The organism is Lapidilactobacillus luobeiensis, assembly GCF_024345205.1.
Lineage (GTDB): Bacteria > Bacillota > Bacilli > Lactobacillales > Lactobacillaceae > Lapidilactobacillus > Lapidilactobacillus luobeiensis.
This window is the reverse complement of the sequence record NZ_BROC01000005.1, coordinates 1-57,671: the sequence shown is the minus strand read 5'-3', so window position 1 is coordinate 57,671 and position 57,671 is coordinate 1. Positions and strand designations below refer to the sequence as shown.

At 46.4% G+C, this 57,671-nt stretch carries 46 protein-coding genes (1 of these 46 running past the window's edge); 32 read left to right on the top strand and 14 right to left on the bottom strand.

Features of this window, described 5'->3' with window-relative positions; translation table 11 throughout:
* The 4 genes in view from OCU21_RS02900 to OCU21_RS02885 are tightly spaced (at most 57 nt apart) and all read left to right on the top strand, a layout consistent with a single transcriptional unit that may run on beyond the window.
* A protein-coding gene (locus OCU21_RS02900; RefSeq protein WP_261806010.1) for a glycoside hydrolase family 88 protein crosses the window boundary here: on the top strand, positions 1-106 show its 3' portion. It extends 1,037 nt beyond the left edge of the window; 106 of the gene's 1,143 nt are visible here — the last part of the coding sequence; its start codon lies beyond the left edge, outside the window; the stop codon is at positions 104-106.
* Positions 107-121: 15 nt separating this feature from the next.
* On the top strand, positions 122-1,141 hold the full coding sequence (locus tag OCU21_RS02895) for a LacI family DNA-binding transcriptional regulator (RefSeq protein ID WP_261806009.1): 1,020 nt from the start codon (positions 122-124) through the stop codon (positions 1,139-1,141).
* Between the two features lie 57 nt (positions 1,142-1,198).
* The gene (locus tag OCU21_RS02890) at positions 1,199-1,888 is read left to right on the top strand and encodes an endonuclease/exonuclease/phosphatase family protein (RefSeq protein WP_261806008.1); all 690 of its coding nucleotides are present in this window, start codon (positions 1,199-1,201) and stop codon (positions 1,886-1,888) included.
* Between the two features lie 48 nt (positions 1,889-1,936).
* Positions 1,937-3,010: a metallophosphoesterase family protein gene (locus OCU21_RS02885; RefSeq protein WP_261806007.1), complete on the top strand. Its 1,074-nt coding sequence runs from the start codon at positions 1,937-1,939 to the stop codon at positions 3,008-3,010.
* A gap of 144 nt (positions 3,011-3,154) precedes the next feature.
* Here the strand turns inward: OCU21_RS02885 and OCU21_RS02880 are convergent, their stop codons facing one another.
* From OCU21_RS02880 to OCU21_RS02865, 4 genes are all read right to left on the bottom strand, one after another.
* Positions 3,155-4,612 carry an NCS2 family permease gene (locus OCU21_RS02880; RefSeq protein WP_125597546.1) on the bottom strand — a complete coding sequence of 486 codons (1,458 nt, stop codon included), beginning with the start codon at positions 4,610-4,612 and terminating at the stop codon, positions 3,155-3,157.
* Between the two features lie 449 nt (positions 4,613-5,061).
* Positions 5,062-5,544 (bottom strand): hypothetical protein, encoded by a 483-nt coding sequence (locus OCU21_RS02875; RefSeq protein WP_261806006.1) that lies wholly within the window; start codon positions 5,542-5,544, stop codon positions 5,062-5,064.
* Positions 5,545-5,862: 318 nt separating this feature from the next.
* Complete coding sequence (locus tag OCU21_RS02870; protein WP_261806005.1) at positions 5,863-6,951, bottom strand: DUF871 domain-containing protein; 1,089 nt, start codon at positions 6,949-6,951, stop codon at positions 5,863-5,865.
* A 391-nt stretch (positions 6,952-7,342) separates the two neighbouring features.
* The gene (locus tag OCU21_RS02865) at positions 7,343-8,239 is read right to left on the bottom strand and encodes a BadF/BadG/BcrA/BcrD ATPase family protein (RefSeq protein ID WP_261806004.1); all 897 of its coding nucleotides are present in this window, start codon (positions 8,237-8,239) and stop codon (positions 7,343-7,345) included.
* Positions 8,240-8,398: 159 nt separating this feature from the next.
* Here OCU21_RS02865 and OCU21_RS02860 point away from each other — a divergent pair, with 159 nt between their 5' ends.
* The 5 genes from OCU21_RS02860 (at position 8,399) to OCU21_RS02840 (ending at position 13,258) form a co-directional block, all read left to right on the top strand.
* Complete coding sequence (locus tag OCU21_RS02860) at positions 8,399-9,199, top strand: alpha/beta hydrolase (RefSeq protein ID WP_261806003.1); 801 nt, start codon at positions 8,399-8,401, stop codon at positions 9,197-9,199.
* Positions 9,153-10,055 carry an N-acetylmuramic acid 6-phosphate etherase gene (gene murQ, locus OCU21_RS02855; RefSeq protein ID WP_261806002.1) on the top strand — a complete coding sequence of 301 codons (903 nt, stop codon included), beginning with the start codon at positions 9,153-9,155 and terminating at the stop codon, positions 10,053-10,055. The genes OCU21_RS02860 and murQ overlap by 47 nt, the downstream gene beginning before the upstream one ends.
* A gap of 557 nt (positions 10,056-10,612) precedes the next feature.
* Entirely contained in the window at positions 10,613-11,476 is an 864-nt protein-coding gene (locus OCU21_RS02850; RefSeq protein WP_261806001.1) for a MurR/RpiR family transcriptional regulator, read from the top strand.
* 162 nt (positions 11,477-11,638) lie between these two features.
* Positions 11,639-12,952 carry a PTS sugar transporter subunit IIC gene (locus OCU21_RS02845; RefSeq protein ID WP_261806000.1) on the top strand — a complete coding sequence of 438 codons (1,314 nt, stop codon included), beginning with the start codon at positions 11,639-11,641 and terminating at the stop codon, positions 12,950-12,952.
* Positions 12,953-12,994: 42 nt separating this feature from the next.
* Positions 12,995-13,258 (top strand): diacylglycerol kinase, encoded by a 264-nt coding sequence (locus tag OCU21_RS02840; RefSeq protein ID WP_261805999.1) that lies wholly within the window; start codon positions 12,995-12,997, stop codon positions 13,256-13,258.
* Positions 13,259-13,452: 194 nt separating this feature from the next.
* On the opposite strand, the gene OCU21_RS02835 is transcribed toward OCU21_RS02840, so the two are convergent.
* Positions 13,453-14,436, bottom strand: coding sequence for a choloylglycine hydrolase family protein (locus OCU21_RS02835; protein WP_261805998.1), 984 nt, complete (start codon positions 14,434-14,436; stop codon positions 13,453-13,455).
* Positions 14,437-14,608: 172 nt separating this feature from the next.
* On the opposite strand from OCU21_RS02835, the gene mazE reads away from it, so the two are divergent.
* Positions 14,609-14,845, top strand: coding sequence for a type II toxin-antitoxin system PemI/MazE family antitoxin (gene mazE, locus OCU21_RS02830; RefSeq protein ID WP_125597579.1), 237 nt, complete (start codon positions 14,609-14,611; stop codon positions 14,843-14,845).
* Positions 14,835-15,206 carry a type II toxin-antitoxin system PemK/MazF family toxin gene (locus OCU21_RS02825; protein ID WP_261805996.1) on the top strand — a complete coding sequence of 124 codons (372 nt, stop codon included), beginning with the start codon at positions 14,835-14,837 and terminating at the stop codon, positions 15,204-15,206. The genes mazE and OCU21_RS02825 overlap by 11 nt, the downstream gene beginning before the upstream one ends.
* Before the next feature lie 793 nt (positions 15,207-15,999).
* On the opposite strand, the gene OCU21_RS02820 is transcribed toward OCU21_RS02825, so the two are convergent.
* On the bottom strand, positions 16,000-17,796 hold the full coding sequence (locus OCU21_RS02820; RefSeq protein WP_261805995.1) for an ABC transporter ATP-binding protein: 1,797 nt from the start codon (positions 17,794-17,796) through the stop codon (positions 16,000-16,002).
* Positions 17,780-19,534, bottom strand: a complete 1,755-nt coding sequence (locus OCU21_RS02815) for an ABC transporter ATP-binding protein (RefSeq protein WP_261805994.1) — start codon at positions 19,532-19,534, stop codon at positions 17,780-17,782. The genes OCU21_RS02820 and OCU21_RS02815 overlap by 17 nt, the downstream gene beginning before the upstream one ends.
* 135 nt (positions 19,535-19,669) lie before the next feature.
* On the opposite strand from OCU21_RS02815, the gene OCU21_RS02810 reads away from it, so the two are divergent.
* The gene (locus OCU21_RS02810) at positions 19,670-20,500 is read left to right on the top strand and encodes a helix-turn-helix transcriptional regulator (RefSeq protein WP_261805993.1); all 831 of its coding nucleotides are present in this window, start codon (positions 19,670-19,672) and stop codon (positions 20,498-20,500) included.
* Between the two features lie 496 nt (positions 20,501-20,996).
* Here OCU21_RS02810 and OCU21_RS02805 read toward each other — a convergent pair whose 3' ends face one another.
* Positions 20,997-21,611, bottom strand: coding sequence for a CPBP family glutamic-type intramembrane protease (locus tag OCU21_RS02805; protein ID WP_261805992.1), 615 nt, complete (start codon positions 21,609-21,611; stop codon positions 20,997-20,999).
* Between the two features lie 846 nt (positions 21,612-22,457).
* Here OCU21_RS02805 and ald point away from each other — a divergent pair.
* Positions 22,458-23,567: an alanine dehydrogenase gene (gene ald / locus OCU21_RS02800; protein ID WP_261805991.1), complete on the top strand. Its 1,110-nt coding sequence runs from the start codon at positions 22,458-22,460 to the stop codon at positions 23,565-23,567.
* Between the two features lie 86 nt (positions 23,568-23,653).
* On the opposite strand, the gene OCU21_RS02795 is transcribed toward ald, so the two are convergent.
* A complete protein-coding gene (locus OCU21_RS02795; RefSeq protein ID WP_261805990.1) occupies positions 23,654-24,280 on the bottom strand; it encodes a GyrI-like domain-containing protein in 627 nt (208 codons plus the stop codon).
* 141 nt (positions 24,281-24,421) lie between these two features.
* Between OCU21_RS02795 and OCU21_RS02790 the strand changes: the two genes are divergently transcribed.
* The 3 genes from OCU21_RS02790 to OCU21_RS02780 all read left to right on the top strand — a co-directional run bounded on the left by OCU21_RS02790 (position 24,422) and on the right by OCU21_RS02780 (position 30,304).
* A complete protein-coding gene (locus OCU21_RS02790) occupies positions 24,422-27,571 on the top strand; it encodes an alpha-mannosidase (protein WP_261805989.1) in 3,150 nt (1,049 codons plus the stop codon).
* A 694-nt stretch (positions 27,572-28,265) separates the two neighbouring features.
* Positions 28,266-29,123, top strand: coding sequence for a MurR/RpiR family transcriptional regulator (locus OCU21_RS02785; RefSeq protein WP_261805988.1), 858 nt, complete (start codon positions 28,266-28,268; stop codon positions 29,121-29,123).
* 260 nt (positions 29,124-29,383) lie between these two features.
* Positions 29,384-30,304, top strand: a complete 921-nt coding sequence (locus OCU21_RS02780; protein WP_261805987.1) for an ROK family protein — start codon at positions 29,384-29,386, stop codon at positions 30,302-30,304.
* A 708-nt stretch (positions 30,305-31,012) separates the two neighbouring features.
* Here OCU21_RS02780 and OCU21_RS02775 read toward each other — a convergent pair.
* A complete protein-coding gene (locus OCU21_RS02775; protein WP_261805986.1) occupies positions 31,013-33,226 on the bottom strand; it encodes a GH92 family glycosyl hydrolase in 2,214 nt (737 codons plus the stop codon).
* A 68-nt stretch (positions 33,227-33,294) separates the two neighbouring features.
* Positions 33,295-34,332: a GntR family transcriptional regulator gene (locus OCU21_RS02770; RefSeq protein ID WP_261806077.1), complete on the bottom strand. Its 1,038-nt coding sequence runs from the start codon at positions 34,330-34,332 to the stop codon at positions 33,295-33,297.
* A 178-nt stretch (positions 34,333-34,510) separates the two neighbouring features.
* Here OCU21_RS02770 and OCU21_RS02765 point away from each other — a divergent pair, with 178 nt between their 5' ends.
* The 5 genes from OCU21_RS02765 to OCU21_RS02745 all read left to right on the top strand — a co-directional run bounded on the left by OCU21_RS02765 (position 34,511) and on the right by OCU21_RS02745 (position 40,807).
* The gene (locus OCU21_RS02765) at positions 34,511-35,803 is read left to right on the top strand and encodes a glycoside hydrolase family 125 protein (protein ID WP_261805985.1); all 1,293 of its coding nucleotides are present in this window, start codon (positions 34,511-34,513) and stop codon (positions 35,801-35,803) included.
* Positions 35,804-36,158: 355 nt separating this feature from the next.
* Positions 36,159-37,028 (top strand): ROK family protein, encoded by an 870-nt coding sequence (locus OCU21_RS02760; RefSeq protein WP_261805984.1) that lies wholly within the window; start codon positions 36,159-36,161, stop codon positions 37,026-37,028.
* Between the two features lie 519 nt (positions 37,029-37,547).
* Complete coding sequence (locus OCU21_RS02755) at positions 37,548-38,150, top strand: WxL domain-containing protein (RefSeq protein WP_261805983.1); 603 nt, start codon at positions 37,548-37,550, stop codon at positions 38,148-38,150.
* A 10-nt stretch (positions 38,151-38,160) separates the two neighbouring features.
* Positions 38,161-39,249, top strand: a complete 1,089-nt coding sequence (locus tag OCU21_RS02750) for a DUF916 domain-containing protein (RefSeq protein ID WP_261805982.1) — start codon at positions 38,161-38,163, stop codon at positions 39,247-39,249.
* Positions 39,230-40,807: a hypothetical protein gene (locus OCU21_RS02745; RefSeq protein ID WP_261805981.1), complete on the top strand. Its 1,578-nt coding sequence runs from the start codon at positions 39,230-39,232 to the stop codon at positions 40,805-40,807. The genes OCU21_RS02750 and OCU21_RS02745 overlap by 20 nt, the downstream gene beginning before the upstream one ends.
* Before the next feature lie 143 nt (positions 40,808-40,950).
* Here the strand turns inward: OCU21_RS02745 and glpK are convergent, their stop codons facing one another.
* Complete coding sequence (gene glpK, locus OCU21_RS02740) at positions 40,951-42,441, bottom strand: glycerol kinase GlpK (protein WP_261805980.1); 1,491 nt, start codon at positions 42,439-42,441, stop codon at positions 40,951-40,953.
* 174 nt (positions 42,442-42,615) lie between these two features.
* On the opposite strand from glpK, the gene OCU21_RS02735 reads away from it, so the two are divergent.
* The 10 genes from OCU21_RS02735 to OCU21_RS02690 all read left to right on the top strand — a co-directional run bounded on the left by OCU21_RS02735 (position 42,616) and on the right by OCU21_RS02690 (position 55,424).
* Positions 42,616-43,251 (top strand): histidine phosphatase family protein, encoded by a 636-nt coding sequence (locus tag OCU21_RS02735; protein ID WP_261805979.1) that lies wholly within the window; start codon positions 42,616-42,618, stop codon positions 43,249-43,251.
* A 900-nt stretch (positions 43,252-44,151) separates the two neighbouring features.
* The gene (locus OCU21_RS02730; RefSeq protein ID WP_261805978.1) at positions 44,152-44,880 is read left to right on the top strand and encodes a GntR family transcriptional regulator; all 729 of its coding nucleotides are present in this window, start codon (positions 44,152-44,154) and stop codon (positions 44,878-44,880) included.
* 223 nt (positions 44,881-45,103) lie between these two features.
* Positions 45,104-47,479, top strand: coding sequence for a phosphoketolase family protein (locus OCU21_RS02725; protein ID WP_261805977.1), 2,376 nt, complete (start codon positions 45,104-45,106; stop codon positions 47,477-47,479).
* Between the two features lie 352 nt (positions 47,480-47,831).
* Positions 47,832-49,358, top strand: a complete 1,527-nt coding sequence (locus OCU21_RS02720; protein ID WP_261805976.1) for an ABC transporter permease/substrate-binding protein — start codon at positions 47,832-47,834, stop codon at positions 49,356-49,358.
* 1 nt (position 49,359) lies between these two features.
* A complete protein-coding gene (locus OCU21_RS02715; protein WP_261805975.1) occupies positions 49,360-50,328 on the top strand; it encodes an ABC transporter ATP-binding protein in 969 nt (322 codons plus the stop codon).
* Positions 50,329-50,525: 197 nt separating this feature from the next.
* The gene (locus tag OCU21_RS02710; RefSeq protein WP_261805974.1) at positions 50,526-51,635 is read left to right on the top strand and encodes an ImmA/IrrE family metallo-endopeptidase; all 1,110 of its coding nucleotides are present in this window, start codon (positions 50,526-50,528) and stop codon (positions 51,633-51,635) included.
* Positions 51,636-52,142 (top strand): DUF4411 family protein, encoded by a 507-nt coding sequence (locus OCU21_RS02705; RefSeq protein WP_261805973.1) that lies wholly within the window; start codon positions 51,636-51,638, stop codon positions 52,140-52,142.
* 293 nt (positions 52,143-52,435) lie between these two features.
* Positions 52,436-53,560: an acyl-CoA dehydrogenase family protein gene (locus tag OCU21_RS02700; protein ID WP_261805972.1), complete on the top strand. Its 1,125-nt coding sequence runs from the start codon at positions 52,436-52,438 to the stop codon at positions 53,558-53,560.
* Positions 53,561-53,626: 66 nt separating this feature from the next.
* Positions 53,627-54,412 carry an electron transfer flavoprotein subunit beta/FixA family protein gene (locus OCU21_RS02695; protein ID WP_261805971.1) on the top strand — a complete coding sequence of 262 codons (786 nt, stop codon included), beginning with the start codon at positions 53,627-53,629 and terminating at the stop codon, positions 54,410-54,412.
* Positions 54,413-54,425: 13 nt separating this feature from the next.
* Entirely contained in the window at positions 54,426-55,424 is a 999-nt protein-coding gene (locus tag OCU21_RS02690; RefSeq protein ID WP_261805970.1) for an electron transfer flavoprotein subunit alpha/FixB family protein, read from the top strand.
* A 65-nt stretch (positions 55,425-55,489) separates the two neighbouring features.
* On the opposite strand, the gene OCU21_RS02685 is transcribed toward OCU21_RS02690, so the two are convergent.
* A complete protein-coding gene (locus OCU21_RS02685) occupies positions 55,490-56,368 on the bottom strand; it encodes a LysR family transcriptional regulator (RefSeq protein WP_261805969.1) in 879 nt (292 codons plus the stop codon).
* Between the two features lie 108 nt (positions 56,369-56,476).
* Here OCU21_RS02685 and OCU21_RS02680 point away from each other — a divergent pair, with 108 nt between their 5' ends.
* Complete coding sequence (locus tag OCU21_RS02680) at positions 56,477-57,499, top strand: YeiH family protein (protein ID WP_261805968.1); 1,023 nt, start codon at positions 56,477-56,479, stop codon at positions 57,497-57,499.
* On the opposite strand, the gene OCU21_RS02675 is transcribed toward OCU21_RS02680, so the two are convergent.
* A partial coding sequence (locus tag OCU21_RS02675) for a hypothetical protein (RefSeq protein WP_261805967.1) occupies positions 57,458-57,671 on the bottom strand: 214 nt, incomplete at its 5' end. The genes OCU21_RS02680 and OCU21_RS02675 overlap by 42 nt on opposite strands.

Genomic DNA, 57,671 nt, shown 5'->3' with positions numbered 1-57,671 from the left:
TTCAAAACCTGAAAATAATGGGGTCGATGAATGTACGACTTGGGGGGATTATTTTTATTTTGAAGCATTATTGCGTAGCTATCAAAGTTGGTTAAGTTACTGGTAGGAAGGAAATTTTATCATGGCAACAATTCTGGATATTGCGAATTTAGCAGGTGTTTCCAAAACAACGGTATCACGGGTCTTGAATTATGATCCAACTTTATCGGTTAGTGATAAGACACGTAAACGAATTTTTGAGGCAGTAGAAGAACTGGATTATACAAAGAAAAATAAGATCCCCATGGAAAAAGGTAAGGTCGTTATCATTCAATGGTTAAAAGAACAAGATGAGATTGAGGATACTTATTATCTTTCTATTCGAATGTCTGCGGAAAAGCGAATTTCAGAATTGGGTTATGATATTGTTCGTTTATATAAAGATAGTGATAATGAATTTCCTAAGGATGTTATCGGTATCATATCAATTGGTGAGTGTTCGCCAACGCAGCGCAGGAAACTCATAAAAGTAACGAGTAATGTCGTGTTTGTGAATATGAGTCTCCTCTCAAATAAATATGACTCGGTCGTTGTCGATTTTGATCAGGCGATTGCTGATGTGATCAGCTTCTTTATCAAAAATGGGCATCGTAAAATCGGTTATATTGGCGGGATCGATGCTGGAAAATCGGTTGGAGGCCGAGTCCCCAGTGTGGACCCACGATTGCGGGCGTTTAAGAAATATTTGAATCAAGCCCACCTGTATGCGGAGAAATACGTTTTTCAGGATGATTTTGACGTTGATTCAGGTTATCGTCAAATGAAAGAAGCCATTAAGCTTTTTCCCGATGATTTACCAACGGCATTTTTTACAGGTAATGATCTACTCGCGGTGGGCGCATTGCGTGCCTTGCAGGAGCAGGATATTAAAATTCCTGAACAAGTTTCGTTGGTCGGGTTCAATGATAGTAGCGTGGCAAAATATGTGTACCCAAAATTAAGTACTGTCAAGGTTTATACGGATATTATGGGCAGTTCAAGCGTTGATCTCTTGATAGATAAGATCGAGTCAAATAGAAAGATTGCCAAGAAAATTATTGTTGCTACAAAATTGAAATTACGGGGTAGCACACAGGGAAGCATTAAACAATCAAGAGGTTGATCTAAAGATAAACATCTACATCTTGAGGTTTTAGAAATAGATGCTGGAGATGATAGTTTGATCATTCGAGTTGGTACATTGAATATGGCATCAGGATTACAGCCAGATCTTGATTTGTTGAGTTATTTCTTACAAAGTCAGCAGTTAGATTTCTTGGCGCTTCAAGAGGTTGATGAAGAGACACAGCGTTTTTATCGGCGCACTACTGAGGTGATCGGTCAAAAATTGGCATTTAACCATTACTTTTCAGAATCAATGCCTTTCTTAAAGGGGTCGTATGGCATCTCGCTTTTGTCAAAATGGCAGATAAGAGACCCAATGACACAGTTCTTTTCCATTTCTGGAGATGAACCTAGACTTTTTCAAAGTGTACGACTAGTGTGTGAAAAACGTCAGATTCTGATGATGAATACTCATTTGAGCTATGAGAATCCTGATATTAGAGTGGCTCAAGTAAAGGAAATGAACGAGTTTATTTCTCGGGCTAAACTACCATTAATAGTTGCAGGAGATTTTAATACAGATCAAGATATTGCCGAGTGGGAAGGATTCTCTTTGGATCTGAATAAGGTCAATGGCTGGGCCGACGATTGGGTAGCGACGTTTATGGGGCAAGATGCTAATATGCGGACAATGGCTATTGATAATATTTTATTTTCGTCAGAGTTCAAACTAAATAAGCGGCAGATCATCCCAACTGATCTATCCGACCATGCATTATTGATTGCCGAGTTTGATTGCGATTAGTTGGCGCTGAAATAGCAGGCCCTAAATATTATATGTGAGGCGATAACTATGGTAACGACATTTTACGATGATTTGGTAGCGAAGATCGCAACACGATCGTGGCCAAGCTCTCTTAAAAAAGTTCTCCAGCAACGGTTGGAAGAAAATATAAGTTTTCGGGAAAGTGATCCGCTTAGATATGGCAGAAACTTACATTTGCTAAATGAATTTATCAGTGAAAACAAAAAAGTTCCTGATTTAACTTTTAATGTGATCGGAGACCCTCACACCAATGGCAATAATGAAGAGTTGCCTGAAAATAGTAGATTTATCATGGCCCTTAAAGATATTCCGTTTTTAAATCCAATATCGGCGGCACTATTGGTTCCCGGAGATTTCACTTCGCGCGGAACTGAAATGGAATATGCTGCCTTTTTTAACTTTCTAGTTGCGAATAATACGGTCAACCCAATCGCTGCTTTAGGAAATCATGATGTTCGCTGGCAAAAAGACCCGCTCGTCTATCAGCATAATTATTTTAAATATAATGGTGATCATATGGGGACAGCATTAGAAAAACGACAGCTCTATTGGGATACCTGGGTCAGTGATTATCATTTCATTGTTTTGAATACGGAACGAGATATGAAGGATAATGCGTATTTGTCGACAGCTCAGTTGACGTGGTTACAAAAAAAGCTGGCTGAAAAGAATGATGATCAAAAACCTGTTTTTGTGTTGATCCATCAGGCATTTAAGGGAACATCGGACCATATCGTTCTTGACCGTATTTATGATCCCGGTCAGTATCCTTTGGATGATCCTGATCGGATTGTTGATCATGAGGAAAAGCTTCGAAATATTCTTTATGACTATCCCAATACGGTGATTTTTACCGGCCATGTTCATAACGGAAGAGATCTATTAAAGGTTTATGCAATGGATTTTGGCCATATTATTGATTTACCCTCTTACATTAGAGCCGACTATGGGGATAAAGGTTGTTGTGATGCTTATCAAGTTGATGTTTATGGGTCAGAGATCAGACTGCGCTTGAGGAATTTCCTTGAGAATTACTGGGTAACCGAAAAAGAGGTTACTTTTAGGATTGATTCATTTAGAGCAGATCCGAAAGAGTTTTAAGCACTTTCTTGACCAGAGTTAGAATATAAAACGGTTAAAGATGAATTAGACGGATCAGTAATCATATGTGGATAATGATAATAAAAGAAGCAAAAAGACGAAGTCCGAGGAAATCGAACTTCGTCTTTTTTGGTGAAAATAAATTTAAATCAATGCCATCATGACAAAGTTGAGGATGAATAATCCGGAACAGATCCAGAGGATCGGATGGATTTCTTTGGCCTTGCCGGTAACGGCCTTGATCAAGCAGTAGGTGATGAAGCCCGCGGCGATCCCGTAGGAGATGTTGTAGACCAGTCCCATGAAGATCGAGGCCATGAAGGCGGGAATCGCTTCGGTCAGATCATCCCAATCGATGTTCTTGAAGGCGCCCATCATCATGACCCCAACGGCGATCAAGGCTGGTGCAATGGCTTCCGTGGGAACAATGGCGATGAAGGGTGCGAACAGACTACTGAGTAAGAACAAGATGGCGGTGACCACACTGGTCAACCCGGTCCGACCACCAGCGCCAATTCCGGCCGCGGATTCGACGTAAGTGGTGGTGTTACTGGTCCCGCAGATGGCCCCAATCGAAGTGGCAATCGAATCGGCGAAGAGTGCCTTGTCCATTTTAGAAGAGAAACCAGAACCGTTTTCCATGGCTTTTTCATCTTCGGCGGAGAAGATGCCGGTGCGGCGACCAGTTCCAATAAACGTGCCCAACGTATCAAAAGTATCGGAGAAACTGAACGCGATGATCGTCATGATCACCAATGGTAAGCGGTCTGCGCTGGCGAAAAGGGAACCCAACCCTTTCGCACCTAACGCGGCGCCAAAAGTGGTGCCTAATTCATGGATCGAATTGCCCAAGGAGTTCATCGCGTCAACATGGACATTGGTCACGCCCATGGGGATCCCAATGATCGTCGCGATCAAAATACTGATCAGAACAGCGCCGGGAACTTTCTTGACGAGGAGCACGATGATCACTGCCAAGCCGACCAAAGCCAGCAACGCGCCGGACTGGGTGAAGTTGACCAACGCAGGGACGATGCCGCCGCCAGTCACCACGTTGGTCACGCCGCCTTTGTAAGCGGATTGTGTGGCGTTGTAAGCTTGGTTGTTGATACTGAGAATATTGCCAGAATCAGAAGTGAATTGCAGGAAGCCTGCGTTCTTGATCCCAATATAAGCGATGAAGACGCCGATCCCGCCGCCCATGGCGTGTTGCAAAGATTCGGGGATTGCCTTGATGATCATTTTCCGAATTTTGGTGACCGTGATCAAAATATTGATCAGTCCACAGATGAAAACCAACCCCAATGCTTCTTGCCACGTGAACCCAAGCGCGAAGCAAACTGTGTAGGTGAAGAACGCATTTAATCCCATCCCTGGTGCCAGTGCGTAAGGCACGTTGGCGAACAGACCCATGATCAAAGTTCCGACCGCGCTGGCGATGATCGTCGCGAGGAAGACCGCCTGACTTGGCATTCCCGTTAACGATAAAATAGCCGGATTGACGAAAAGAATGTAGGACATGGCGAAGAAGGTGGTGACCCCTGCCATCACTTCGGTACTGACCTTGGTATGGTTTTCCCGAAGTTTAAAGAAGTTCTCCATGAATATTGTTCCCCTTTTCAATGTGATGATTTTATAATAGCGGAAAACGATCAATAAATCAACGTAAAAACCAAACTATTTAATAATTAATAAAATAATAGTTCGTGTTTTGTCTGATAATCGATAAATGAGGTCATGATCTGCACTGATTTATCGCAAAATCACTAACGGCTGTCATTGGGGTCTCTGGAGAACTAAAAGCTGATCGCCCGAAGCTTGCTTGGGTTAGTGCACCAATAATAGCAGCGCAAATAATTTCAAGTCGTCCTCATTTACCTAAGATGACCATTAAAGTTGTTCCAAGTTCCGGCTGTTGCCTTGGCCTATCTCATAAAGGCAGACAAGAAAGGATTCTTACCTTCTAGGCTGGTTTTGCAAAGGAGCAAAGAAAAAAGCCTGCCACTAAAGATGACAGACTTTCGGAGTTTGCTTGATTAGATCAGGAACCATCAATGTTGACGAATAAGTCCCTTGTCTTCTTGTAAACTCTTAACGAAATCTTGATAGGAAACGTGCAAATACTTACCATAACGCTCGTAGAATGGACATGCTGATTCTTTTGAGGACAGACAGCTTAGTAGATGGACGCCCTGTTGATCGCGATAAACGGCGCCATAAAAACTAGCGTACTCATCATCGTCACCAGTGTCATCGGGCGCATACAAGTAAATCTTAGTGCCTGGTGCCAGAAAATTACTTTCACCATTGTTCTTAAGTGGGTGACTACGACTGACCAGTTGTTTGACTTCGCCGATCTCTTGCCGAATAAACTGTTCATTAGCCACTTCATCGTCTTCCGCTTTCAAAAAAGTTAGATCTTTCAGATAAACCGACTGGTCTTGCTCCCCGTGAATGAGATTCGGCACAATTAAAAAACTGAGCAATACCACCAATACTATCCCAAGTAATCCAAGCTTTGCCCGTTGTTTCATTCTGACCCACTCCTTGTCATGTTAGGGTGATTTCCTGACCGTGGAAAATCAAATCCATAGTTCCATCGTCTGTTAGGTAGAAGTACTAGTTATTTGCCCAGGTTGCTGATTTTTTGGTTGCTCTAAATGGTTACCCTCGACATTGTTCATTATAGCGCAAGACTGTTTTTTGTCAACGCTTGCAATCAACGGTGATGGCGGCGCGACACGTTGATGCGAGATAAATATAAAAGCTGACCACCGTCAAATAAATCAACGATGGTCAGCTTTTTCTAGAAATTTGGACCTAAAATTTTTGGTATTGGAAATTATGATCGATTAGTCGATGAAGCGGAATTTGCTCCAAGGCTTAATGAAGTCCAGCAGGATCAATTCTTCAGGTGAGATACTGCCGATCTTGTTCTTGCGGGGTTCTTTGTGCGGTTCGAGCACGATTTGGAGTTCGTTCTTGTAAATACCAAAGTCATCATTACCGACAAGGATATCACCGCGTTGGAATTCTTCGGTGTTATCATGAGGCTTGTTCGGAACTTCTTTGTAAGTGACCCGCGGCATGGTCGAACGGATCACCAAGCTGTTCATATCGCCACGACGGAAATGCTGTGGTTTCAGCGCTACGGTTTTTTCAATATCATTGACCGCGTCCACAAAATCAATGTGGAATTGAACTTGATAGCGATCGATCCGCGCCAAGGCCGCTAATTCGGCCTCAGAAGCGTAAGCATTCCCAATGATCACATCGTCGATGCCACCACTGGCGAATAAATGCTTCGCTTGCACTTCGATCGGCAAACGGCGATCCATTTCCAAAGTAGGCAAGCCGTCATTGACATTCCAAGGACCTTGATCGCCAACTTGGCTAGCAACAAAAGCGGCAGTATGAATGCCAAATTTGCGGAAGCGTTCGGTACATGCCATGAAGAAATCATAAGGCAAGCCAGTACCGACTTGCGGATAGAAATTATGGCAACCATAAAGGAATGGGGTGTTGGCTTGGTAGCTAATAATGTTGTTGAGGTAATCAACATTATTACTCATATTCAATTCAACGATCAAGCCATAAGGATTATAAGACAGCATCGCTTCAGTCGCGCCGTTGAACCCTTCGTCAAGACGGATCCCAGCCACGTGTAAGTCGCTAAAGAATTTCAAATCGTCATAGCTGATCCCCAGTTGTTCAAAAATCCGCGGCGCTACATCAAGGACCGTCGCGTAACCCAACTCATTACCAACATCGATGATCTTTTGAAATTTGTTTTTAGTTTCTTCAACAGACCCTTTGACTTCCAGCATGCTCATGAAGATCCGGCTGAAACCATATTTGTGTCCCAGTTCTAAATAGGCTTTGTCAGCCTCAAAAGTACTGTGATCAGGATAAATCGATAAGCCTAATTGTCGCATTGTCATAATCAATGATCTCCTTTTCTGAAACGTGTTCGCTGCCCTAGCTTCTTACGCTTAGCTACGCAACTGTTCCGGAAGCAAGGTACGTTTCCAAAGCCTTTGCTAGGCTAATGCTCTGAAGCTGACCAGGTCGGCTCGCACTCTGTTTTTGATTTTTGCCAGCGGTGGTCATTTGATCCGACCGCAGAGAAAGCTTATTTACAAAAAACATTATACACCAGAATCAGTTGAGAAACCGCTGTAATACTTGAATCAGCGGCATTTTACCGGCACTTTTCTTGCGAAATAGACAACTGGTTTAGGTTCATATTAGTTAAGCGAAGACAAGTCGGTTGCCAAAAAGATCAGTGGCTAAATGTATTGGTATATACCGATTTTTATTTGAAAAAATATTTTATTTCTTTTGCCACCGCGACCAAAAAATAGCGCCACGGGCATTGTTAGTATCAACGACGATCGGCTCAAGCTGTGGATAGCTTGTGTGTAGGTGACTAAGAAATGTTTTGCGGTAGAATCCATTATAAACCAGGACCGATCCGGACAAAGCGATCTTGGCCGGGAGCGGTGCGCTAAAACGATGTAATAGTTGCGTAGTCTCAGCTGCCAGTGCGGCCGCTTGTGTCACCAAAACCTGTTGCGCCGTGGCACTTCCTTGGTCAGCGACGGCAGCGACGACTTTAGCGAGGCCGGCGATTTCGGGCCGGTCTAATGTGTAGATCTTGTGTGCTGCTTGGCGTGGATCAGTGGCGTTCAAGGCAGTTAAAAGGGGAGTGGTCAAATCATTGCTTTGTTGATCATCAAAACTTTTAAGCATGGCCTTCAGCGCACTGATCGCGATTTGATAGGCGCTCCCAGTATCGCCAAGTAAGTTGCCCCAACCGCCATACCGGAACAGCTGCTGATTTTGGCGGCCATAGATAACCGAGCCGGTCCCTGCGATCACCAAGGTGCCGTCGTGTCCTTCTAAACCATTGAGAAGAGCCAATTGTGCATCGCTGATAACATAGGTGGGTATTTTGAAGCTCTGCGTAAAGTCTGCTGCCAATTGCGCGCTATTGCCAACCGTTTCTACTCCTGCGATACCCAAGAGGATCATTTGACAATCATGATCAGCCAGCTCGTGAAGGAGTCCTTTGATCACCGTTTTTAAATTTGTGATCGTTTGTTGCGGCGCTAATAAAATATTGCCGACGCCACTTTCTTTTTGCGCTAAAATCGTGCCAGTCGTACTAGTCAACGCCTGTCCTACAATGTGAGTACCGCCGCTATCAACACCAATTAAATATTGCAAGAAGATCCACACCCTTTCTATTTTGAATAAGGGACTTAAAAAACGTGCTTTAACTTATATTATAGATTTTTGGAATTTTTTTTCAACAAATAATTGAAAAAACTGGTTTTTTGTTTTATCATCAAAGCTAGATAAGTATTCAGTAAAGGAAGATGGATAGTGGCGCTAATCAATTTATGTCGCAATTCAACGATTCTTGAGAGTCAAACTAATGTTCAAATCGTGCTCCCAGATAGCCTGATCGGCCAAGATGATTTGAAAGTGATCTGGCTGTTACATGGATTAGGTGATAATGGCACTGGCTGGCAACGGAAAACAACGATCGAGCAATTTGCGCTGGCTGCCCATTGTGCGGTCGTGATGCCAGCCATGGGTCGAAGCTTTTATCAGAATATGGTTTGGGGCCAACGCTATTGGGACTATTTAACAAAAGAATTGATTCCTGAAATGCGGGAACTTTTACCGTTAAGCTCTAAATTCGAAGATAATTATTTGGTCGGAAACTCTATGGGAGGTTATGGGGCCCTGAAGCTGGCTTTTTGTCACCCCACCACTTTTTCGGCTGTGGCTGTACTCTCGGCTGTGGCTGATCTAAAGGTCGTTCCTAGTATAATGGCCGATCATGAAGCGGTTTTTGGCGCTAAGGACGAACGGCTTGAACAAGAGCAACTGACGGTTTGGGCCCAGCGAGCGGATCCCAAGGCATTAGCAAGGATCCGCTGGTGGCAAGCGATCGGCCAGTCCGACTTCATGTATCAGGATAACCAGAAGCTTCATACTTTTTTAACCACGCAACTTGATTTAAAGGTGACTTACCATGTTTCACCAGGAGAACATGATTGGGATTACTGGAACCAACAACTGCCATTAGTCTTTAATTGGCTGTTTGCTGATCAGAAAGGGAAAATAAATAATGAAACGAATAACAGAGGAACGCAACGCATTGACGATGCACATTGATACGCTGTCAACTAAAGATGTATTGACATTGATCAATGGACAAGATCAACAAGTACCAAAGGTGATCAGTCAGCCTGAGATCATCGCCGCGATCACACAGGTGGTTGATGCGATCGTGGCCTGCTTTAAGCAGGGGGGGCGGCTTTTCTACATTGGCGCCGGTACAAGCGGTCGTCTTGGCGTGCTTGACGCAGCTGAGTGTGTCCCCACTTTCGGGACCAGTCCTGAGATGGTCCAAGGCCTGATCGCAGGTGGTCAAGTGGCCATGACTGAAGCCGTGGAAGGCGCCGAGGACTCTGAGGCAGGTGGTCAAGCTGATCTAAAGGCGAAACAGCTGGCGGCCAATGATTTTGTGTTGGGCTTAGCAGCCAGTGGGACCACACCTTATGTGATCGGGGGTCTGGATTATGCGCGTGAAGTTGGAGCAGGGACTGGTGCGTTGAGCTGTAATCAACATGCATTGATCAGTCAACATGCCGAATTTGCGATCGAGGCGCCAGTTGGCCCTGAAGTCGTCACCGGTTCGACCAGAATGAAATCAGGGACCGCAGAGAAACTGATTTTAAATATGATCTCAACCACGGCAATGATCAAATTAGGTAAAGTTTATGGAAATCTAATGGTTGATGTTAAGCCGACAAACAAGAAATTAGTTGATCGGGCCCAGCGTATTATTCAAGACGCTACTGGCGTTGATCGTGCAACGGCGGTGGACTTCTATCAGAAATCTCAGAGCCAGCCAAAAATCGCGATCGTTATGATCAATGGCAATTGTAGTTTAACCGAAGCGGAACAAGCGCTGGCTGCCACTGATGGTTTTATTGCCGCAGCGCTTGAATATCTACGGCAACATTGATTCTTGAGATCCTTATTGTACGTTAACGATTATCGCCTGATGGGATAATCGTTTTTTTAAATGTGCTGCGCACTATGATTTTGAAATGTGCTACGCACAACTGCTTTCTGCGCCGATACGCCATTTGTCACAGATTGTCTGCCGTCAATCTGCAACAAATGGCTAGTCGTGCTCAAAAGCACCCGTTGTGCTGCGCAACATGATTTTGAAATGTGCTGCGCATAACTGACTTCTGCGCTTAACTACATAATGATTCCGGAAGCAAGGTTCGCTTCCATAATCATTATTAGGTTAATGCTCAAAGTCAACCCGTTGTGCTGCGCACTATGATTTTGAAATGTGCTCGCCGACCTAGCTTCTTCCGCTTAACTACGCTAGGCTTCCGGAAGCAAAATCAACTTCCAAAAGTCTAGCTAGGGTAATGCTCAGAAGCTGAGCAGGTCGGGTCACACTCTTTTTTAATGGCTAGTGAAATAAAATTTCATTTATTCGGAAAATCTATGGATAAACATGCTAGAATCTAAATAGACGTTTTATTTAAAAAGGAGTGTTGCGCTTTGTCAGTTAAAGGACGGATCCTAAATTCTCAGGCGGAGCTTTCAGAAGCAGAGTCAAAAATCGCACAATATATTTTGGAGCATCCGCAAAAGGTCATTAAGATGACAGTGACTCAGCTGGCCCAAGCCGCTGATTCAAGTCCCGCAACGGTGATCCGGTTGACCAAGCGTTTAGATATCGGTAGTTTTACGACATTGAAGATCCTATTGTCCTCTGATTTAACTAAAAATCAGGCCGATCCTCAAAATCAAGCCGATATTACTAAAGACGAGACCCTGAATTCGATCAAAGGTAAATTATTAACGAGTGCCTTACAGTCGATCCGCGAAACGACTGATCAGATCAACGAAGCGGAAGTAGCCAATTTGATTCGTTCCCTCAATCACAGTCAACGCTTATTTGTTTATGGGATCGGCGCTTCCTATTTAGTCGTAGAGAATATTTGTCAAAAGTGGAACCGAATCGGCTTTGCGACAGTGGCCGATAATGATCTGAATGCGCTTTTGCCGAAAATAGCGAATGCGGGTAAGCGGGATATGCTGTGGATCATCTCTAATTCCGGAGAATCACCAGAAATTTTAATGGCGGCACATGTTGCCAAAGAGGCTGGAGTCAAATTGGCCTCGCTGACACGCTTTGGCCAAAATAGTTTGGCGAAATTGTCTGATATTGCCGTGCATACCTCGCAACCAAAAGAAAGTTCTAATCGAATTGCTGCGACCAACTCATTATTGGCACAGTTTATGTTGGTTGATATAATTTTCTATTATTATGTTAGCAAAACCTTTGATAAAAGTGCTAAATCACTAAATTCATCTCACAAAATCGTCGAAGAATACAAGAAAACCTTAACTGGTAAATAGAATGGTCTAGGTCATCTGTGAAAAATAATATTATTTCACCTGTCTTTTAGTGTTTTCTGTTGAAATTTAATTTCATCATGTTATAATACCGTTGAAGGCGTATTCACGCTTCACATTATTTGCACTAATTTCATATTTTATCTTTATAGGAGGAGTGATTTCATGCAGAAGTTCATGAAATGGGTCGAAGATAAAGTTGTCCCACCAATGGCGAAAATCGGGACACAACGCCACCTTTTAGCAATTCGTAATGGTGTTGTTTCGACATTATCTTTGATTTTAGTCGGGACCTTCTTTATGGTCTTCATCAACTTACCGGTCGAGTCGTGGAAAAATGCGTTGGCGCCTTATTCGGCGACGATCATTTTGCCATTCCGGCTCACGATGGGGTTGATGGCGATTTATGCGACATTTGTCATGGGGCAAGATTTGGCCCAGTCGTATAAATTGGATGGCGTTACAGGGGGTATTTTATCACTGGGTGCGTTCTTCATGCTGCAGGTCCCTGTTAGCGTATTGACACCTAAGAAAGCACCTTTAGGTTTCGTTTTACCAATGGGCTCATTGGGCGCTTCTGGTATGTTCTCAGCGATTATTGCAATGATTTTTGCAGTTGAGACGTATCGCTGGTTTAACAAGCACAATATTACGATCAAGATGCCGGAGCAGGTTCCTCCAGCAGTCGCTCGTAGTTTTGAGGCCTTGATCCCTGGTGCGGTCATTATCACGGTTGTTTGGTTGGTTCGTGATATTGCGAATGTCGATGTTAACTCATTATTGCTGGAACTCTTCAAACCATTGACCAATATTTTAGGGAATAACTTGATCGGTGCTTTATTGCCAATGTTCTTTATCCATTTACTGTGGTCATTTGGTATCCATGGTATGAGTATCGTTGGTTCAGCAGTTCGTCCGCTGTGGCTGATCATGCTGGATGACAATGCCAAAGCATTGGCTGCTGGGACTGCCGCAACTAAATTACCTTACATCGCTCCAGAACAGTTCTACCAATGGACTGTTACGATCGGTGGTGCCGGGGCAACGGTTGTTGTAGCCTTTCTCTTCTTGTTTGTCTGCAAGTCGAAGTTCTTAAAAGAAGTTGGTCGTTTCTCGATCATTCCGGGTATTTTTAATATCAACGAACCAATGATCTTTGGTGCGCCAATGATGTTGAATCCGTACATGTTTATTCCATTCAACTTGGTACCACTTGTTTTGACAACGATCAGTTACTTCACAGTCAAGGCCGGCTTAGTTAACGGCTTTACTACGATCCCTGCTTGGACATTACCAGCACCGATCGGTGGTTATTTATCAGCCGGGAACGATTGGCGGATGATTATCTTGATCATTGTCAACTTAGCTGTTGCCACGATTATCTACTATCCATTCGTTAAGGCGTATGATAAGAAGATGGTCGCTGAAGAACAAGCGAAGCCAGCGGATGATGCAAAAGCAACACCTGCTAACGCTTGATCATTTTAAAATAATTTTTCTATTAGATTCGCGAGGTGCGTCATGCTGTATTGGTTGATCGTTTTAATTATATTTTTGGCGTTGATGGTCGTTTCTAACTATTTGTTGAAATGGTTACGTCAACATAAAATCAAGATTTTTCGCTGGATCTGGGCTTTTGCCTCATTCCTGGTCGTGATCATCCCCAAAGTGATCTTTCCTCATATGAATAGCTTTTGGTCCGCGGTCATCTATATTTTATGTGGGGTCTTTGCCTTAAACTTTATGATCGAACAGCACCGCTGGATGGTCGAATCTAAAATTTAACCTTCAAGATAATAGCTGACCCTATTAATTGATTACCCAGATGATTTAATTTTACGCGCCATGGTGATAGCTATTCACTATGGTGCGTTTTGCTATATTTTTAGAGGATCGTAGTAATGAACAGCCCAATCCGTTTTCTGCTTAAGAAAAAACGAATTGGGCTGTTTCTAAATTTTATTTGATTCAAAATGCGATTAGTTTAAGACGTTGGCACCTAGTCCATCACCCACAGGCAATTCGGTCACTTCGGACTTGTTCAACAGATCATCGGTCAAGCGCGCCTCGTAGAGTTGCAGGGAGTCGTAAGGCTGGAAGTAGAGCGTTCGGGTGGTCAGGTCAACCAGGGAACGATATTGCGTGTAATCGACGCTGCCGTCATCCTTGATTTTCACGCCGCGAGGAATCGTGACATTATCTAGGATCCGGAAGAGGTTGACCACATTCTTCTCGGTAGTATCGGCGGCTTCGATGTTGCTGAGTAGATAGCTGGCGCGAACGAAGCGCTCAGGCGAGGTGTAACCGCCAGGCAGCCCAAAAGTGCCGGATCCAGGACCGAAAGCGTTCAGCTTGTAGCCGTTGATTTCGCGATTAGGGGCGCTATGGGGATTCAGCGGTAAGTAATTGCGGAGGTTCGTCAGGTGCCAATTGAAATCAGGACTGTTGGCCATGACTTTAATAGGATCATCAATGATCTGCAAGCTTTGGCCCTTAGTTTCGATTACTACGGTAGCGCCGCTCAAGTCACTGAGAATAAAGTGCAGTGGCGAGGTCACTTTCAAAAGTGCGCTGGGCGCGTCCACTAGGCTGATTTGATCGATCGATGCACGGACATCAGCGATGCTCGCCATTTTACCTAAAACCCACATGATGAATTCATGGGGCGCTAATTGGCCGGCTTTTCCCGACACGGGCTGGGCGTATTCAGCTTCACCAGCGAAGTAGAGTTCGGCCATTGCCAGCCCCTTCTCGTTGACGCCGTCAGCGACTAAATAATCGCCAAGTTTACGACCGATACCAATAAAACCGTAATCGAAATGGAAATGTTCGCCTAATTGGGAAGTCCATTCATAATTCCGCGGGGTGACCACTGGCCGACCTTTCAATTCGGGGCCGAAATCCATGGTCCGACCCAAGAAAATATGTTGATTCTCTGCGATATAACTAATACTTGTACACATGCCAATTCCTCCTCGACCAACACGTCTGACCGTGACACTTTGTCATTATTGATCTTGCTTTTATTCTAGCACGATTTGATCTAAGCGACTATTGATTACAATTCGGATAAGTGTTTTATTTGTTGTCGATAGATGTAATTACTGATATAATTACATTGAAGAGGTGATAAGGATGACTGTCAAAGCGCGTATTCAGGGGAACTCTATGATGATTACGATACCGGCCAGTTTTAAGGTCTCCGAGAATACTGAGTATGAAGCTGTGCTGGACGAGAATGGGATTATTTCGTTTGTTCCAGCACACAAGAATATCTATCAGGACCACCCTGATTATGATTTTAGGAAAGCAATTTCAGAACTTGATCTTGGTGATAATGCTGGATTAGTGGGTAAAGAGAATGTCTGGTGAATTGATTTTTCCGAAGCAGGGTGATTTGATTTGGATTGATGCAGAGCCGCATGCTGGGCATGAATATGGTGGTCATCATCCCCAAAATAATAACATTCGTCGACCGATGCTAGTCGTTAGCTCAACAGTTTATAATAAACGCACAGGAATGGTGGTTGGCTTTCCGATAACCTCTAAGATTCCTAGAGGGTTCCCAGCCGCATTAAGTATCAAAGGTGTTAAAATCAATGGTTTTGCGATTACCAGTAATATGTTGGGGTATGATTATACTGCTCGTAATGGTGAGGTGGTCGATCACGTCAGCAAGGTGTTACGGCTCAAAGCCTTGTCAGCGGTCAAGGACATTTTCGATTTTTACTGAGGATCATGACGGACTAGCTATCTGATCAATAGCGCAAAAAAAGCTGAAAGTGGCGCTGAGCCGCTTTTCAGCTTTTTTTGAAATATGTTCGCCATCCCAGCTCCTTCCGCTTAGCTACGCCAGGCAGCTGTCAAACAATGATCCACTCGGGGATGATACAGCAAGGTCAAGCAATGAAGTTGATTCACCAAGAACCAACCTTAGCAGCTCAGCTAAGCCTTCCCAGGGTCACCAATATCGAGTTGCGGACCACTAACCACGGCCGTCAATAACGTGGCGTCGAATCAATTGGACCCAGCTTGCTAGTCGGCGTGAGGGCTTCAATGAATAAAATACCATGAGCGGCTGGAGCGGAGAGAACCGGGGTGAGATCGCCGTGAAATTAAATGACAGCGTGGAACACAACGGGTTGCTTTTGAGCACGACTAGCAATTTCACTGGATTGATGCAATCAATCCAGTGAAATTGCGTATCGGCGCAGAAAGCAGTTGTGAGGAACGCGTTTTTGGCGGCTTTGCCGCTTAGGACAAGGCTCAGCTTTGAGATTCGCGTGGGCTTTGCGAAGCTCAAAGTGACGCCCACAGCGAGCTCACCCCGCTTCTCGCAGTGCAAGCCGCGGGCAAGATAGAAACGTGCTGCGAGGTGCAGACCGCTGCGCCTTAAAGTATCTGCTTGCCCAATCTGCTGCGTAGCTTAGTCAAGTAGATAAATTAATGCTCACAGCCACCCATCCTCGCGGATCACTCTGGCAAAAAAGCCCCTGCCTAAAAAATCAGGCAGGGGCGATGAAACTTTATGCTTCTAGGGGCTCCAGTTTCAGCATTTCGTATTGTGATTGGTAAAGTTGATAATACAGTCCGTGTTGGTGCATCAGTTCGTCGTGCGTGCCGTGTTCCATGATTTGACCGCCATCAATGTAGAAAATCTGGTCACAGTTTTTGATTGTGGATAAGCGGTGGGCGATGATGAAGGAAGTGCGACCTTTCAGTAGAGCCAGCAAGCCAGATTGTAATAATTCTTCTGTCTTGGTGTCAATGCTTGAAGTGGCTTCATCCAGGATCAGGATCCGCGGATCAGCCAGTAAGACGCGGGCAAAGGCGACCAGTTGTCGTTGACCGGCGGAAAGGGTGCTCCCGCGTTCTTCGACTTTAGTTTGGTAGCCGTCTTTCAATTCACTGATGAAATCGTCAGCGCGGACGATTTTGGCGGCGGCGACGACTTCTTCATCGGTGGCGTCCAGCTTACCGTAACGGATGTTATCCATGATCGTGCCGGAGAAAATAAAAGTGTCTTGCAACATGACGCCCATTTGTTTCCGGAGCGAGGACAGGGTGACATCGCGGACGTCATGATCATCGATCTTCACATCGCCCTCGTTGACATCGTAAAAGCGACTCAACAGGTTGATGATCGTGGTTTTACCAGCGCCGGTGGGACCGACTAAGGCGACGGATTGACCTTGGTCCACGTGGAAATTCACGTCGGTCAGGATATTCTTTCCGGGTTCATAGCGGAAGTAAACGTGATCGAAAGTGACATGGCCTTGGATCTGAGGCAGATTCTTAGCTTGAGATTGGTCTTCGATCTCTGGCTTTTCGTCCAGGGTTTCGAAGATCCGCTCCAAGTAGGCCGTGGCGGTGATCAGCGAGTTATAGAAGTTCCCAATATTGATGACGGGGTTCCAGAAGTTGTTGATATAACCGATGAAGGCGATCAGCGTCCCGGTACTAACGTCAACGCCGATATTGCGGATCCCGACGAAGTAGATCAAGCTCATGGTCAAAACGGCGATATTTTGCACGCCGGGCCAGAGCAGGAACTGGATCTTGACCGCGTGCATCCAAGAGGTCCGGTAGGCTTCGTTATCATCGTTGAAGATGCGGAAGTTTTCCTTTTCACGGGCGAAAGATTGGGTCACTTTGATCCCGGAAATACTTTCGTGGATATACGCGTTCAAGTTGGACTGTTTGTTACTGAGGATCTGGTAGGCTTTCCGTTGCCGATCTTGGATAAACCAGACCATGATCACCAGAACCGGGATCAAAATCAAGCTGTACCAAGTTAGCCGCGCGTTGATGGCGAACATGAAAATCAAGGTGATGATCACGTTGAAAACATCAGAGATCAAGTTGACCAAACCGTTCGACAGCAGATCACTCAAAGTGTTGATGTAATTGACCACCCGAATCAAGATTTTGCCGTGGGGCCGATTATCGAAATAGGAGAAGGACAGGCGTTGTAAATGCTGGAAAATATCCAAACGCATATCTTTCAAGACGTCTTGGCCTAATTCGGTGATGTGGTAGATCCGGTAGCGCAGACACCAGCCAATGAAGAACAGTGAGGCGGTAAAGAGACCGCCGATCAGCCATAATTGGCGATAATCCTTATTGGGGATGGTCGTATCAATGGTGATTTTGGTGAAATATGGTCCTAACATCCCAGCGACATTGGCGAGAATGATCACGATCAAAATCAGATAGATCTTGGTCATGTAAGGTTTCAAATAGTGAGCTAGTCTTTTGTAATCATGCCAATTGAACTGTTTCGTCAGTTCTTCATCGACGTTTGATTTATTTCGTGTGGCCAACTTGCTCCCCCTTTTCTAAGCCCAGTTGTTTCTGGAAAACTTCATAGTATTTGCCGTGGAGCGCCATCAGTTCATCATGGGTGCCGTGTTCAACCACGCGGCCTTTCTCCATTAAGAGGATCTGATCGGCGTCGCGGACAGATGAGATCCGGTTGGCGATGATGAAAGTGGTCTTCTTGGTGGTCATCTTACCTAATTCCTGTTGGATCTTGGTTTCGGTCTCCATATCAACGGCCGAAGTCGTATCGTCCAGGATCAGGATCGAGGGGTCCTTCGCCAACGCGCGAGCCAAGGAAATCCGCTGTTTCTGACCGCCAGATAAACCAACACCCCGCTCGCCAACGACGGTTTCATAACCTTCAGGCATCTTCGCGATAAAATTATCAGCGTCCGCGATCCGCGCCACTGACTGAACATACTGCTCGTCTAGGTGCGGCCGGCCGAAGGAAATATTATCCGCGATCGTGTTGGAGAAGAGGAACACATCCTGCATGACCATGGAAATATTGTCCCGCAATTCCCGAATCGGATAATCTTTCGCGTTACGATCATCGATTGCGACGGTGCCACTGGTGGGATCGTAAAAGCGCCCGATCAAGTTGACTAGCGTGGTCTTGCCCGAGCCGGTTTCACCAATGATGCCGACGGTTTCGCCGGGGTCGGCGGTGAAATTGATATCGGTCAGCACACGGTGTTCCGGATCATCGGCAAAATGGAAGCTAACGTGATCAAATTCAACTTTACCTTGGACCCGGACTTGATCCTTGGCGTTGCGAACTTCGATCTTCGGTTTGGCTGCCAGCATTTGCCGGATCTTGACGCAAGAAGCCAAGAAGCGTTCCACATCGTTGATCAGCCAGCCGCTCATCCGCATGGGCTGATTGAGCATCCATAAGTAGCCGTTGAAGACGACCAAGTCACCTAAGGTCATTTCACCCTTGATGACCAAATAACCGCCGAAAACCAGCGCGATCACGCTTAAACTGTTGGCGACTCCATCTTGCCAAGGCAAGAAACGCTTGGAAACATTAGCGGCGTCCATGTTGCGCTTCTTGTAGTCTTCGTTATGCTCGTTGAATTTCTCGATTTCAAAGTCCTCACGAACAAAAGCTTTGACGACGCGATTACCACTGATGTTCTCTTCCACCATGGAATTTAGCCGCGAGAAACTTTGCCGGATTTGGAAGAAGACCGGGTGTTGCGCCCGCGCCATTGCCTGAGTTAAGAAATAGATCACTGGGGTGACCGCGACTAAAGCCAGCGTCAGTTTCCAGTTGATCGTGCCCATAATAATGATCGAAACCACAAAGTAGAAGATGCATTCCAGAACTTGGTAGCTGACCCAAGAAACGAAATGACGAATCGCGTCGGTATCGCCGGTCATCCGGGTCATGATGTCACCAACACGAGTGTGATTAAAGAAGTCGAAATCCAACTCCTGCAACTTTTTGTACATATCTTGACGCAAATCGAATAGGGTGTTCTGGCCGGTTTGTTCGAATAAAATTTGATAAAGATAGCGGGTGATCGTCCGTACCAGCGTCGCTCCGATCATGATCAGCAAGAAAGGCACGAGTAAACTATCCTTATTGCCATCAATGACCTGATCGACGATTTGCCCCATAATATATGGATTGACTAAAATCAAAGCCGTACTGATCAAGAACAAGAATGTTGCGATGATCAGCTTGCGTCGGTTGACTTTGACATACTGCCAGATCCATTGAAAATTATTCATAGATTTGAATCCTCCAATCTTCAAGAGTCTATTATCAACGTTTTTTTCGAGATTGGAATGGTCAATACTCGTTAAATTAATGTACAATGTTATACGTGGACTTATACTTAGATCAACTGAAAGGGGGCCGATCAGATGAGTTATGCTGATGCAAAAACGTTCAATCCTGAGATCCTTTACGCTTATGATCCTTGGAATAAAGTTGCGAGTAATTACAATTTACATAGTCACGATTTTCTGGAGATCAGCATCATGCTAGAAGGTCAATCTCATTATTTCATTGATGAGCATTGGGCCGACGTTCAGGCTGGGCAGATCATGCTGTTCAATCCAGGCGTTCGCCATGGCGAGCAGCAGCGTCCGGAAACTTATTCGCACCAACTCCACCTGGGCATCAAAAATATTTCACTGCACGGCTTGCCCCGTAACTTTCTTCCGACGAAAAAGTCGCAATTGGCGATCGGTGAGTATCAATATAAAATTATTGACAAAGCTTGGCAATTGGTTGGCGAGATCGACCACCAAGATGCGGATTACCAATTGATCGGAAAGGGGATCATTATCGAGATCCTCGTTTATATTTTACGGGGCTTAACGATCCGCGAAGAAAACTATATCAAACCATTCTTATCCAAAACAGAAAAAAAGCAGAATCATCTGGTGGACAGCGTGATCTACTTTTTGGAAAATCATTATACGGAAGATATTACCTTGGAGCAATTAGCTCGGGATAATTATGTTAGCCCGGCCTATTTGTCACGGATCTTTAAAGAGGCCACGGATATGAGCCCAATCAATTACTTGATCCAGATCCGCTTAAAGAACGCCCATGCTTTGTTGAAAAATGAAACCGAGACCACCGTCAAAGAGATCGCCTCGGCAGTAGGCTATGAAGATGCCTATCATTTCAGCAAGCTCTTCAAGAAATATTATGGCGTCTCACCGTCACAAGTGGAAGACAAATAGTATTGTGTTCGAGTTACCTATAAAAAAGTTTGCTACCCACGCTGGGGAGCAAACTTTTTTACAAGTGTAGCAACTCAAATGATCGCTTTTTAGGGTGGTACGGTAACACCAACAGCTTTGGATTCATATGCCGGCGACTGCGGCGATCCCAATCCGTGAGACATAGCTTGCCAGTCTGCGTGAGTGCTTAAACGACTGAGCTACCGTGAGCGGCTGAAGCGTGCAGTGCAAGCCGTGGACAAGATAGAAACGTGCTCGCCACCCCAGTGCTTTCCGTTTAGCTACGCAACTGTTCTGAAAGCGAAACCCGCTTCCAAAACAGTTGCTAGGCTAATGCTCAAGCACTGACCGAGGTGGCTCGCAATCTGTTTTTGAAACGTGCTGCACACAACTGACTTTTGCGCTTAACTACACCAAACTTCCGGAGACAAACTACGCCACCAAAACTATTGTTAGGTTAATGCTCAGAAGCTGGCCAGGTCGGTTCGCACTTTTTTTACTGGGTGCTGAGTAGGGCGGCGAAACCCAAAGTGAAAAGATCGAAGGCCAGGTGGGTGCTCCAGCTGCCCCAGATCGAATCGGCTTTCAGGTAGGCGATGTTCAGGAAGATCCTGGCGACTCCTTGGATCAAGAGAATGTGCAATAAAGTGGTACTGAGATCACCATTCCAATAAGTGTTGAAGTGGATCAGGCCGAAGATGACCGCCGAAAAAATACTAGCGGCCAGCGTGGGAATGAATTTGCGGGCGCCATTCAAGAGAGCCAAGGAGAGTAATTCCTCACCCATCAACATGAAAGGGATGAAAGGCAGCATCACGCCGAATGTGTCCACCACAGGATTGGCGTGCAGGGTCAGTCCTAGTAACTGTAAGATCGCACCGGCGCCCAAGCTCCAGAGTGCATTGATCAGTAGCATCAAAAGCGACCATTTTAACCAACCACGCTGAGGCTTCTTGAACAGACCTTCAAATTCAGCAGTCCCAAAAATCAGCCAGTAACCCAATAAACCACTGACGAAAGTACTAAAGAAAGAAATGATCCCCAATTGACCCAGACCGAACAGACCAGCGACAAATAAGCCAATGCCCGCCAGAACGCGAAGTATTTTCATTTTTTTACCCCATTTCTAGATTTCTTTATTGAAAAACGAAAAGCGGGAGATCAGTCAACCAAAGTAATGACAGCAACGCACTTTTTGGTTAAGTTGAATTATAGCAGTAAGCTTATAGATCTCAAAAGAAAAAGGTTTAGAGCGCTGCACACAACGGGTTGACTTTGAGCATTAGCCTAACAATGATTGTGGAAGCGCACCTTGCTTCCGGAATCATTGTGTAGTTAAGCGCAGAAGTCAGTTGTGCGCAGCGCGTTTCAAAATCAGAGTGTGGAGCGAGGATGGGTGGCTGCGAGCATTAGCCTAGTTATGGTTTTGAAAGCCGAACTTTGCTTTCGGAACCATGACGTAGCTAAGCACAACAGCCAATCCTCGCGCAGCAGGTTTCAAATCAAAGTGCGAACTGACCTGACCAGCTCCTGAGCATTAGCCTAATAACCATTTTGGAGGCTGGTCTATGCCTCCGAAATAGTTGCGTAGCTAAGCGGAAGGAACTAGGTCAGTGAGCACGACTCAAATCAGTCACTACTTTTGTAAACTGAATTTACTAAAATGATCATGTCCTTATTAACAGTTTTTATTTTTTGTTATGGTCCATTTGCTGGTCAGATTAAAATATTTTTTGGAATGAATAATCTATTTGAAAATATAAAAAAAATAATCATCACGGTAAAAATGGAAGCGCAACCAAATCCGTGATACCAGTGGTTTATAGCTAAGTCAATAGTGCTGATCGTAGTCGTCAGTAAAATGATGATTAGACCCATAATGTCATTTGATTCCAACCAAAGTCCAATTCACAGCGATGATATTTTGTGTTATCGTGGACAATAAGGAGTGATTCATATGAGAATTGGAATTCCCAAAGAAATCAAAAATAATGAAAACCGAGTTGGCATTACTCCTGCTGGCGTGCAGAATCTTGTGCGAGCCGGCCAAGAAGTCGTAGTGGAAACCAATGCGGGACGCAACGCTGGTTATACCAACGCTGACTATCAAACAGCTGGCGCAACGGTGGCAACAGCCGCTGAAGCGTGGGCTGGCGACATGGTGATCAAGGTCAAGGAACCATTACCTGAGGAATATCATTTCTTCAGACCTGGCTTGATTTTATATACTTACTTACATTTGGCACCAAATCCTAAATTGACCGCAGCTTTGTTAGAAAATGAAGTGACTGCTGTCGGCTATGAAACGATGCGCGGCAAAGATGGTAGTTTACCAGCCTTGACGCCGATGAGCGAAGTAGCGGGACGAATGGCCGTTTTGATCGGCGCTCAATTCCTTCAAGAACAATATGGTGGTAAAGGCGTTCTGATCAGTGGTGTTCCCGGCGTACGCAAGAGCCATGTTACGGTGATCGGCGGGGGCACAGTCGGCTTGAATGCAGCCAAAACTGCTTTGGGACTCGGCGCAGAAGTGACGATCCTCGACATTGATCCAGCAACTTTAGCGCGGATCGATAATCTATTTGATGGTCACATCCAGACGCTTTTCTCTAATCCAGCTAATATCGCCCATTCGGTCAAACATGCTGACGTGGTGATCGGGGCCGTTTTGATCCCAGGTGCTAAAGCACCGAAATTAGTGACCGATGAAATGGTTGCGGCGATGGAGCCGGGTTCAGTCATGGTCGATATTCCGATCGATCAAGGGGGCATTTTTGAGACCAGTGATCATGCTAGTACCTTTGACGATCCGATCTACTTGAAACATGACGTGATCCAGTACGCTGTGGCCAATATTCCTGGTGCCGTTCCGAAGACGGCCACCGATGCGCTGACCAGCGTCACGATCCCGTATGCTCAACTGATCGCCCAACAAGGCATCAACCAGGCCGTCAAGACCAACCCAACGATCTTGACCGGCCTGAACACCTATCGTGGCCACATTACGGCAGCGGCCGTAGCCACTAGTCTGGAACAAGACTATGTTGACCCGCTGACCTTGGTATAAAAAATAAAGAGGCTTCAAGAATAACGAAAAGCGATCCCGCTGTTCACTAACAACTGTGAACGACGGGATCGTTTCTTTGGTACTGGTTAAAGTGGTGCCAGACTTACGCGCAAAATCGTTTTTCGCTTTTCTGGAGCGACTCGACGAAAGTCAGATAAATAAATTTCCTTGTGCGCCTTGCTTGTGCGCTGATAGCCAGCCTGCTCAACAAATGTGGCCAAGCGTGCGAAACTAGCCGGCTCATCATCAAACGCCCCCTGATGTAAAATCATCCCCACTAAGCCTTCATCTCGCTCGGCCAAGGAAACTTGGGCCAATTCGCTTGTTGAGAGTTTCTTAGCAGCCATTTCTTTAGCTTGGGTAAAAACAGATGCGGTCACAAAATCGGGTTGCTTGATCATGATCGTGTATAGCAGCTGACTCTTATCCAATCCGACCGCGTGGTAATCAGCTGGCAAAGTCCAGAATCCTTCCAAAGGGTAGACACCATAATCAAACGCGCCTGGGAAGTCGATCCCTTTCCGCGGAGCCATTTTGATCGTATAACTCAACGTATACAATATCTGGATCGCGGCGCTGAATGCAGGGGTGTTGTTAGGGTCCCCTTGCCCGCTGATCGTTAAGAAACGTTGCTTGGGTAGCGTCACGATACTAGGCGATTTCTTAGTGGGGTAAATTTCTTTCTCGTTGGTGCGCCATGAATAAGTTGACATGGTGGTTCCTCCTCTGAAAAGTTTATCAAAAACAAAAATGAAACCGTTGTATACTCACAGTATAAGCTATTTTATCAGACAAGAGTTTGGTGATAACGATTTTTTAATGTCGATATAGATATACTAAGGAGGCAAGTTTAAATGTACTCAGAGAAAAAGATCAAGCAGCAGTTGGGATATTTGCGGGAGCAGGTCTATGGCAGCAGCTTTGAAGCGGTAAGCGGCTTGCAGCTATGGCAGGATCAACGCGAAGATCATCGCCAAGTGCCAGTAGATGCAGCTTGGCAGTCAGTTGCGATCGGCGCGCAGTGGTCTGGACGGGACGCCTATTATTGGCTTCGTTTCCAAGTGGTCGTACCCGAATTAGTTAAACAACAAAAATATGTGATTCACTTGGATTTAGGTCGGACTGGTGGTGGCGGCAACTCAGGCTTTGAAGGGTTGGTTTTCATCGGCGCCAAACCATTGCAGGCCGTAGACTCGAATCATCGCGATATCTATTTAGATGCGCGATTTGCTGATCAAAAATTGGTTTTCAGTATTTTGATGTGGTCGGGTTTGGAGGGTGGTGGTCCCCAACAGATCCAGCATTATCAGTTGAAGCAAATTGCGGCTGGTGTGCTAGACGAGCAGATTCGGGATTGTTACCGTTATTTGAAACTGATCGATGAGACGGTTTTGGAGTTGTCTGCTGATGAGCCCTTGAAGTATGACTATCAGCGTTTACTAGATGATGCTTTACGGCAGTTCGATTGGGGTGGGATGACCGCGGCTGAATTGAGTGTGACAGCTGGTCAGATCCTAGCGCAGATCGCAACCTTTATCGACCAGCATCAAGGCCAGAAGAAAGCATACTCGATCGCGGCGATCGGGCATACGCATATTGATGTGGCGTGGTTATGGCGGCTGAAACACACACGGGAGAAAACCGCTCGTTCCTTCGCGACGGTTTTAGCATTGATGAAGGAATATCCGGATTACAAATTTTTCCATAGCACGCCGCAAGTCTATGCTTATATCAAACACGACTATCCAGAATTGTACGCTCAGATCAAGCAACGCGTCGCCGAGGGTCGTTGGGAGCCTGATGGTGGGACTTGGTTAGAGCCAGATGCCAATATCCCCTCTGGCGAGGCGTTGACACGTCAATTTCTGTATGGCTCGCAGTTTTTCAACAAGGAATTCGGGGTCAAGCAAACGGTATTATGGCTGCCTGACGTTTTCGGTTATTCTTGGGCCTTGCCGCAGATCATGTTAGGCTTTGGAATCGATAATTTTATGACGACGAAAATCAGTTGGAATGATACCAATCGGATGCCCCACGATACCTTTATTTGGGAGGGGTTGGACGGCAGTCGGGTCCTGACGCATTTTATTACGACTACGGACAATGATGCTGATTTTCACGATAGTTCCAACTGGAGATACACGTACAATGGTGAGATCACGCCGCACACAGTTCTAGGTACCTATCACGTTTATGCTGATAAGCTCGTCAACAACGACTTGTTATTGGCTTATGGCTACGGCGATGGCGGTGGTGGACCAACGCGGGAGATGATCGAGAATATCGAAATGATCGATCAGTTACCAGGTTTACCCTCGATCAAAAACACCCGGGTCGATGATTACTTTAAACAGTTGCGGACCAATATCAAGGCCAGCGGACAGTCCTTAGCGACTTGGAATGGCGAACTTTATTTGGAATATCATCGCGGGACTTACACGTCACAGGCTCGGGTCAAGCAACAAAATCGCCAGTTGGAGTTCGCGTTGCGGAACTTGGAGATCGCGGCAACAACGGCGTTTTTGCGGCAACAAATCACCTATCCTCAAGCCGAGATCCGCGAATTATGGCAGATGGTCTTGCGCAATCAATTTCACGATATTTTGCCAGGTTCGGCGATCCATGAAGTTTATCAGGATAATAACCTGGAGTACCAAGGCGGGTTCGCCAAGATCGCTCAACTACAAGAGAAAATAGGTGCGGTTCAGTTTGATCCGCGTGGCGAACATTACCATGTCACCAATGAGAATGCTTGGTCGATCACCACAACGATCCCGCTCACGGAAACGCGGTCTGGTTATTTTGAAACCTCTGATCAGGAAAAAATAGTCAGTCAGAGAACGGAAACTGGCTATGTGCTTCAAGTGACTGTGCCGGCCTTTGCAACGCTTAATTTTAAATTTATCGCGGAGGATCCAGCCGTTAAGACTAAGGCCGCTGAACGAGCAGTAGATTTGACAGCGGTCAAAGTGGCTCGTCAGTTAGAAAATGATTTTTATTGCGTCACTTGGAACGAAGCAGGCCAATTAGTGAGTCTTTGGGATAAACATGCCCATCGCGAGGTCATTGGGGCAGCAGGTGTCGGTAATCGCTTGCAGATCTATGAGGATCGGCCTACGGAGTATGAAAATTGGAATATTGATGGGGATTACCCTGAAAAATCCTGGACTTTGACAGCCGATCAAATCACGGTGACCAACGTTGGACCGCTGATCCAGACGGTTGTGTTCAAATATCGCTTTCATCAGTCAACGATCAAACAGACATTGATTTTGCATAGTCACAGTCCCCGCATCGATTTTGTCAATGATATTGATTGGCAGGATCACCGCTATCTATTGCGGACTGACTTCACTGTGGCAGTCCGTGCCAGTGAGGCGACCTACGATATCCAATATGGAAATGCTAGACGGCCAACAACGACTAACACCTCTTGGGAGCAGGCTAAGTTTGAAACAGTTGGTCATAAATGGGCTGATCTATCCCAGCGTGATTATGGGGTCGCCTTATTGAACGATGGCAAATATGGCTATCATATCACGGAGAACAATTTATCTCTGTCCTTATTGAAGTCAGGTGTTTCACCAGACACAGAAGCGGATCAGGGCCAGCATCACTTTACTTACAGTCTATTGCCACACGAAGGCGATTTTGTGAGTGGGCAGGTGGAGCCGACGGCGATGGTGCTCAATAATGGTCTGAAAGTCGCGCGTGGTAACGTGGTGGCTCAAGCGGCCTTGTTTGATTTTCAGGCGCAGGACGCAGTTGAAGTCGATGCTATCAAACTAAGTGAAAATGGGCAGGCGTTGATCCTACGTCTGCATGAATACACCGGCCAAAATAGGGTGGTCGATATTTCACCTCAGTTTGCCCATGGGATCGTTCAGGAAACGCGACTGGATGAGACCCCATTGGCCGAATTGACTGCCGTTGCTCCTCAACATTATCGCGTGGAGCTGGCACCTTATCAGATCAAGACGATTAGCTGGGCGCTTCAACAATGATCGAGATCAGCAAAATAATTTTCTAAGCCTTCAAAACAGACATTACTTTCTCTCAGGGAAGTAGTGTCTTTTTGAAACGTGTTCGCCACCCCAGCATCTTCCGCTTAGCTACGTCACTGTTCCGGAAGCCAAACCCGCTTCCATAACACTGACTAGGCTATGCTCAGAAGCTGATCAGGGTGTCTCTCACTCTTTTTTGAAATGTGTTCGCCACCCCAGCTTCTTGCGCTTAACTACGTCAGGCTTCCGGAGGCAAGGAGCGCCTCCAAAATCCTGACTAGGTTAATGCTCAGAAGCTGACCGGGGTGGCTTACACTCTGATTTTGAAACGTGTTCGCCACCCCAGCATCTTCCGCTTAGCTACGTCAGGCTTCCGGAGGCAAAGCCCTGCCTCCAAAATCCTGACTAGGCTAATGCTCAGAAGCTGACCGGGGTGTCTCTCACTCTTTTTTGATTTTAACGAGGATCTGCTGGGCTTCTTCGTGGTAAAATGATACGCTAGCAGTACTGGTATCAACTTAGTCGTTAAAACGGGCGCGCCGTGATCTGTCTCGTGATCAGGTGGGGTCTAATCTAAGCGGGTCTCGCTACTTGTGTTGGTTTTGGTAGCGAGAGTTTAGTTTGATGTTCGATTTGGTATATACTTAACTAGGAAAGTTTGCATGGGATTGAACCATAGATAAGCAGGTGGGCGATGTTTAGCGTCAATATCAAAGAGAATATCCAAGAAAGATATTTTACATTTTCAGATAAAGAAAAACGGATCGCAACATTCCTTCTAGTGAAGGAAACTCAGCGGATCGCCAATCTTAATGTTTCACAACTGTCTAAAGCGACGAATACGACACCGGCGATCGTGATCAGATTTGTCAGTAAATTAGGACTACGTAGTTTTGCTGAATTGAAGTTGCAGATCAGCTCTCAAGATAAGGCGGATCGATCGCCACAAAAGGCTGCTCAGAAGAATACGATCCAAGATGAAGTGTCCGATTATTATTCGAGTTTGGTCAAGAACACCGAGAATATGACGGCAGATGCTGATTTGAAGAAGGTCATGAAATTGATTTTAAAGACACCCCGGATCTATTTATACGGGGTCGGCAGTTCGGGACAGACCGCCACTGAATTTGGGCAAAGAATGTTACAAATGGGACTCAGCGCCAGCGCGATCGTGGACACACATATGATGATCGCTAATAGTTTGGCGATCCGGAAAAACGATTTAGTTATCGGTATCTCCAGTTCAGGCGAAACTCGCGAGGTTTGGAATGCTTTACGGATCGCTAAGAAGAATCAGGCTAGGATCGTTATCTTTACCGGTGCTTCTAATAGTAGTATTGCGAAATTAGCCGATGCGCGTTTGGATGCTTACAACTCGAGATTCGTTGGTGACGCACGTTTCGTCAACTCGCAACTCGCTGTTTTGTATCAAATCGATGTGCTCTCGGCGATGTTATTAGAAGATGCCGAGCTCCGCAAGCAAATGAATCTAACGAATATGGCCATCGAGACAAGTTTAGAGCAAGGCGGGTCAACTGTTGAGCCCGAGTGAGTAGGCTATTCAGATCATTGCTGAAGCTGCCTTAGCAAAAATACACTGGTTTTTAAATTGTAACCTGATCAAGCGCTTCATTATTATGATTATGAAATTATGATTATGAAGTCATCGTGCATAACGCGTTTGTTAAGGTCGAGAAAAGAGGGAAAAGCGCATGAGCGGGTCAGTAAGACGGGCCAAGATGACTGTCATGAATGCTGGCGGATCAACTGATCGACTAGCATGATTTACCGCGATCCAGCGCTGAGATCACTATGAATAATGATGAAAAGTCAATGCGCTTTCTTTTGTTTGATATTGGCGGTGCAACGATCAAATGGGGGGTCGTCAATGTCGATGGTATTTTTTTGTCGCGCCAAGAAATCAAGACCGAGGCTGCTTTAGGTGGGCAACAGATCTTGACGAAGGTAAAACAGATCATCACCCAAGAAAGACAGAAGGGTGAATTATCAGGTATTGCCATCGCCACCGCCGGGATCATTGATAGTGTGTCAGGTGAGATCGTTTTTGCCGGACCATTGTTACCGCAATATTCGGGTATTAATTTTAAACTACTGTTAGAGCGTCAGTTTGCGATTCCAGTTGAGGTGGAGAATGACGTCAATTGTATGGGGTTGGCAGAGTCGATCAGTGGCGCTGGTGAAGATGGCAATCCAAATTTGTGCCTATCTGTTGGTGCCGGTATTGGTGGTTGCTTAGTGATCGATCAACAGATCTATCGTGGCTTTAGTAATAGTTCTTGCGAAATTGGCTATATGAACCTTCCTGGTGGTGAATTTCAAGATATGGGTGGCACCAATGTTTTATGCCGCCGGGTCGCCAAACAATTAGGGGATTCTGTTGAGGCGTGGAGTAGTCAACGAATTTTCGCAGAGGCAGAAAATGGTAACGAGATCTGCAGAGAGGCGATTATCGAAATGACTGGGGTGCTGGGTCAGGGCATCGCCAATCTTTGTTACGTCCTAAATCCGCAGCTGGTCATCATCGGCGGCGAGGTCACTAGCCATTCGAAGTATCTGAAACCTTTGGTCGATCGAGCTTTAGGTCGTTATCTTTTGCCGATCGTCCGCCACAATACTGATCTGGTTTTTGCTCATTATCAAAATGACGCCGGGTTGATCGGGGCCTTTTATCACTTTATTATGAAACATCCGTATTTAGATAAAACCGTTTAGGCCAGACTGGAGCGTGCCGCATAAAATATGGTGGGCAGGTCCGGGAACACAAGTGGTATGAATGTTGGCTTCTTCTTCACCGTTGGGATTTTATCCTCGCTCAGCCAGCGTCAATAGCAATAGCTGGTCAGAAAATCATGACGTAGATTTGTGGTCAAGTAGCGATAATCAAGGACAATAGTTTGAAAACACAAAAAATTCATATATTGTTCACCAATAATTCACAATAGTGTCGTTGTTCGTTCGCAAACATAGTTTATTATTATAGACATAGAAAGCAATGACATGATATGAATAAACTATGAAGTTTCTCCAGCTTGATAGGATCGTGGCATGCGGCTTTCTACCAACCTAAACCTATAATAATTGCTAGTTTTCTTCATTACTCCTTTCTCTATACTTAGATAGATAGAGACGAAACCTCACTTCCTGCCCAGAAGTGAGGTTTTTTGTTTTGAAACGTGTTCGCTACCCCAGCTTCTGGCGCTTAACTACGTCAGGCTTCCGGAGGCAAGGAGCGCCTCCAAAATCCTGACTAGGTTAATGCTCAGAAGCTACCCGGGGGTGCTTACACTCTGATTTTTGAAACGTGTTCGCCACCCCAGCGCTTTCCGCTTAGCTACGCAATTGTTCCGGAAGCTAAACCTGCTTCCAAAACAATTGCTAGGCTAATGCTCAAGCGCTACCCGGGGTGGCTCGCACTCTGTTTTAGTCGTCATAAGTGGAGATCGAATAGGGTAATTCAGTGTTTGTTGATCGATGTAAGCTTGGTGCCAGTCCTAGGGTGGTGGTCAGTTCTCCACCGGCGATCAATTGATCGTAAGCAATGTAGGTTTGACTTAGATTTTGTCCATTGAAACTGCGTGCTTGTACGAATTGGTTTTGTACTTCATTATTTTTGGTGCGTAAGACAAGGGTCTTCCCCGCTGGCAAGTGTAGGGTGACACGATCGAATAGTGGCAAACCAAAAACGAATTGGCCTGACCCTGGCGTGACGGGGTAAATGCCTAGGGCTGACAAGACATACCAACCGGCCATCGAGCCATTATCCTCATCGCCGGGAAATCCTTGATAACCTGCATTGAAGGCTTGGTTCAACAATTGTTTGATCAAGAGTTGGGTCATCTCGGGGTGACCGACATAAGTGAATAGGTAGGGGATATGGAAGCTAGGTTGATTGGACAAAGCCAATTGACCAAATTTCAGTGCAGCCAGTTCAGTCATTTCGTGGATCTCAAAACCATAACCGCCTGTTTCAAAAGTGGCGGGCTGATTGACCAGCTCAACTAATTTTTCGTAGAAGGTTTGCTTGCCGCCATATTCATTGACCAAGCCGGCAATATCCTGATAGACCGCAAAGCCGTTTTGCCAAACGCTGCCTTCGGTGAAGCCGTGGCCCCACTGTAAAGGGCGGAAGTCAGGGTCGAATTCACCTTGAGGGTCTTTGGGCCGCATGAAGCCAGTCTCTGGGTCGAATAAATGACGATAATTGCGGGCACGTTCTCGATATTGTTTGGCCAATAAAAGGTGGCCTGCTTTTTCGGCGACAACGGCGATGCAATAATCACTGTAGGCATAGTCCAAGGTGTGATTGACACTTTCTTCGTGGGTATCTGGCACGTAACCATATTTCAGATAATCTAAAGTCCCGCGGCGCCCGTATTTTTCATCATCGCTTTGAACTGTGGCTGCATGGACCATCGCGGTCAAGAAATCCTCCAGTTGATCTGGGTTGAGCAGATCTTTGCTGGCGGCATCGGCAATGACCGCATCAATCAAAGTGCCGGGCATCATGCCACGTTCATCAGGTGAAAGCCATTTTGGCAAGAAACCAGCCTCGCGATAACTGGTCAAGAAACCGCGCAACATTTCAGTCAAAACTTCAGGCGCGATCAGGCTATAAAAGGGATAGACTGTTTTATAAGTGTCCCAAAAGCCATTATTGGTGTAGAGGATCCCCGGCTTACTCGTTCGGGCTAAAGTGTCGTAATGACAAGGCTGCTCTGCTTCGTCCAATTCATAGAATTTTTGCGGAAAAAGGAACAGGCGATACAGGGTCGTGTAGAAAGTCTTAACCTGTTCTTGATGCCGGTGGTCTTCGATCTCGATTCGATCAAAATACGTTTGCCAAGCATGACGCGCCGCTACTTGTTGTTCCGTGAAGGTTTGCGTTTGTTGACGCCGTAAATTAAGACGTGCCTGTTGAGGGGAAATAAATGATGTGGCTAAGGCCAATTCATTTTCAGCCCCCTGCAGATAAAAAATCAGTTGTAGGTCATCACCGCTGAAGTGAGTCTGATCAGTCGTGGTCGTCATCAGTTGCTCATTGCCGATTTTGAACTGGATCTGACCCAAGTCTAAGGCCGCGCTGAGTTGTAGACTGAAATACATAGTGAAATCAGGATCCTCACAGTCAGAAAAATTGATCACTTGACCATTGAGTTGATTAGTCGCCTGATCGAAATCGACTTGCGCCCGTCCTGGTAAAGTCAATTGATAACCAGCCCGTTGATTTTGGGGAAAACAGCTTTTGATCGTGGCGCCATAAGTGTTGGGGATCAAAGTGGACTCGACGCCGTAATGCAAATCGTACAAGCGTAATTGCGCTGGATTGAAACAGGCATCGTTGGGTTCAAAAGAACCAGCATAATCAACGATTGGATCTTTCCCGGGAGCCTGAGTCAGCGGCAAAAGAACCAGATGTGAAAAATCGCCGACCCAAGGACTAGGTTGGTGGGTCAGGCGAAAACCTTCAAAACGATGGTCATTAGGGTTGAAGAACCAACCGCCGCGACTACCATCATTTTGAACCGTATAGTAATTCATCGCGAAAGGGACACCGGTCAGTGGCAACGCGTTGCCGTGAGAGAAGCGGTAAGAATTATCAGTGCCTTGGCGAGTATCGATCGAAGTGATCTGCATAGTAAGCTCCTTTGATAGTCTTGTTGAGTTTGTTGCAATGAAATTATGAAGGGCGTCGTCGCACCTGATCAACCGAGTCTTTTGATGCTTTGACGTGGGATCAGATCAACGGGGACAGTGGCCTGTTTGATCGTAGGGTCAAAAGGATTGGCGATCCGCTCCTGCAGAAGTTGGGCCGCCTTTTGACCGATCGTCTGAAAGTCTTGGCGGATCGTACTTAATTGCGGCTGGCTCGTCGCTGTTCGGGTGATATTATCAAAACCGATCAGGGAAATATCCTCAGGAACGTTGATCGCTTGCTCTTGCAAAAACCGCAACACATCTAGGGCCAATAGGTCGTGCTCGGTGACGATCCCGGTGATCTGTTCCTTTTTCAAAAAGGCGGGTAGCGCGGCAAAATCATCTTCGGTCAGACGGGTTGCTTGTTCCGGGGTGATCGCAAAGTCTAGATCTTGTTCCATCAAGGCTTGAAGATAGCCAAAGTAACGTTGGGCCACGGATGAATTTAGCGCGTGGGCAAAGTCCGCGGTAGCCAAAAAAATCAGCCGTTGATGACCGCTTTCGATCAGGGTGCGCGTCGCCAAGTAACCGCCTTGGGTGTTGTCGGCGACCACCGAGGGGATCGGGAGCCCAAAAGCCGTTTGATCGATCAGGACCAGAGGAATATGCGCCAACGCGAATCGTTCCAACTGTGCCAATTCGATCGTCAATTGTTGTGGATAATAAATGATGCCATCGAAATGGGTCGCTAAACGCTCAGGATGATCAAAATCAAAGCTTTGCTTCTCAATAACTGTGAGTTCTTGACCTTGTGGCGTTAGAACGGATTTGATCCCCGTAATATAGTCACCCAGCCCTGATTCCGGCGCGAAGGGGATCACCAATAAGATCTGCTTTGTCTTTGGTCGCAAGCGTAAACCACGGCGAACAAAGGTCCCGCTACCTTGGCGACGTTGGACCAAACCGATATCAGCCAATTCTTGCAGTGCGCGTTTAGAAGTGATCCGACTGACTTGATATTGTTGCGCCAGCTCATTTTCTGAAGGCAATTGCTGATTGGCTGGATAATAGCCGGACCAAATCTTAGCCTGTAAATCTGTGAAGATCGTTTGATATTTATTCTGACTAGTGACCGTAAAGCCTCACCTCCACAGTTGATAGTTGCTATGAGTAATCATATATCATTTATCGGGGAAAATAAATCTTTTTTTCAAACAATTACTGATTTATGGGACTGTTCATGATATACTTGGCTTGCTAAAAAATATATCAAGTGGTGATGAAATGACAAAATCTTATCTAACGCCGGCCGTTCGTGATTTCGTTACTCAAGTCAAGCGACTTTGCGGGCCAGATCGTCAGGATTTGGCGAGAATTTTTGAGATCACGTTTACCAACACTTTAGAAACAACATTAACAACAGATGAATATACGAATATCTTTGTCTTGACCGGGGATATTCCTGCGATGTGGCAACGAGATTCGACTGCGCAATTACGGCCATATTTGATCATGGCGCAAAAGGATCCGGCAGTGGCCGATATTATTCTACGCGTGGTCAAACGGCAGTTTTTCAATATGGCGCTCGATCCGTATGCTAACGCTTTTAATTTGACTGGCAATGGTCATGGCCACCAAAGCGATGCCACTACTATGGGACCTTGGATCTGGGAGCGAAAATACGAACTCGATTCTTTGTGTTATCCGGTCCAGTTGGCTTATCTACTTTACAAGAACACGGGCTTGACTGATCAATTTGATGCGACCTTCATTTCGGCCATCAAGAAATTGCTACAAGTGATCGCGATTGAACAGCACCATGAGGAGCAGTCAACTTATCGTTTTGAAAGAAGCGATGATCGGCCGGAAGATACTTTAGCGCGGGCAGGTTTAGGCCAGCCAGTCGGTTATACCGGAATGAGCTGGTCCGGTTTTCGTCCCAGTGATGACGCTTGTGTTTACGGTTATTTGGTTCCTGCCAATATGTTTGCGGTCGTGATCTTGAATTATCTTCAAGAGATCTGCACTGAGATCCTCGCTGAACCAGAATTAGCCACGACCGCCCAGCGTTTGGCCACAGAGATCCAAACCGGGATCGAGCGTTTTGGGACGACAACTAATGCCGCCGGTAAAAAGATCTACGCTTATGAAGTCGATGGCTTGGGGCACACTTTGATCATGGACGATGGCAATATCCCCAATCTGCTGAGCGCCCCTTATCTTGGCTATCTACCAGAAAATGAGCCAACTTATCTAGCGACCCGGCAAACATTACTCAGCCCGGAGAATCCTTATTATTACGCGGGCAAATTTGGGGCTGGTCTGGGCAGTCCACACACGCCGCCAGATTATATCTGGCCGATCGCCCTGTCGATCCAGGGCCTGACTCAGCCCGACCATGAGGAAAAACAACGGTTATTACAATTACTGGCTGCGACCACGGCGGGAACAAATATGATGCACGAGGGTTTTGATGTTGAGGATCCGCGTAATTTCACGCGGGAGTGGTTTTCGTGGGCAAATATGATGTTTTGCGAATTATTGCTCGATTATTTGGGCCTGCAGGTCAAAAAATAGGTTTTTGTTTGACGACTGCCGCTGATTCTTTGCTTGTTTGCAGTTAGGGCCGAGTCAGAACTCACCAATCAGTAAAATAAGGTTGATGATCATAGCTGTTTTGTAAAGGCAGAGACAAGGAGATAGACGCCGAACAGGCTGAAATTGAGCAGGATGACCAAGAAAAAATGCGCGGACGCGGTTATAATATGAGTCAAACGGCTAAAAAATTGCGGCTGACTCAAGGCGGAGATCAAGAACCAACCACGGGGCTGCTTCTCTGGATCGGGTCTTAATGACTAGGACAACCACGCTATTGCGTGGGGCAGAGATCCGCAGTCGCCGTTTTGATAAGTAGGGTGAAAGAAGGATGAACATGGCACGATTATTAGGTGGTATTGAGGCAGGCGGCACAAAATTTGTTTGTGCGGTCGGGGAGGCCAGTGGCAAGGTCACTGCACGGGTGAAGTTTCCCACGACCACGCCGGAGGCAACGTTGGCGCAGGTTTTCGCTTTTTTTGATCAGTATGAGGTAGCGGCGATCGGCGTGGGTTCGTTCGGACCAATCGACATTGAACCACAGTCGGCGACATATGGCTATATTACCGACACACCAAAACTAGCTTGGAAGAATTTTGATTTTCTAGGGGCACTCAAAGTTCATTATCCCGCTGTTAAATTTGTTTGGACGACAGATGTGAATGTGGCGGCTTATGGTGAATATCTGCAAGGTGCAGGCGTTGGCAAACAAAATATTTGTTACGTTACAGTCGGCACCGGTATCGGCGTGGGCTACATTTCTCACGGGAAATTGTACAGCGGTCGCAGTCACCCGGAGGCCGGACACATTATGATGCACCGCGCGGCTGACGATGATTTTGTCGGCGTGTGCCCTTATCATGGTGACTGCTTAGAGGGAATCGCCGCGGGACCGGCGATCGAACGGCGTAATGGCAAAAAAGGCCATGAAATCGCGCCGGACGATCCTTTCTGGCAAATCGAGGCCTATTATTTGGCGCAGGCTTGCATGACGTATACCCTGACCTTTTCACCTGACTTGATCGTTTTCGGCGGTGGCGTTAGCAAACAGGCGCAACTTTTCCCACTGATCCGCGCGGAGTTTGCCAAATTGATGCATGATTATGTACGGGTCCCTGACCTCGAGCTGTATATCCAACATGTCAAACTGGGCGATGACGCCGGGATCACTGGTAGCTTGTTAGTGGCTGCCGATGCTGTGAAATAGTGTGTTGCTCTGAATAAAATGAATATGATTTGATCGACATCTGGATAACTGGATGTCGATTTTTTTAGGTTGGCATGACTTAGAGATAAAGATTTTGGGACTAATGAAGAATTAGCAGGCATGATCAATTGTTTTATTTATTATTTGAATAAATAACCGCTGAACTTCGTGGCTGGAAATAACATGATTTTGAATGACTTTAACAAGGATTTTGAAATTGCGTGATAGGTAACAATGGAAACCGTTTCAGTGATAATTGCTTTTAGAAGCTTCAAAACAAGGTATTCAATGCCGACCACTTGCAATAATGTATAAAAAATCATTTCTAATTGTGCACAAAATAATTTGACTTTATGCTCAGTTGGCCATATAATATCTGTATAAGAATTTAGTTTGGATCAAGTGTTTCAAGGAGATCAGTCAAGACACAAACTAAGTCAATGGTGACCTTTTATTCCGTCAGAAGGTCGCGCGGCTTTTTTTGTGTCGTCTGGTTCATTGTATAGGGGGAAAAGAATCATGAAAAAATCATTATCATTATTTGGGATCATTGCTGTTTTAGGATTATCACTAGCAGCGTTATCAGGGACTCGAACAGTTTTGGCCGCGAATCCAACAGAAGCGAATCTGACAGATGATACACAGGATTCGGCAACGACCACGGCTTCGGTAAACTTTAAAGGCGGGACTTTGAGCCTGTATAGTGTTTTAGACGCAGTTTCCTTTAATACTGTGGATGATGCCTTCAGTACCAGTGTAGTGTGGGCGAACGGCTTAGAGACGACTTCAGGTGACAAGGACTTGATCGCGACTGTTGCTGATCTTCGCGGTGGCGACGATGATAAATGGAATTTGAGCGTTAAGAAGGGTAGCTGGGTCGTTGGTGATGACGGGGTTGCTTCTGGCGCAACTGCTTTAGATACTGGTGCGACGTTATCAACTGACGATGGCGAAATCACGACAGATGGTGTCGTATACGCTAGTGCAGGAGCGGGGCAAACAGTCATTACCCCCAAGCCTTTGAAATTAGCGATCGCTAAGGGAACCTTGGTCAAAAAAGGCAGTTATACCAACACTCTGACTTGGACCTTGGCTGATGGTATCTCAGAGAATCAAAATTAAGGTCGTTTAGATGAAAAAAAACAGATCATTCATTTTGCCATTAGCGTTTGCTGTTTTGTTAATGGTTTTAATGATCCCGACAAAAGTGCAGGCCGCTGGTCTGCCTTTTTCAGTTAGTCCACAACTGCCGTCAGAACAGAGGGAGAAGACCTCGTCGTATTTTGATGTGATCGTGGGCACGGGACAGCAAACACGTTTAGTCGTCCAACTTAAAAACGAAACTGATCAGACTGTGAAAGTCAAGGCCAGTGTGGCGACTGCTCAGACTAATGATAGCGGTCAAGTCGCTTATGGCATTAAGCAGAAGACTGATACGACTTTGAAATATCAATTACCTGATTTGGTCAAGGGCCCAGCGACCGTGACCTTGCCTGCTAATGAGACTGTCGCGTATACCGCTACTTTGACGATGCCGACGCAACACTTCGCAGGTCTGGTCGCCGGCGCTTTTATTTTTAGTCCAGTCACGGCGCAGACGACTGAAGCACAGAAAGGTTTGGCAATCAAAAATGAGTTCCGTTACGCGATCACTGTGATCGCACGGGATGTTGATCAAGTCTGGCTACCTCAGCTTAAATTAGGGGCGGCGCAGATCCGCCAAGATGAATCTCAAAATACGATCGCGGTACCACTGAATAATGTTAGCGCCACTTTTCTCAACCAATTGCATGTTGAGACCAAGGCGGTCAATACGACGACAGGGAAGAAATATCAGCGGACGGTCAGCAAGATGCAGATGGCGCCTAATTCGCACTTTTATTATCGGTTGAAATTACCGACTGATCCTGACGCGGGGAAATATCGCGTTGAGACTAAGGCTTATTATGTTCGTGACAGCCAAGGCCACTATCAAGCAACCGATGGCCAGCGTTATCGTTATCAGGAAACGTCTAGTAATACAGTCACACTTACCCAAGCCCGCAAGCGGCAGTTACAAAGTAAAATCAAGCAAGCCCAAGGGGGAACGCCTTGGTTCGTCTATGCGATCGGGATCGGTTTTGGCGTCTTGATCTTGATTATTTTGATTTTGGTCATCATCTTATTACGCTTGCGTCGAAAAAAACGTGGAGGGCGGTCAGATGAAGTCAGCAAAAAATAAGTTAAAAATTGTGCTGGGCTTGATCGCTGTTGTTGTTACGCTGATCAAGCTGCCGCCGGATCCGCTCAAGGCTGCGAGTTACGATACGGCGATCCTGACGGATTACGGGATCCCCGCTACGGTGACTCAAGTGCTTTTGGATAATAGTTCTTACGCCGATGGCACGACACCCAGTGAACATGGGGAAACACCCGCAACCTTTACGATTGCGGATCTGCAACGCTTGACCACGGTCAGCCTAGCCCAACGGACCAAAAATGCCGATGGTTCTTTTTCCTCTGCACCCGATCAGACCGTGGCGACTTGGGTGGCAGGACTCAAATCTGGAGTTGATTACAACGTTGAGGATGGGGCCTACTTACAAAACACCACAGCACTGGTTGAAGGAGAGAATGGTTCCTTAGTGACAAAAGAAATCACGATCTATGGCGCTAAGGCAACCTTGTCTTTCAATTTTTTGATGCAGATCATTGCTTCTGCGACTAGCGCGACCACAGTCGATTTGACGGGGCTCACTTCGCAAGTGGTGGATACGACCTTGGTGGAGAAATTACTGTGCCTGTTTCAAACAGATCGGTTGTCGGCCTTGCAGACATTGATCTTGGCGCAAAACAATTTTACCAGTACGGTTTTCTATAAGGCTGCTTCAACGATTTTCAGTACCAGTGCTGAACAAAATATTACTTCGTTAGATCTATCTGACAACAACATGGATTTCAAAATGGAGAGTTTCAGCTATGCGGATTTTCCAATCGTCGCTAAACTGACTAACCTTGATCTAGGTGGTAATGATGTGACCCTCGTCGAGGGGTGGTTGGCAAATGCGTTACAGAAAATCGTTGACAAGGAAGGCACTAGTGATCTGGGCGAGGCTAACCTTGACACTAAAGACTGGAATACGGTAAACACCATGTTGACGATCATCAATTCGAATAGTGGTGAGCTCAAGATGAATGATACCACGGTCAATAATCTTTTTCTCGCGTCCGCAACAAGCACTGGGAGTTACCCAATTGTCAATAAAAAGGCGGTCGCGACATATCTGGATCAATTAAATTTAGAGACAGTTAACGAATTATTAAAAAATCCTTCTATTGCTAATGATTCTGAGTTAACTGGAAAGCTAACAGATAAGAAAAGCGAGCTGACTGGCTCTAATGCGATCACAGTCACTGGTGATCTGGATTTTGGCTCACCTACTTTGGAACAGATCAATGAACCGTTGAAATCATCGGGACAACTGACCTTGACGGCGATGATTACCAGTGGGAGTCAGTTACAAGCCGAAATCTCACCGTGGGTCGGGCAAAGAGGTGGGTCAACTTTTAACGGTACGCTGACCATCCCGGGATTTACTGGTTATTGGGCAGAAACGCCGGTAAATAGTTCAGCGGCGGTCCTATACAACAACAGCTCCAATAGTACCGTCAAATTCACTACTGATCTCGTCGGCGTAAAGCTGGTGATCCCAACGGAGCAACAGGCTAACGTTCAATCTCAGAATTATCAAGCAACAGTCACTTGGACGATTAGTACTGTGCCCGAAAATGCTTCGTAAGTGACAATATCTATTCTAAAACCAAATATCAAAAAGGCGTCCTAACTACCATTTGTTGGTAAAAAGTTAGGACGCCTTTTAATATTGCTAGTGCTAAAATAACTGCTACGAGCGTTTAAGCGTAATCGTAATCGAGGTGGCGCTCAAAACATCCGTGTCGCTTTGACCGCGCGTTGCCAGCCGGCGTAAAGGCGTTGCCGGTCCTGAGCCTTCATGACCGGTTCAAAAGTTTGGCCGATCTGGAAAATTCTTTTCAGCTCGTCGGTGTCCCGCCAGAAACCAACGGCGAGACCGGCGAGAAAGGCGGCGCCCATCGCGGTCGTTTCTAGGTTCTTGGCCCGTTCGATCGGGATGTTCAATAAGTCCGCTTGAAATTGCATGAGATAATTATTTTTGGCGGCGCCGCCATCAACGCGCAAAGCGGGGATCGGCAGACCGGTATCAGCGTTCATGGTGTCAACTACATCACGGGTCTGGTAGGCTAAGGATTGCAAAGTTGCCTTAATGAAATCGTTCCGGGTGGTGCCGCGGGTCAGGCCGAAGACGGCGCCGCGCGCGTCGCTGTCCCAATAAGGAGCGCCTAAACCGGTGAAGGCGGGGACCACATAGACTTCGTTTTGACTTTTTGAAGCGAATGCGGCGGCTTCGGAGGCGGGAGCGGAGTCCAACAGCTGCATACTGTCGCGCAACCACTGCAAGGCCGAGCCGGCTACGAAAACTGAGCCTTCCAAAGCATAATGAACTTGACCATTGATCGCATAACCGATCGTGGTCAATAAATTGTTTTGGGAAATGGTTGCTTGTGTACCGGTGTTCATAACGATGAAAGAACCAGTGCCATAGGTGTTTTTGACCATGCCTTTTTCCAAGGCTAGTTGGCCAAAGAGAGCGGCTTGTTGATCGCCTGCGAGACCGGCGATCGGCACAGAACTGCCGTAGAAATGTCGCGCCAGTGTTTGTCCGTAGATTTGCGAATTAGGGACGACTTCCGGCAACATTTCTCGAGGGATTCGTAATAAATCCAGGATTTCCTGATCCCAGTCTAAGGTGTGGATATTGAAAAGCATCGTTCGACTGGCGTTGGTATAGTCGGTGACGTGAACTTTGCCGCCGGTCAACTTCCAAACCAGCCAAGAATCGATCGTCCCAAATAGCAACTCCCCGCGCTCTGCTTTCTCTTGGGCGCCGGGAATCCGGTCCAGTAGCCACCGGATCTTAGTTGCCGAGAAGTAAGCGTCGATGATCAAACCGGTCCGTTGATGAATGAAATCATCCAGTCCTTGCTGCTTCATTGCAGCAGCTAATTCGCTGGTTTGTCGCGATTGCCAAACAACCGCGTGATAAATTGGTTTACCGGTATTTTTATCCCAGATCACCGTGGTTTCCCGTTGGTTGGTGATCCCAATGCCTTTGATCTGTTGCGATTGGATCCCAGAATCGATAAAAGCCGTGGCAATCGTTGATAGGACTGCGTTCCAGATTTCATTAGCGTCGTGTTCGACCCAGCCAGGTTGGGGGAAGAATTGGGTGAATTCTTTTTGAGCGTCGGCGACTTTATTGCCCGCGTGGTCGAAGATGATCGCTCGGGTGCTAGTTGTTCCCTCATCAATGGCCATGATATATGATTGACTCATTTTTGTTATTCTCCTAGGTTAAGCGCCGCGCAGGGTCACTTATGGATTTATTTCGAGGCGGTGATGTAATCGGTTGCACCGCCCCGCTTTCTATTCTACCTTATTTTTACCTGATTCAAACACCAACGTTAAAAAATGTTATGCTAAAGCTAGTAAGTCGTAAGGAGAATAAAAATGACTGAGTTATATTTTGTCCGCCATGGGCAAACCGAAAATAATTTGAATAAGCTCATGAACGGCGGCAGCGTTGACAGCCCTCTGACTGACAAAGGAATTCGCGGCGCTCAGGCTGTTGGCGCCTTTCTGGAGGCAACGACGTTTGACCACGTCTTTGTTTCCCCACAACGCCGGGCACAAACCACGGCCAAATTGATCATGCGCGGCAATGATCGCCCCGATGTGCCCACCACGATCCTCGAAGGATTGCGCGAGTTTGATATGGGCGCTTGGGATGGGCTTCCCTTCGCCGATCTTCCGCAAAATCAACTGTTTGATGATTACATGAACCATCCAGAACGCTATGACGCCAGTCAAACTGGTGGCGAAAGTTACATGCAACTAATAACGCGCGGGCAACAAGCAATCAAGCAAATCACGACCACTGTCCCCCTGGGAAAAGTGTTGGTAGTCAGCCATGGCGTATTATTACGCACAACCTTGAACACGCTTCGGGGCTATCCATTGGCGCAGGTCCGCACAGGGGAACCACTGGTGAATTGTAGCGTGACCACGTTCGCGGCGCAACTTGATCAGCAGGGTGAACCAGTTTATCAGTGTTTGAGTTGGGATCAGCATGATTTTCTGGACTGATTGAGGCTGGGATGATCTCTGTTCTTGAACCTGTGCTTGATTGCAGGTGTCGTGGGTTTGGTGGTGACGCAACCGCCTCAGGACGTTTGTCGTGGCTGGAACGCGGTGGGCATCGTTTGAAGCCAATTCCAAAAGCGGGAATTGTCTTCAAATCGAGCCTTATTCTAAGCGATAAATCGCTAAGAATAATCTCACCGCTGAGCCACACGTCCTGAGGCGGTTGCTGGGCAGAATTGCGCCCATCTGCAATCGAGGCGAAGGATTTGACGAAGTGATTTTGCAAGCTAGCGGTCAAACAATCCCCACTTTTTTGATGGTACGGCAAGGCTAACGGATTTGGATCAGAAGTCGGGATGTTTTGCGTAGGCCGAACATCGCTATTTGTTTCCGTAACAATCCATAGGTGAAAACCGACTGATTCAGTTGATTCGCTGAGAACTAGGCCTGTTCATCAAGCAGACTTCACTGGTGTTACCAATTTAAAGATCATAACCACTAACCACGGCTGTCAATTGCGTGGTTTCCCATCAATTGACCATAGCTTACCAGTCGGCGTGAGTGCTCAAACGGCTGTGATAACGTTGAGCGGCTGGAGCGGAGAAATTCGGGGTGAGATCGCCGTGAAATTGTCCTTGGCGGCTTTGCCGCTTAGGACAAGGCTCAGCTTTGAGATTCGCGGGTTTTGCGACGCTCAAAGTGATGCCCACAGCGAGCTCACCCCGAATTTCGCAGCGCAAGCTGCGGACATACTATTTTTGCTCAACAAAAAAAGAGCAATCCCGCTCAAACCCGTGAGATCACGCATTCTGCTCTTGCAATTATGTTAAAGTTCTGTCATATTAAAGCATAGTAGGTCTATCTTAACTCATTCGACAAATAACGATAGATAGGACGTAAGTAATGGCTGATTTAGTTTATCGCCAGCTTTTGGGCAGTCTTAAAGATAAGATTCTGGCTGGTGAGTTTCCTAATATGAAGTTACCTGATGAACGTTCGCTGAGTGAACAGTACGAAGTGAGTCGCAGTACGGTCAAGCGGGCGTTAAGCATTTTGGCCGATCAGGGTGTGGTTTTTAAAAAGCGCGGTTCAGGTACGTTTATCAACCCACTATACTTAAAAAATGATTCGGTATTTCACTATAATAACGGCTCTAACTTAGGAATCACGGATAGTTTTCAGATGAACGGGCGTAAGCCGGGGATCAAGTTATTGAAGTTTGAGGTGGTACGACCAGATCAGGAATTAAAACGTGATCTTTTCTTGAAAAATGATGATTTCGTTTATGAGATCAAGCGTTTGCGGCTATTTGACGATGAGCCGTTCATGATCGAAACAGGTTATATCCCCATCAAGATCGTGCCGGAGCTGTCGGAAAAAATCGTTTCCAGTTCGATCTTCAATTATTTGCAACGGGAACGCAATCAGGCAGTCACCAAGTCTTACTTAACGATTTCGGCGGAGCCGTCAACAGATGAGGATCAAGCGCAATTGGGTTTGACCCCAACGGAACCAGTAGGGATCATGGCTGGGGTGTTCTTCCTTGATGATGGCACGCCGTTTGAATATTCGCGGATGCGGCTACATTATCGCTATATGAAATACAACACATTTGTCACACTCGACGATTGATAATTAGCAAGAGATTCGGTTTTTCCTGACGAATTTCTTGTTTTTTTTGTGACTTTTGAACCTTTTGCTGCTCTTTTTAGCAGATAAATGCTAAGCTAAAGGCAAAGAAAACGATTTCTAAAATTGGAACGTATCAATTTTCAAAATGGTTGACTTTTCGGCTAGATTTGTTATGATAGTGATGTTGAATGATGTTAAGTAAATTGTCATTAGGAGGCAAATTATGGATTCAGTTAAAAACAAAGTCGATTATTCGTCAGCTGAATATCTCAATAAAGTTGATGAGTTTTGGCGGGCGGCTAACTATATCTCTGTTGGTCAATTGTACTTGAAAGACAATCCGTTATTGAAGCGGCCGATCGTCGCTTCTGACGTTAAGGTTCACCCAATTGGTCACTGGGGCACGATCGCTGGCCAGAACTTTATCTATGCCCATTTGAACCGGGCAATCAATAAGTATGGCTTGAACATGTTCTACATCGAAGGCCCAGGTCATGGTGGCCAGGTCATGGTTTCTAACTCATATCTTGATGGTTCTTATTCTGAGATCTATCCAGAAATCAGTGAAGACGAACAAGGGATGGCGAAACTATTCAAGCAGTTCTCCTTCCCAGGCGGTGTTGCGTCACATGCTGCTCCTGAAACACCAGGCTCGATCCATGAAGGTGGCGAGTTAGGTTACTCACTTTCTCATGGTGTTGGCGCGATTTTTGACAACCCTGAAGTGATCGCCGCAGTTGTTGTTGGTGATGGCGAGGCTGAAACTGGCCCATTAGCGACTTCATGGCAATCAACTAGCTTTATCAACCCAATCACTGATGGCGCGGTTCTGCCAATCTTAAACTTGAACGGGTTCAAGATCTCTAACCCAACGATCTTAGCGCGTAAAACTGACGAAGAACTGACCAAGTACTTCGAAGGTATGGGCTGGGAACCAATCTTTGTTGAAGGCGACGATCCTCAGAAGATGCACCCTGCAATGGCAAAAGCTGTTGATGCGGCTGTTGAGAAGATCGAAGCGATCCAACAACAAGCACGGGAAAATAACGATCCAACACGTCCAGTTTGGCCAATGATCGTTTTACGGGCACCTAAAGGCTGGACTGGTCCAAAAGAATGGGATGGCAAGCCGATCGAAAACTCGTTCCGGGCTCACCAAATTCCAATTCCTGTCGATCAATTAGATATGGAACATGTCGATCATTTGGTTGCGTGGCTGAAGTCATACAAGCCAGAAGAACTCTTCGACGAAAATGGCGTTTTGAAGCCTGAGATCAAGGCGATGGCGCCTAAAGGAATCCACCGGATGGCCGCTAACCCGATCACCAATGGTGGTTTAGCACCACGGCCAATGAAAATGCCTAACTGGCGGGATTATGTTTTAGATAACTCCGAACGTGGCAAAACAATCGCTCAAGATATGACTGTCTTTGGCAAATGGGCGCGGGATGCGATCAAGTTGAACCCAGATAACTTCCGGATCTTTGGCCCTGATGAAACCATGTCCAACCGTTTGGCTCCGATTTTTGAAGCTAGCAGTCGTCAATGGGAAGAAAGCATCAAGGAACCTAATGATGAATTCTTAGCACCAGCAGGTCGGATCATTGATTCTCAATTGTCAGAACACCAAGCTGAAGGCTGGCTAGAAGGTTATGTCTTAACTGGTCGTCACGGTTTCTTCTCAAGCTACGAGGCTTTCTTGCGGGTCGTTGATTCAATGTTGACGCAACACTTCAAGTGGTTACGTAAGGCTGACGAACAAGCTTGGCGCAAGAAGTACCCATCATTGAATATCGTTGATACCTCAACTTCTTTCCAACAAGATCACAACGGCTACACTCACCAAGATCCAGGTATCTTAGGCCATTTGGCAGACAAGAAGCCGAAGTTCATTCGCGAATACCTGCCAGCTGACGCTAACTCCTTATTAGCGGTTGCCAACAAGGCTTTTGCTAGCGAAGAGAAGATCAACGTGATCGTTGCTTCGAAACACCCACGGCCACAATGGTATTCAGCTGATGAAGCCCAAGTCCTCGTTGAAAAGGGCTTGAAAATCATCGACTGGGCCAGCACAGACCATGACAGCGAACCAGATATTGTCTTCGCTGCTGCTGGGACAGAACCAAACTGGGAAAGCTTGGCTGCGATCTCGATCTTGCACAAACAATATCCTGAGATGAAGATCCGCTTCATCAACGTGGTCGACTTATTGAAGTTGCAATCACCTAAGATCAACCCACGTGGTTTGACTGATGAAGAATTCGACACTTACTTCACGACTGATAAGCCAGTGATCTTCGCTTTCCACGGCTTTGAAGGCTTGATCCGTGACATCTTCTTCGATCGTCACAACCGTAATATCAACATCCATGGCTACCGGGAAAATGGCGATATTACCACACCATTCGACATGCGGGTCTTGAACGAATTGGATCGTTACCACCTTTCCAAGGATGCGGCGCTGGCTGTTTATGGCACTGCTGCTGCCCAATTCGCTCAAAAGATGGATGACAAAGTTTCTTATCACAACAGCTATATCCGCGAACATGGGACTGATATCCCTGAAGTCGAGGAATGGCAATGGGAACCACTAGACTAAAGCTCAAGTTTAGTTGGTTGTCTGACTTCAATTCAATCACTGTTTTGTTACTCCTAATGTAAATATATATAAAGACGACGTTTTCAGCTCACCTCTGAAAACGTCGCCTTTTTTATGTTAAAATTATTGGTCGTTGTCGATTACGGCTATCTTCCGTATGTGGTGAGTGTTTAGGCCCATTATAACGGACAACATTTTTCAGGGGACACCGTTTGACTTGACGGTAACGTTGCTGAACAGTTTATAATAAAATTGAACGTGAAGTTATCAAGTCGTCGACCGCCGTGCTCGATTGGCGGTCGGCGCTCGTTTGACGTTGGATCAGGCGTTAGGAACAAATCGGGAGGTAGCTATGAATAATTTGCTTCAGACACTGGTTGAACGGCGTGGTGATTTAGTGACTGCGTTGTGGCAACATTTAGGGATTTCGCTAGCGGCATTAGTGATCGCGATGATCATCGCGATCCCCTTGGCTATTTGGGCGGTGCGGCGGGCAAAACTCGCGGAAGCATTGTTGCAATTGACCAGCGTACTTCAAACGATCCCCTCATTGGCGTTGTTAGGATTGCTGATTCCATTAGTCGGGATCGGGACGGTCCCAGCGGTGATCGCGTTAGTGATCTACGCGCTCTTGCCGATTTTCCAAAACACTTATTTGGGGATCGCTGAGATCGATCCTTCGATCGAGGAAGCAGCAGACGCTTTTGGTATGTCGCGATTACGTAAACTATTTAAAGTGGAATTACCGATCGCATTGCCACAGATCATTGCCGGGATCCGCACGGCCTTAGTCTTGATCATTGGGACTGCGACCTTAGCGGCTTTGATCGGGGCCGGGGGTTTGGGTACCTTTATTATGTTAGGCATCGATCGCAATGATACGTCGCTTCTTTTGATCGGGGCGATCTCATCCGCGCTTTTGGCGATCATCCTAAGTGCCCTTGTGCGTTGGTTTCAGACGGCCAAACCGCGCCACGCCCTGATCGTTTTTGGGTTGATCGTGGTGTTGCTGGGTGGCGGTGGTGCTTACAGCGCTTATGCCGATCGGACTGAAACGATCACGATCGCTGGGAAGCTGGGCTCAGAGCCGGACATTTTGATCAATATGTATAAGGAATTGATCGAGGCTGATGACAGTCATGTGAAAGTGACCTTAAAACCTAATTTTGGTAAAACGACTTTTCTTTATAGCGCGTTACGAAATGACCAAATCGATATTTATCCCGAGTTTACTGGCTCAGTGTTGGAAACTTTAGTCAAAGGCGACTCTCCCAAGGAAATGACGGCCGAGCAAACATATCGATTAGCGAAGAAACGGCTGGCTCAGCAGGCACAACTGACGTTACTAGCGCCCATGAAATATAACAATACTTATGCCCTAGCAGTTACGGAAAAGTTCAAGCAACAGCATCATTTAAAGACGATCAGTGATCTGACTCAAGTGGAATCACTGTTACGTCCGGGGATGACGCTGGAATTTATCGACCGGGACGATGGCTTGAAGGGGCTTAAGCAGGCCTACCATTTGGATGTCACGGCTAAGTCAATGGAACCGGCCTTGCGTTATGAGGCGATCAGTCAGGGGCGGATCAATTTGGTCGACGCCTACGCGACGGATAGTGAATTGCGTCAATACAATTTAGCGCTACTACAAGACGATCAGCGTTTCTTCCCCACTTATCAAGGCGCGCCCTTGATGAAGACGAGTTTTGTCAACAAACATCCCCAAATCGTTAAGGCATTGAACCAGTTGGCCGGGAAGATCTCCGAAACTGATATGCAAGAAATGAATTATCAAGTCAACGCGAAAAAGCAGTCCGCCGCGACTGTGGCGCGGCGTTACTTGATCAAGCACGGTTTATTGAAAGGGGGTCACTAGCATGGCGACGGCAATTGAATTTCAACATGTTAAAAAGGCCTTCAATGGCAAAACAGTTATTCTGGATTTGAATTTGAAAATCAAGCAAGGCGAGTTTTTCGTTTTAGTGGGCACTTCTGGCAGTGGCAAGACCACGTCGCTAAAGATGATCAACCGCTTAGAGTCACTAACTGCAGGTAAGATCTTGGTCAATGATCAAGACAGCAGTCAGATCCCAGTCCGGACGTTGCGCTGGGACATGGGCTATGTGCTCCAGCAGATCGCGTTATTTCCCACAATGACAGTAGCCCAAAATATTGCGGTGATCCCAGAAATGAAAGGGACCACGAAAAAAGAAATCAGCGCCACGATCGATGAACTGTTAAATGAAGTAGGCTTGGATCCTAAGGTTTACCGTGACCGGATGCCTAGCGAATTGTCTGGTGGTGAGCAGCAACGGATCGGTATTTTACGAGCCTTGGCCGCGCAGCCCTCGATCGTTTTGATGGACGAGCCCTTCAGCGCCTTGGATCCCTTGTCAAGACAGCAGTTGCAAGATCTGGTCCTAAGACTGCACGAACGCTATCACAACACGATCGTCTTCGTAACTCACGATATGAATGAAGCTTTGAAGTTGGGCCATCGGATCGGGATCATGCGAACTGGTGAATTGCTACAAGTCGATACCCCACAGCAGATCGCCCAGCACCCTGCCAATGAGTTTGTCCGCGAGTTTTTCGGAGCCAGTCTAGCCCAGAATGTTTATGATATCTATCTTGGCCGGGTCGGACTTGTCCAAGGCTACTTACCAACTGCGCCCACTGTCGCTGCCGAACGGATCCAAACCGTCGATTATCAAGATACCTTGCGGACTGGTTTTAGCGCTTTAGCGAGCCATGATTATTTGGCGGTAAATGAAAGCGGCCAGCTCCAAGGCTATCTTGACCGTCAAACTGTGATGACGTATTTAAGCGAACATGAGAACGACTAGGCGATGTCATATTGCGCGTGGCTATCCTTGGGATGACTTGGGTAATAATTTTGAGTTCTTGAAAAAAATAATTCTGATCTGCGTATTTATAACTAGCTGAGAGGGGAAGATGAACGCTGACAATATAGCAATTATTCTATGCTATACTTAGCGTAAAGCTTGATCTCTTGATAGGGTGCGGAAAGGTGGTAACGAAAATGAATGCGACAACACTGAAGGCCTATTTTGAAAAATCTGGTCTAACGGTTGCGTTTATGCAGGAAAAAACTCATCAGAATTTTCCTGATTTTTTGTCTGGCAAAAAAACACCTACCTTTAACCAGCTGATCAAAATTGCCAATGTACTGAAGATCCCAGTGGGGTTATTACTCCTAGATCGACCACTTGAGTCAGTAGCCGAGCAAATCAACTTTCGTACGGTCAACTCGGAACACTTGAGCCAACCTAGTAAAGAATTGTTGGATACCATTGCCGAGATGCGCACGAAGCAAGATTTCCTACGTGGAGAGATCGACACTGACTTAGCTTATATCGGACGGTTTACGAATCATGATGATGCTTTGTTGGTGGCTCGCTTTATTCGTCATACTTTAGGGATCGATCAAGATTACTATCAAAATACGGATCGAGCACATATTATTCAATACTTGCGTAAGCTGATCAATAGGATCGGCGTCTTCGTTTTCTTCAATGGTAAGTATAAGGACAACACTCATCGAGTGCTGGATCCGCAAGAGTTTCGTGGATTTGTGTTGGTCGACAAGAAAGCACCGCTTATTTTTGTTAATCAAAAAGATAGCAGTAATGGTCAGCTGTTCACACTTATTCACGAATTGGTCCATCTCTTTATTGCAGACGAGGAGATTCTTGGACACCAAAGCCTGAAGCATGATTTTGACTCGACAGAAGCATTTGTCAATAAAGTGACGGCGGAAATATTAGTCCCCCAAGCAAGTTTTCTGAAGCAGTATCGTCAAACAACCGAAATTGCCGAATTAGCGGCACATTTTAGGGTCAGTGAATTTGTGATCGCCCGGCGCTTATTGGATAATCATAAAATCAAACAGGCTCACTACGATCAATTGATCGATGAGCTGACCCAAAATTTTGAAAGCTATCGTCAGGCACAAATAACCGAAAAAACAAGCGGAGGCAATTTCAAAAATAATATTCGTTTTAGAATCGATCGCCAATTCTTCAACTATGTACAAAACGCCATCAATAACCAACAACTATCTTACACAGAAGCATTTAATATTATTGGCGTGGGCTACAAAGGTTATCATATCTTGAAGGAGCATCGTTAGATGACATATTTATTGGATACAAACATTTATATCTCTTTCTACGATCGCTATTACCCTAAAGCAAATTTTCCCACTTTCTGGCGCGAATTTACAACTATTCTTAATGCTGAAATTGTTATCCCTAAGGTGGTCGCCAACGAAAACATTCAAAGTGAGTGGTTCGTCAATGAGTATTTAAAGAATCATTACCAACATAAACTGCTCGATCAGCGGCTGTACGTTAATGAGTGGCAGCAGGTGCTGGAACATATTCAAGCCAGCGCTAATTATCAGGATGAGGCTTTGTACAGTGACCGGGGTTGGGCAAATTTAAGGATTGCTGATGGTTGGTTGATCGCGATCGCTAAAAAGACTGGTTATACGATCGTGACGGATGAAGTCAAGAATATCAATCTCAATCAACAACATCCGGCTAAGAATTGTAAAATCCCTGATATTGCTCAGGATTTAAAAGTTCCCTGTATCTCGATGCTTGAGTTTTTTGAAGAGATCGATCTCCGAGTCTAATTACCTATATTCGGTTGGTAAAAATTTTTATATTAAACCCTATCCTGGGGTGACAATAACAAGACACTATAAAAGATTGCAAGTGCGTTTGCCTTGCAATCTTTTTATATATAACAAATGTATATCTATTTTGCACAGATAGAATGGTATATCATACAATTGCTTGTTTGTAAGCAACTCTGCAACTCGTGGACGAAATAATTATATAAAATAAGTATATTTTGCTTGTGTCGAAACGTGAAAAGGGTTACAATCAGGATATACTTGTGAAGTAGTTTACGGAGGTAGTGATAATGGTTGATTTAACAGCGGCGCAGTTGATGTTGCACCAAATGGTCCGTGAGTTCAGTGAGAAAGAGATCCGGCCGAATGATATGGCGATCGATCAACAGCGTTTTTTTGTCAATGGTATTTATCAGAAACTGATCGATAATGGTTTTCTCGGCTTGATGTTGCCTGAACAGTATGGTGGCGCTGGCTTTGACGCGATAGCCACGGCGCAGACGATCTATGATCTAGCGGTGGGCAACGCTAGTGTGGCAGTAACGTTAGAGGGCCACTATAAAACGCTGGATCAGTTACTGAAATACGGTCAGCCTTCGTTACTCGAACGTTATTTGCCTAGCGCGAATCAGCGGATCTTTGCCTTTTCGATGACAGAGCCCAGTGGTGGTTCTGATCACAGCACTTTAGGTTCTACGGCGGTGCGGCAAGGTGAAAACTGGGTGCTGAATGGCAATAAAATCATGATCACCAATGGTGGCTTGGCGGAAGTGTACTGTGTCTTGGTCAAAACTGCTCCAGAAGAATTCTCTGTTTTCCTGATCGATCAAAATATGCCCGGTTTCAAGTTTGGCAAGCGGGAAAATTTCTTAGGCTTGACCGGAACACCGATCGCGGAGATCTTTATGGAAAATATCGTGGTGCCAGCCGATCATCTCTTAGGCAAGGTGGGGCAAGGTCACGAGATCGGCGATAGCGCCCATGCGGACGCGCGGATCTTGATGGGCGCGGTCGCTGCCGGGATCATTGAACATGAGTTAGAAATCGCGGTCGCTTACGCGTATCAACGGAAATCAGGTCAATTTCGTTTGACAGAATTACAAGCGATCCAACGTAAGCTCGCGGATATCGCGCTGGCCAAGGAAACGACCACACTTTTATATCAAGAAGCCGCGGCTCTTAAGCAACAACGGCGTCCTTATGCGGAAGTTGCGGCAATGGCCAAAACTCATGGTAGTCGTCAGGCTGTTCGTGCTGGTGATGACGCTTTGCAGATCTTGGCCGGCTATGGCTACAGTCTTGATTACCCAGTTGAACATTTGATCCGCGATGCCCGCGCGTTGGAGATCGCCGAAGGAACAGTCGAGAAAATGCGTGGCGAGATCACGAAACTTGAAGTCGCAACGCGGATCTAAAGTTCAACGAGAAGTGTCAGTGGGTCGCATCGATCAAATGATCACACTGAGAAGGGAAGTTTATTGATGAAAATCGTGGTTTGTATCAAACAAGTGCCAGAGTCTAATCAGGTCAAGCTTGATCCGGTGACTCATAATCTAGTTCGTCAAGGTGTCGCCGGCAAAATCAATCCGTTCGATCGTCACGCGATCCAGGCGGCGTTAGCAATCAAAGCCCAAGTTGGCGGTGAGGTCATTGTGATCTCGATGGGACCGGCCGACAATGAGTACTGTTTACGCGAAGGCTTGGCGATGGGTGCTGATCGTGCAATTTTATTGAGCGCCCGCGCCTTTGCTGGGTCAGATACTTTGGCGACCGGCTACACTTTGAGTCAAGCAATCCGCAAACTAGGCGCTGTCGAGCTGGTGTTCTTTGGTCGGCAAGCTGTCGACGCGGATACCGGTCAAGTCGGTCCGATCGTGGCTGAGTTTCTTGGTTGGCCGCAATTGACCTTGGCCAGCAGTTTGACTTTAAAGGATCGGCGCTTAGAAGGCATGCGGCGTCTTGGGGACCTTGAACAAACAGTGGCTTTGACGTTGCCGGCGGTGGTTACTGCCAGCAATGATCTGAATCAGCCGGGTTATTTACAACCGCGGATGATCAAGGCCAGTTTTCAACAAGAGATAACGGTTTGGCAAGAGACTGATTTGGCTGCGGATCCCCTTCGTTTGGGCGTTTCCGGATCGCCGACAGTTGTCCGCAAAGTCATGGCACCACAACGTAAACAACAAGAAACGGTCTTTTTAGCGACAGACCCACAGCAAGCAGCACTGGATCTACATGCGGCGCTTCATGCGAAAAATTTGATATAGGAGGTCAGCGAAGATGACGAAGATACCGGAAGTATGGATTTTTGCGGAACAACAGCTGGGTCAAATCGAGCCCACTGTCTTTCAATTGCTCACCAGGGCTCGGGAGATCGCGCCTAGATTTAAGGTCGTCGCGGTGTTATTTGAAACGCCAACGCAACATTTGGCGGCGACTTTAGCAGAATACGGGCCAGACAAGATCTTGGTTGTGCAAGACCCGCGGCTGGCGCAAGTAGCGGACGCGGAACAGGCCACACTTTTGGCACACCTAGTCCAACGAGATCAGCCTAATAGTTTCTTGTTTGGCGCCACCGCTTTGGGACGGTCATTAGCGCCGCGGCTACAAGCAAAACTGCAGACGGGTTTGACGGCTGATTGTTTGGCGCTCCATTTTGAAGATGAATTATTGGTTCAGACGAAGCCATCTTATGGTGACAATATCATGTGTGAGATCGTTTGCCCAGATAAACGACCGCAAATGGCGACCGTGCGACCTAATACGTTTGCGGCGCAGAAAGTTGAACCGGACCGATCCCGCCCTGAGCTGGAAGTGGTGACTGACTTACCTTGGCCGGAAGTGGCCCATTTTCAGATCATCGCTGAGAAAAAAGTAGCGACGCCACAGACCGGTCTGAGTCAAGCCAAACGGATCATCGCGCTTGGTCGTGGCGCGGCTGACGCCGCTAGTAAGACCGTTGCACGGTCTTGGGCGCAAAAGATCGATGCTCAGATCGGGGTGACGCGACCGCTGACAGACGGTGGAGGTTTCTCGGTCAAGGATCAAATCGGACAAAGTGGGCAGACGGTGGCGCCGGAGTTGCTGTTTTGCTTGGGGATCTCAGGCGCCGTGCAATTTCTTAGTGGGATCACGAATGCTAAAGTGATCGTTGCAGTCAATCCCGATCCTCAGGCAGCTATTTTTTCGGTGGCTGACTATGGGTTTGTCGGTGAGGCCAACGGATTCTTGACCGCTTTACAGCAAGTAGATCAGCGGAAGCAAGCGGCACTTAAGTAAAGCGCTAATAAAAAACGTTCAGAATGTTGAACGTTTTTTTATTGCGCGAAATCCAGGCTGGTTGATCAAATCGAGTCAGGAGCCAACAACTGGGCGTAAGTCGCGTATTCGTTTTTAAAGAAGCTGTTTTTGGGGAAAACTAAATTGATCGGGTGACTGATGTGGAAGTCGGGCAGGGGCAGTTGCCAAAGCGTTTGCGCCGCAAGTTCTTTAGCGACCAGGTCACGATAGAGAAAACTAAAACCAACACCGGTCTGTAATAAATGAATGATCGTTTCTGGATCAGGCAGTTCCATTTGGTGGTGAAATTCGCTGAGTTGATGATTTTGGGTCGCAAGAAAACTGGTTAAGATCTCGCGACTACCAGAACCAGGTTCGCGAACGAGCAAAGTTTCTGAACGTAAGGCGGCGATGTTGAGTCCAGCGTGGTGGCTAAGTCGGCGCTGACCTGTGACCGCGATAAACTCACTATTTTGTAGAAAATAGGCGTCAAATTCCTGCGGATCAAAATTACCCTCGATCAGACTAAAATCAATTTGCCCTCGCCGCAAATTGGCTAGATTATCTTGAGTGTTGCCCAGCTTGACTGTGATCTGCGCGTATTTCTCGTTGAGCACTTGGAGCAGCGGTGGTAATAAGGTGCGGCTAAGGGAAAGCGTACAGCCTAATTTTAGTTGGGTCGGGGCGCCTGTTCGCTGCAAGGCCGCAAAAAAATGTTTATTTTCTGTGATGATCAGTTGTAGATAAGTCAACAGCATTTGCCCTTCTGGCGTCAATTGGATCCGACCATGGATCCGTTGCACCAGTAGTAATTGCAGTTCCGCCTCCAGTGATTTGATCTGCTGCGAAACAGCCGGCTGGGTAATGAATAATTCTTGGGCGGTCTGGGTGTAAGAAAGATTACGCCCTAAGTGATAAAAGGTCAGATAGCGTTTGTCGAGCATCTTGAGTCCTCGCCATTAGTAAAATTTATAGCTAACTAATAAATCCTAATTTTTACTTATCTGCTGACTATGATACCATGAAAAAGTTGATTAAGGAGGAGTCGGGTTATGGATTTAAAAGTGCTACGCAGCAAAAGCTTTGTTTACGCGTTTTTGATCACCTTATTTTGTTCGGTGGTCGGCAGTGTTTTGGGGAGTTTACCTTATCTATCGGTGATCGGCGCGCTAGTTTTGGCGTTGATCTTAGGCATGATTTTTCAAGTTTTTCCAACGGCGGTACAGGCCAGTCGGACGGGCAATCAGTTCATTTCCAATAAATTTTTGCGTTTAGGGATCATTCTTTTAGGTTTCAAGTTAAACTTGATCGAGTTGGCACAGGCTGGGGTCAAAACAATCCTATTAGCGATGGCGATCGTGGCCGGGACGATCAGTTTAACATATTGGTTGGCGCGTAAATTCGGAGTCTCGCAACAATTGGCGATTTTGGCAGCTTCGGGCACCGGGATCTGCGGCGCGGCGGCAGTCATGGGCATCTCATCACAGATCCCAGCGGCTGACGGCCTTGAAGAACAAAAGCATGATGATGAGGTTTTAGCAGTGGCGATCGTCGCGATCTTGGGGACTGTTTTCACCTTGATCGAGATCGGGTTGCGACCGATCTTGCATCTGACCCCAACTCAATTCGGTGTGATGGCCGGCGGATCCTTGCACGAGATCGCCCATGCGGTGGCGACAGGTGGCGCCAACGGACCAGTTTCCTTGAACGCCGCGATCATCATGAAACTTTCGCGGGTCTTGATGTTAGCTCCGGCTGCATTGATCATTGGGATTTGGTATCAACGCCAACAGCAACAAACGAACGCCGGACCAAAGAAATTACCGATTCCTTGGTTCATGTTGGGTTTTGTTTTGGCATCAGTCGCCGGGACCTTTCTTCCCTTATCCGCAACTGTCTTGGCCGGGTTAGTCAAATTGGCCTATCTGATCTTGGGTATGGCAATGGCTGCCTTGGGGATCAGTGTTAATTTCAAAGTGTTCTGGAAAAGTGGCCGGAAAGCTGTTTTGGCCTGTTTGATCAGTTCAACTTGTTTACTGGGGCTGATGATCGTTGCCAGCAAATTGCTTTTTTAGTGCGAACTGACCTGCATCGTTTTGAATCGACCTGAAAAAGTGCCGTTGCTGTATTTGTTTCTCCGCTTGTTTGCAGGTGTGCTGGGTTTGGTGGTGACGCAACCGCCTCAGGGCGTTTGTGGTGGCTGGAACGCAGTGGGCATCGTTTGAAGCCAATCCGCAAAACCAGCGG

Excerpts from the sequence above, each read along its gene's own strand:
- OCU21_RS02895 (WP_261806009.1), top strand. The coding sequence starts at position 122 with ATGGCAACAATTCTGGATATTGCGAATTTAGCAGGTGTTTCCAAAACA.
- OCU21_RS02885 (WP_261806007.1), top strand. The coding sequence starts at position 1,937 with ATGGTAACGACATTTTACGATGATTTGGTAGCGAAGATCGCAACACGA.
- OCU21_RS02880 (WP_125597546.1), bottom strand. The coding sequence starts at position 4,612 with ATGGAGAACTTCTTTAAACTTCGGGAAAACCATACCAAGGTCAGTACC.
- OCU21_RS02875 (WP_261806006.1), bottom strand. The coding sequence starts at position 5,544 with ATGAAACAACGGGCAAAGCTTGGATTACTTGGGATAGTATTGGTGGTA.
- OCU21_RS02870 (WP_261806005.1), bottom strand. The coding sequence starts at position 6,951 with ATGACAATGCGACAATTAGGCTTATCGATTTATCCTGATCACAGTACT.
- murQ (WP_261806002.1), top strand. The coding sequence starts at position 9,153 with ATGAAACGAATAACAGAGGAACGCAACGCATTGACGATGCACATTGAT.
- OCU21_RS02845 (WP_261806000.1), top strand. The coding sequence starts at position 11,639 with ATGCAGAAGTTCATGAAATGGGTCGAAGATAAAGTTGTCCCACCAATG.
- OCU21_RS02840 (WP_261805999.1), top strand. The coding sequence starts at position 12,995 with ATGCTGTATTGGTTGATCGTTTTAATTATATTTTTGGCGTTGATGGTC.
- OCU21_RS02835 (WP_261805998.1), bottom strand. The coding sequence starts at position 14,436 with ATGTGTACAAGTATTAGTTATATCGCAGAGAATCAACATATTTTCTTG.
- mazE (WP_125597579.1), top strand. The coding sequence starts at position 14,609 with ATGACTGTCAAAGCGCGTATTCAGGGGAACTCTATGATGATTACGATA.
- OCU21_RS02825 (WP_261805996.1), top strand. The coding sequence starts at position 14,835 with ATGTCTGGTGAATTGATTTTTCCGAAGCAGGGTGATTTGATTTGGATT.
- OCU21_RS02815 (WP_261805994.1), bottom strand. The coding sequence starts at position 19,534 with ATGAATAATTTTCAATGGATCTGGCAGTATGTCAAAGTCAACCGACGC.
- OCU21_RS02810 (WP_261805993.1), top strand. The coding sequence starts at position 19,670 with ATGAGTTATGCTGATGCAAAAACGTTCAATCCTGAGATCCTTTACGCT.
- OCU21_RS02805 (WP_261805992.1), bottom strand. The coding sequence starts at position 21,611 with ATGAAAATACTTCGCGTTCTGGCGGGCATTGGCTTATTTGTCGCTGGT.
- ald (WP_261805991.1), top strand. The coding sequence starts at position 22,458 with ATGAGAATTGGAATTCCCAAAGAAATCAAAAATAATGAAAACCGAGTT.
- OCU21_RS02795 (WP_261805990.1), bottom strand. The coding sequence starts at position 24,280 with ATGTCAACTTATTCATGGCGCACCAACGAGAAAGAAATTTACCCCACT.
- OCU21_RS02790 (WP_261805989.1), top strand. The coding sequence starts at position 24,422 with ATGTACTCAGAGAAAAAGATCAAGCAGCAGTTGGGATATTTGCGGGAG.
- OCU21_RS02785 (WP_261805988.1), top strand. The coding sequence starts at position 28,266 with ATGTTTAGCGTCAATATCAAAGAGAATATCCAAGAAAGATATTTTACA.
- OCU21_RS02780 (WP_261805987.1), top strand. The coding sequence starts at position 29,384 with ATGAATAATGATGAAAAGTCAATGCGCTTTCTTTTGTTTGATATTGGC.
- OCU21_RS02775 (WP_261805986.1), bottom strand. The coding sequence starts at position 33,226 with ATGCAGATCACTTCGATCGATACTCGCCAAGGCACTGATAATTCTTAC.
- OCU21_RS02765 (WP_261805985.1), top strand. The coding sequence starts at position 34,511 with ATGACAAAATCTTATCTAACGCCGGCCGTTCGTGATTTCGTTACTCAA.
- OCU21_RS02760 (WP_261805984.1), top strand. The coding sequence starts at position 36,159 with ATGGCACGATTATTAGGTGGTATTGAGGCAGGCGGCACAAAATTTGTT.
- OCU21_RS02755 (WP_261805983.1), top strand. The coding sequence starts at position 37,548 with ATGAAAAAATCATTATCATTATTTGGGATCATTGCTGTTTTAGGATTA.
- OCU21_RS02750 (WP_261805982.1), top strand. The coding sequence starts at position 38,161 with ATGAAAAAAAACAGATCATTCATTTTGCCATTAGCGTTTGCTGTTTTG.
- OCU21_RS02745 (WP_261805981.1), top strand. The coding sequence starts at position 39,230 with ATGAAGTCAGCAAAAAATAAGTTAAAAATTGTGCTGGGCTTGATCGCT.
- glpK (WP_261805980.1), bottom strand. The coding sequence starts at position 42,441 with ATGAGTCAATCATATATCATGGCCATTGATGAGGGAACAACTAGCACC.
- OCU21_RS02735 (WP_261805979.1), top strand. The coding sequence starts at position 42,616 with ATGACTGAGTTATATTTTGTCCGCCATGGGCAAACCGAAAATAATTTG.
- OCU21_RS02730 (WP_261805978.1), top strand. The coding sequence starts at position 44,152 with ATGGCTGATTTAGTTTATCGCCAGCTTTTGGGCAGTCTTAAAGATAAG.
- OCU21_RS02725 (WP_261805977.1), top strand. The coding sequence starts at position 45,104 with ATGGATTCAGTTAAAAACAAAGTCGATTATTCGTCAGCTGAATATCTC.
- OCU21_RS02720 (WP_261805976.1), top strand. The coding sequence starts at position 47,832 with ATGAATAATTTGCTTCAGACACTGGTTGAACGGCGTGGTGATTTAGTG.
- OCU21_RS02715 (WP_261805975.1), top strand. The coding sequence starts at position 49,360 with ATGGCGACGGCAATTGAATTTCAACATGTTAAAAAGGCCTTCAATGGC.
- OCU21_RS02710 (WP_261805974.1), top strand. The coding sequence starts at position 50,526 with ATGAATGCGACAACACTGAAGGCCTATTTTGAAAAATCTGGTCTAACG.
- OCU21_RS02705 (WP_261805973.1), top strand. The coding sequence starts at position 51,636 with ATGACATATTTATTGGATACAAACATTTATATCTCTTTCTACGATCGC.
- OCU21_RS02700 (WP_261805972.1), top strand. The coding sequence starts at position 52,436 with ATGGTTGATTTAACAGCGGCGCAGTTGATGTTGCACCAAATGGTCCGT.
- OCU21_RS02695 (WP_261805971.1), top strand. The coding sequence starts at position 53,627 with ATGAAAATCGTGGTTTGTATCAAACAAGTGCCAGAGTCTAATCAGGTC.
- OCU21_RS02690 (WP_261805970.1), top strand. The coding sequence starts at position 54,426 with ATGACGAAGATACCGGAAGTATGGATTTTTGCGGAACAACAGCTGGGT.
- OCU21_RS02685 (WP_261805969.1), bottom strand. The coding sequence starts at position 56,368 with ATGCTCGACAAACGCTATCTGACCTTTTATCACTTAGGGCGTAATCTT.
- OCU21_RS02680 (WP_261805968.1), top strand. The coding sequence starts at position 56,477 with ATGGATTTAAAAGTGCTACGCAGCAAAAGCTTTGTTTACGCGTTTTTG.